The organism is Bacteroides faecis (assembly GCF_020091505.1).
Taxonomy (GTDB): Bacteria; Bacteroidota; Bacteroidia; order Bacteroidales; family Bacteroidaceae; genus Bacteroides; species Bacteroides faecis.
The window spans coordinates 1,672,472-1,730,142 of the sequence record NZ_CP081916.1 but is presented as its reverse complement, the minus strand read 5'-3'; the positions used below and the strand labels follow the sequence as shown (position 1 = coordinate 1,730,142).

The 57,671-nt window shown below is 43.3% G+C and carries 36 protein-coding genes (2 of these 36 running past the window's edge); 12 read left to right on the top strand and 24 right to left on the bottom strand.

Features of this window, described 5'->3' with window-relative positions; all coding sequences use genetic code 11:
• The 3 genes from K6V30_RS06875 to pta all read right to left on the bottom strand — a co-directional run.
• Window positions 1-751: the 5' portion of a glycosyltransferase family 2 protein gene (locus K6V30_RS06875; RefSeq protein WP_022301189.1), read on the bottom strand. 239 nt of this gene lie to the left of the window's left edge; the window shows 751 of its 990 coding nt (coding positions 1-751); the start codon lies at window positions 749-751; its stop codon lies beyond the left edge, outside the window.
• Between the two features lie 141 nt (window positions 752-892).
• On the bottom strand, window positions 893-2,092 hold the full coding sequence (locus K6V30_RS06870; protein WP_010536354.1) for an acetate kinase: 1,200 nt from the start codon (window positions 2,090-2,092) through the stop codon (window positions 893-895).
• Between the two features lie 28 nt (window positions 2,093-2,120).
• Window positions 2,121-3,140 carry a phosphate acetyltransferase gene (gene pta / locus K6V30_RS06865; RefSeq protein WP_010536353.1) on the bottom strand — a complete coding sequence of 340 codons (1,020 nt, stop codon included), beginning with the start codon at window positions 3,138-3,140 and terminating at the stop codon, window positions 2,121-2,123.
• A gap of 196 nt (window positions 3,141-3,336) precedes the next feature.
• Here pta and K6V30_RS06860 point away from each other — a divergent pair, with 196 nt between their 5' ends.
• The 4 genes from K6V30_RS06860 to K6V30_RS06845 are packed head-to-tail and all read left to right on the top strand — an operon-like array spanning window position 3,337 to window position 6,438.
• Window positions 3,337-3,762 (top strand): CidA/LrgA family protein, encoded by a 426-nt coding sequence (locus tag K6V30_RS06860; RefSeq protein ID WP_010536352.1) that lies wholly within the window; start codon window positions 3,337-3,339, stop codon window positions 3,760-3,762.
• Complete coding sequence (locus K6V30_RS06855; RefSeq protein WP_010536351.1) at window positions 3,743-4,438, top strand: LrgB family protein; 696 nt, start codon at window positions 3,743-3,745, stop codon at window positions 4,436-4,438. Before K6V30_RS06860 ends, K6V30_RS06855 begins: the two co-directional genes overlap by 20 nt.
• A 54-nt stretch (window positions 4,439-4,492) precedes the next feature.
• Window positions 4,493-5,410, top strand: a complete 918-nt coding sequence (locus K6V30_RS06850; RefSeq protein ID WP_022301190.1) for a DUF2156 domain-containing protein — start codon at window positions 4,493-4,495, stop codon at window positions 5,408-5,410.
• An 11-nt stretch (window positions 5,411-5,421) separates the two neighbouring features.
• On the top strand, window positions 5,422-6,438 hold the full coding sequence (locus K6V30_RS06845; protein ID WP_022301191.1) for a GNAT family N-acetyltransferase: 1,017 nt from the start codon (window positions 5,422-5,424) through the stop codon (window positions 6,436-6,438).
• 24 nt (window positions 6,439-6,462) lie between these two features.
• Here the strand turns inward: K6V30_RS06845 and K6V30_RS06840 are convergent, their stop codons facing one another.
• The 11 genes from K6V30_RS06840 to K6V30_RS06790 all read right to left on the bottom strand — a co-directional run bounded on the left by K6V30_RS06840 (window position 6,463) and on the right by K6V30_RS06790 (window position 28,357).
• Window positions 6,463-7,602, bottom strand: a complete 1,140-nt coding sequence (locus K6V30_RS06840; RefSeq protein WP_010536348.1) for a glycoside hydrolase family 88/105 protein — start codon at window positions 7,600-7,602, stop codon at window positions 6,463-6,465.
• Window positions 7,603-7,606: 4 nt separating this feature from the next.
• Complete coding sequence (locus K6V30_RS06835) at window positions 7,607-8,902, bottom strand: alpha-l-rhamnosidase (protein ID WP_055269174.1); 1,296 nt, start codon at window positions 8,900-8,902, stop codon at window positions 7,607-7,609.
• 12 nt (window positions 8,903-8,914) lie between these two features.
• Window positions 8,915-9,946 carry a glycoside hydrolase family 43 protein gene (locus K6V30_RS06830; protein WP_022301193.1) on the bottom strand — a complete coding sequence of 344 codons (1,032 nt, stop codon included), beginning with the start codon at window positions 9,944-9,946 and terminating at the stop codon, window positions 8,915-8,917.
• 197 nt (window positions 9,947-10,143) lie between these two features.
• A complete protein-coding gene (locus K6V30_RS06825) occupies window positions 10,144-12,039 on the bottom strand; it encodes a family 43 glycosylhydrolase (protein ID WP_010536345.1) in 1,896 nt (631 codons plus the stop codon).
• 386 nt (window positions 12,040-12,425) lie between these two features.
• Complete coding sequence (locus tag K6V30_RS06820) at window positions 12,426-13,304, bottom strand: BT_3044 domain-containing protein (RefSeq protein ID WP_010536344.1); 879 nt, start codon at window positions 13,302-13,304, stop codon at window positions 12,426-12,428.
• Window positions 13,305-13,340: 36 nt separating this feature from the next.
• Window positions 13,341-15,299, bottom strand: coding sequence for a RagB/SusD family nutrient uptake outer membrane protein (locus K6V30_RS06815; protein WP_010536343.1), 1,959 nt, complete (start codon window positions 15,297-15,299; stop codon window positions 13,341-13,343).
• Window positions 15,300-15,313: 14 nt separating this feature from the next.
• Entirely contained in the window at window positions 15,314-18,382 is a 3,069-nt protein-coding gene (locus tag K6V30_RS06810) for a SusC/RagA family TonB-linked outer membrane protein (RefSeq protein ID WP_022301195.1), read from the bottom strand.
• A gap of 18 nt (window positions 18,383-18,400) precedes the next feature.
• Window positions 18,401-19,723 carry an IPT/TIG domain-containing protein gene (locus K6V30_RS06805; RefSeq protein WP_010536341.1) on the bottom strand — a complete coding sequence of 441 codons (1,323 nt, stop codon included), beginning with the start codon at window positions 19,721-19,723 and terminating at the stop codon, window positions 18,401-18,403.
• 521 nt (window positions 19,724-20,244) lie between these two features.
• A complete protein-coding gene (locus K6V30_RS06800) occupies window positions 20,245-24,399 on the bottom strand; it encodes a hybrid sensor histidine kinase/response regulator transcription factor (RefSeq protein ID WP_010536339.1) in 4,155 nt (1,384 codons plus the stop codon).
• 239 nt (window positions 24,400-24,638) lie between these two features.
• Window positions 24,639-26,657 carry an exo-beta-galactosidase/exo-beta-(1,6)-glucuronidase gene (locus K6V30_RS06795; RefSeq protein WP_010536338.1) on the bottom strand — a complete coding sequence of 673 codons (2,019 nt, stop codon included), beginning with the start codon at window positions 26,655-26,657 and terminating at the stop codon, window positions 24,639-24,641.
• Complete coding sequence (locus K6V30_RS06790; protein ID WP_070612974.1) at window positions 26,654-28,357, bottom strand: BNR repeat-containing protein; 1,704 nt, start codon at window positions 28,355-28,357, stop codon at window positions 26,654-26,656. Before K6V30_RS06790 ends, K6V30_RS06795 begins: the two co-directional genes overlap by 4 nt.
• 204 nt (window positions 28,358-28,561) lie before the next feature.
• On the opposite strand from K6V30_RS06790, the gene K6V30_RS06785 reads away from it, so the two are divergent.
• Window positions 28,562-29,563 carry a family 43 glycosylhydrolase gene (locus tag K6V30_RS06785; protein WP_055269111.1) on the top strand — a complete coding sequence of 334 codons (1,002 nt, stop codon included), beginning with the start codon at window positions 28,562-28,564 and terminating at the stop codon, window positions 29,561-29,563.
• A gap of 37 nt (window positions 29,564-29,600) precedes the next feature.
• The gene (locus K6V30_RS06780) at window positions 29,601-31,607 is read left to right on the top strand and encodes a glycoside hydrolase family 127 protein (RefSeq protein WP_055269110.1); all 2,007 of its coding nucleotides are present in this window, start codon (window positions 29,601-29,603) and stop codon (window positions 31,605-31,607) included.
• A 165-nt stretch (window positions 31,608-31,772) separates the two neighbouring features.
• Here the strand turns inward: K6V30_RS06780 and K6V30_RS06775 are convergent, their stop codons facing one another.
• Both K6V30_RS06775 and K6V30_RS06770 read right to left on the bottom strand, forming a co-directional pair.
• On the bottom strand, window positions 31,773-32,624 hold the full coding sequence (locus K6V30_RS06775) for a TonB family protein (protein ID WP_055269173.1): 852 nt from the start codon (window positions 32,622-32,624) through the stop codon (window positions 31,773-31,775).
• A 100-nt stretch (window positions 32,625-32,724) separates the two neighbouring features.
• Window positions 32,725-34,671: a glycoside hydrolase family 97 protein gene (locus tag K6V30_RS06770; protein WP_055269109.1), complete on the bottom strand. Its 1,947-nt coding sequence runs from the start codon at window positions 34,669-34,671 to the stop codon at window positions 32,725-32,727.
• Window positions 34,672-34,901: 230 nt separating this feature from the next.
• On the opposite strand from K6V30_RS06770, the gene K6V30_RS06765 reads away from it, so the two are divergent.
• Together K6V30_RS06765 and K6V30_RS06760 are read left to right on the top strand one after the other, a co-directional pair.
• Window positions 34,902-37,541: a two-component regulator propeller domain-containing protein gene (locus K6V30_RS06765; RefSeq protein ID WP_055269108.1), complete on the top strand. Its 2,640-nt coding sequence runs from the start codon at window positions 34,902-34,904 to the stop codon at window positions 37,539-37,541.
• An 84-nt stretch (window positions 37,542-37,625) separates the two neighbouring features.
• Window positions 37,626-40,100 (top strand): glycoside hydrolase family 31 protein, encoded by a 2,475-nt coding sequence (locus tag K6V30_RS06760; protein WP_081030779.1) that lies wholly within the window; start codon window positions 37,626-37,628, stop codon window positions 40,098-40,100.
• A gap of 653 nt (window positions 40,101-40,753) precedes the next feature.
• Here the strand turns inward: K6V30_RS06760 and K6V30_RS06755 are convergent.
• From K6V30_RS06755 to folP, 7 genes are all read right to left on the bottom strand, one after another.
• Entirely contained in the window at window positions 40,754-43,222 is a 2,469-nt protein-coding gene (locus K6V30_RS06755; RefSeq protein ID WP_010536331.1) for an alpha-L-arabinofuranosidase C-terminal domain-containing protein, read from the bottom strand.
• Window positions 43,223-43,366: 144 nt separating this feature from the next.
• On the bottom strand, window positions 43,367-44,338 hold the full coding sequence (locus K6V30_RS06750; protein WP_029425244.1) for a glycoside hydrolase family 43 protein: 972 nt from the start codon (window positions 44,336-44,338) through the stop codon (window positions 43,367-43,369).
• Window positions 44,339-44,345: 7 nt separating this feature from the next.
• Window positions 44,346-46,682 (bottom strand): beta-galactosidase, encoded by a 2,337-nt coding sequence (locus tag K6V30_RS06745; RefSeq protein WP_055269107.1) that lies wholly within the window; start codon window positions 46,680-46,682, stop codon window positions 44,346-44,348.
• A gap of 243 nt (window positions 46,683-46,925) precedes the next feature.
• Window positions 46,926-48,245 carry a TldD/PmbA family protein gene (locus tag K6V30_RS06740; RefSeq protein ID WP_010536328.1) on the bottom strand — a complete coding sequence of 440 codons (1,320 nt, stop codon included), beginning with the start codon at window positions 48,243-48,245 and terminating at the stop codon, window positions 46,926-46,928.
• Window positions 48,246-48,276: 31 nt separating this feature from the next.
• On the bottom strand, window positions 48,277-49,818 hold the full coding sequence (locus K6V30_RS06735) for a TldD/PmbA family protein (protein WP_010536327.1): 1,542 nt from the start codon (window positions 49,816-49,818) through the stop codon (window positions 48,277-48,279).
• Window positions 49,819-49,837: 19 nt separating this feature from the next.
• The gene (cdaA, locus tag K6V30_RS06730; protein ID WP_010536326.1) at window positions 49,838-50,602 is read right to left on the bottom strand and encodes a diadenylate cyclase CdaA; all 765 of its coding nucleotides are present in this window, start codon (window positions 50,600-50,602) and stop codon (window positions 49,838-49,840) included.
• A gap of 29 nt (window positions 50,603-50,631) precedes the next feature.
• Window positions 50,632-51,474, bottom strand: a complete 843-nt coding sequence (gene folP / locus K6V30_RS06725; RefSeq protein WP_010536325.1) for a dihydropteroate synthase — start codon at window positions 51,472-51,474, stop codon at window positions 50,632-50,634.
• Between the two features lie 117 nt (window positions 51,475-51,591).
• Here folP and K6V30_RS06720 point away from each other — a divergent pair, with 117 nt between their 5' ends.
• Together K6V30_RS06720 and K6V30_RS06715 are read left to right on the top strand one after the other, a co-directional pair.
• A complete protein-coding gene (locus K6V30_RS06720) occupies window positions 51,592-53,604 on the top strand; it encodes a tetratricopeptide repeat-containing sensor histidine kinase (protein ID WP_022300876.1) in 2,013 nt (670 codons plus the stop codon).
• 77 nt (window positions 53,605-53,681) lie between these two features.
• Window positions 53,682-54,980, top strand: a complete 1,299-nt coding sequence (locus K6V30_RS06715) for a UDP-N-acetylmuramoyl-tripeptide--D-alanyl-D-alanine ligase (protein ID WP_055269106.1) — start codon at window positions 53,682-53,684, stop codon at window positions 54,978-54,980.
• Here K6V30_RS06715 and K6V30_RS06710 read toward each other — a convergent pair.
• Complete coding sequence (locus tag K6V30_RS06710) at window positions 54,977-55,363, bottom strand: VanZ family protein (RefSeq protein ID WP_022300878.1); 387 nt, start codon at window positions 55,361-55,363, stop codon at window positions 54,977-54,979. The two genes, K6V30_RS06715 and K6V30_RS06710, sit on opposite strands and share 4 nt — an antisense overlap.
• Window positions 55,364-55,466: 103 nt before the next feature.
• Between K6V30_RS06710 and K6V30_RS06705 the strand changes: the two genes are divergently transcribed.
• Both K6V30_RS06705 and K6V30_RS06700 read left to right on the top strand, forming a co-directional pair.
• Entirely contained in the window at window positions 55,467-56,837 is a 1,371-nt protein-coding gene (locus K6V30_RS06705) for a sodium-dependent transporter (RefSeq protein ID WP_010536321.1), read from the top strand.
• On the top strand, window positions 56,837-57,671 hold the 5' portion of the coding sequence (locus tag K6V30_RS06700) for a ComEA family DNA-binding protein (RefSeq protein ID WP_055269105.1). The gene runs 95 nt beyond the window's last position; 835 of the gene's 930 nt are visible here — the first part of the coding sequence; it begins with the start codon at window positions 56,837-56,839; its stop codon lies beyond the right edge, outside the window. Before K6V30_RS06705 ends, K6V30_RS06700 begins: the two co-directional genes overlap by 1 nt.

Genomic DNA, 57,671 nt, shown 5'->3' with positions numbered 1-57,671 from the left:
CCACCACCCCCAAAGTAAACACCGCAGGAAGCAGATGCACCAATTTCAAAGAATCGGGATATTTTTTATAAAGGTTAATGCGGGCAATACCGGAGTTATGGACTTGCTTAAAGAACTTCTTCATGTCAGTCCGACGCTTGTGATATACCCATGCGTCAGGGAAAAGACGGCAAGTATAACCACCTTTAAATATACGGATACTGAAATCAATGTCTTCCCCGAAACGCATTTTGGAGAATCCTCCCAAAGCTTCATACACTTCGCGACGGACTCCCATATTGAAGCTACGCGGATAAAATTTATCCATTTTCTTCTTTCCACCACGAATACCTCCCGTTGTAAAGAAGGAAGTCATTGAATAATTGATGGCTTTCTGAATATCCGTGAAAGAGTCGTGTGCACGGTCAGGGCCGCCAAACGCATCAGCAGGAGAAGCCAACAACTCTTTCTCTATGGCATCAAAATATCCTTCGGGCAAAATGACATCAGAGTCCAGTATAATGAGATATTCGCCTTTACTTCGCTCTGCTCCGTAGTTACGAGTCTGCCCCGGTCCGGAATTTGCTTTAGAGAAGTATTGAATGTCCAATCGATCTGTATATCGGTCTACGACTTCCTTACAAGGGATAGAAGAACCATCTTCCACTACCACAACCTCAAAATCTTTAAAGTGCTGTGACGCGAGACTTTGCAGTAATTCATCCACCTCATCGGGACGATTGTAAACGGGGATTATGACGGAATAGCGCATATAATAATCTGTCTAAAAATATTTTGTACGCAAAGTAAGGTAAAAAAAACGAGACTTATAAAAGAGTCAACAGTAATTTTGCCAATCAAAAAAGGCGGCCCTGTGATGGGAACCGCCTTTTTCATATCAGTAAGTTAATGATTACTTTTTCAGAATATCCATTGTATCCGATGCAATCAACAGTTCTTCGTCTGTCGGAATCACAACTACCTTCACTTTAGAGTCTGCAGTAGAAATGACAGCTTCTTCACCACGAACTTTTGCATTAACAGCGCTATCCAGTTTAATGCCCATGAATTCCATATCCTTACAAACGGCCTCACGACACTCAAACTGATTTTCACCCACACCACCTGTAAACAATATGATATCTACGCCGCCTAATGCCGCAGCATAAGCACCGATATATTTCTTAATACGGTAGTAATACATCTTTTCAGCCAGAATAGCTCTTTCGTTTCCGTTAGCACAAGCAGCCAACAGTTCGCGCATATCGCTTGATACACCTGAAATACCCAGTACACCGCTCTTCTTGTTCAGCAAGTTAGAAACCCCTGTTGTATTCAAGCCTTCTTTTTCCATGATGAATGTCACTGCACCTGCATCAATATCACCGCTGCGAGTACCCATCATCAAACCTTCCAACGGAGTCAGTCCCATTGTCGTATCCATACATTTACCATCTTTGACAGCAGCAATAGAACCACCGTTACCAATATGACAAGTGATGATTTTCTGTCCTACCGGATTAACGCCCAGAAATTCGCATACACGCTTTGATACATAACGGTGAGAAGTTCCGTGGAAGCCATAACGGCGTACACCATATTTCTCATACATTTCATAAGGAATAGCATACATGTAAGCATAATCCGGCATAGTCTGATGGAAAGCTGTATCAAATACGCCTATCTGAGGAATGTTGGGAAGAATAGCAGAAACGGCATTCACACCTTTCAGATTAGCAGGATTGTGAAGCGGAGCCAGATCATTGCAAGCAGTAAAAGCTTCCAGCACCTCTTTGTTCAGCAATACAGATTCACTGAAACGTTCACCTCCATGTACCATACGGTGACCGACAGCATTGATTTCATCTAATGACTTAATAGCCCCGTATTCCGGATTTATCAATGTATTCAAAATAAATTCAACGCCAATAGTATGTTCCGGAATATCTTTTTCAAGAACTTTCTTTTCGCCATTCGGCAAAGTTAATTTAAGGAAAGAACCTTTCAGACCGATTTTTTCGATACCACCTTGAGCTATTACTTCTTTAGTGGTCATATCGAATAATTTATATTTGATAGATGAACTACCACAGTTCAATACTAGAATTTTCATATTGTCTTTACTACTTGATACTTAATACTTATTTATTATTTTTTGCAGCAATAGCCTGATTAGCTGTAATAGCAATCATACGATATACGTCTTCGATGGAGCAACCACGAGACAAATCGTTCACCGGACGTGCAATACCCTGAAGGATCGGACCGATAGCGTCAGCATGTCCCAGACGTTGTACCAGCTTATAAGAGATATTACCGACTTCCAGACTCGGAACAATCAGTACGTTAGCCTGACCGGCTACATCAGAACCCGGAGCTTTGCTTGCGCCCACTTCAGGAACAAGAGCAGCATCTGCCTGCATTTCGCCATCCAGATCAAGTGTAGGAGCCATCTCTTTTGCAATTTTGGTAGCTTCCACCACTTTGTCTACTACCTCATGTTTGGCAGACCCTTTGGTAGAGAAGCTCAACATAGCCACTTTCGGATTTTCAATACCGGCAACGGCTTTTGCCGTTTGTGCCGTGCAAACAGCAATCTGCGCCAGCTGGTTAGGGTCCGGAACCGGAGTAACGGCAACATCACCCATTACCAGAATACCGTTCTTACCATATTCGGGAGCATGAGTCAGCAACAACATTGCGCCAGATACACAAGTGATACCCGGAGCTGTCTTGATAATCTGCAAAGCAGGACGCAATACGTTACCTGTCGTGTTGCGGGCACCTGCCAGCTGACCGTCAGCATCACCATTCTTAATCATTAAACAACCATAGAACAAAGGATCATTTGTCAATTGACGAGCTTCCTCAATAGTCATCCCCTTCTTCTTACGAAGCTCACACAACAGCTGTGCATACTCTTCGTGTTTCGGAGAAGTTTCAGGATCGATAATAGTAGCTTTGCTGATGTTGCCCAGCCCCCATTTTACAGCAAGTTCGTTAATTTCAGCGGGTTTACCCAGTAAAATAAGGTCAGCAACTTCATCTGTCAAAATCTGATTGGCAGCTTTTAATGTGCGTTCTTCAGTTCCTTCCGGAAGAACAATACGTTGGCGGTCTGCTTTCGCACGAGCCACGATTTGGTTGATTAAATTAAGCATAGATATATTTGAATAATATTATAAACCTTGTTACGATTTGTAATTTGCGCTGCAAAAGTACTCAATTTTGCAATATCCACATTACAATTTCGGCTATTTTTCTTTTCCAAGTCTAAAATATTATAATATTTAACACTGTACTTCTATTTTTTCTACCTTTGCAGTGTTTTCAAACAAATCAATAGGTAATTAGTGTATGATACGTCAGTGTGCCATTTTATTTGGCTGTTTGGCTTTGGGTGAATTAATCGTTTATTTAACAGGGATCAAGCTCCCCTCCAGCATCATCGGTATGCTGCTGCTCACCCTCTTTTTGAAATTAGGCTGGATCAAACTGCAGTGGGTGCAGGGATTGTCCGACTTTCTGGTAGCTAATCTGGGCTTCTTTTTTGTCCCTCCCGGAGTAGCGTTAATGCTATATTTCGATGTAATTGCGGCGGAATTCTGGCCGATAGTCATTGCAACGATCGTCAGTACTGCTCTTGTATTGGTCGTTACAGGATGGGTACACCAAATCGTACGTAAAATCAGATTGGCGCGCCAAATTAAATTAGCACGCAGCCTTCACTTAACAGATAAAATCAATCTAACACGTAAATTCAATGAGCTTTTTAGAAAATAATTTCTTCCTGCTAGCTGTCACCTTTGGTGTTTTCTTCTTCGCTAAATGGCTTCAGAAAAAAACAGGATTAGTATTACTGAACCCGATATTACTCACAATCGCTGTGCTTATCATCTTCCTCAAAATGACGAATATCTCTTATGAGACTTATAATCAGGGAGGGCATCTCATCGAATTCTGGTTACGCCCTGCTGTCGTAGCTTTAGGAGTTCCCTTATATCTTCAGCTGGAAATGATTAAGAAACAGTTGTTGCCTATCCTTTTATCTCAATTGGCAGGCTGCATTGTCGGAGTTATTTCTGTGGTATTGATTGCTAAATTTATGGGAGCCTCACAAGAAGTAATTCTTTCATTAGCACCAAAATCTGTAACAACCCCCATTGCGATGGAAGTAACCAAAGCTATCGGAGGTATCCCGTCACTGACCGCCGCTGTCGTAGTAGCAGTAGGACTATTGGGAGCAATCTGCGGTTTTAAGACGATGAAAATTATGCATGTAGGCAGTCCGATAGCGCAAGGACTATCAATGGGAACAGCCGCCCATGCTGTCGGTACATCCACCGCAATGGACATCAGTAGTAAATATGGAGCCTATGCCAGCCTGGGACTTACACTAAATGGAATATTCACCGCATTACTGACACCGACCATCCTGCGATTATTAGGTGTTTTGTAAAAACAAAATTCTTTCATTTTCCGTTATATAAAGAGTTAAACGCAAAAAGCATTTATGATTCCATTTAAAGACATTACATTAGCAGACAAAGACACAATAACCGCATTCACGATGAAAAGTGACCGCCGAAACTGCGATCTTTCATTTTCCAACCTCTGTAGTTGGAGATTCTTGTACGATACTCAATATGCAGTTATCGACAATTTCCTGGTATTTAAATTCTGGGCAGGAGAGCAACTGGCATATATGATGCCTGTAGGAAGTGGCGACCTGAAAGCCATTCTACGGGAATTAATAGAGGATGCCGATAAAGAAAAGCATAACTTCTGTATGCTGGGAGTTTGCAGCAATATGCGCGCCGATCTCGAAGCTATTCTACCCGGCCAGTTTACCTTCACGGAAAATCGTGACTATGCAGACTATATATATCTAAGGAGTGATCTCGCCACTCTGAAAGGAAAGAAATTTCAGGCAAAAAGAAATCACATCAACCGATTCCGTAATACGTATCCCGATTATGAATACACACCGATTACTCCCGACCGTATTCAGGAGTGTCTGGACCTGGAAGCCGAATGGTGTAAAGTGAACAACTGCGACCAGCAGGAAGGAACGGGGAATGAACGCCGTGCCCTTATTTATGCTTTACATAATTTCGAAGCACTCGGCCTGACCGGAGGTATTCTCCACGTCAACGGGAAAATTGTAGCATTTACTTTCGGAATGCCTATCAATCATGAAACATTCGGAGTGCATGTAGAAAAGGCAGATACCAACATTGATGGTGCTTATGCCATGATTAATAATGAGTTCGCCAATCACATTCCCGAACAGTATATCTATATCAACCGGGAAGAAGACTTAGGTCTTGAAGGTTTGCGCAAGGCAAAGCTGTCTTATCAGCCGGTGACTATTCTTGAAAAGTATATGGCTTGTCTGAAAGATCACCCAATGGACATAATCAGATGGTAATAATATAAGGTATGACGACAAAAGAAAAGGTTAAGGCATTATGGCAGTTATGTTTCGACGATAGTGAAGAATTCGTCGAAATGTATTTCAGACTGCGCTATAAAAATGAAATAAATGTGACTATTGAAAGCGGGGACGAAGTGATTTCTGCTCTCCAGATGATCCCTTATCCCATGACTTTTTGTGGAAATACAGTACAGACCTCTTATGTTTCGGGTGCATGCACTCATCCGGATTTCCGCGGAAACGGAGTGATGCGCGAATTACTTTCCCAGGCTTTTGCACGGATGCTTCGCAACGGAACGCATTTCAGTACATTGATTCCTGCTGAACCGTGGTTATTCGATTATTATGCACGGATGGGATACGCTCCTGTATTCCGGTATTCGACCAGAGAATTTACTGTTCCTGAATTTATCCCCTCGAAAGAGATTACAGTTACAGCAGAAATCAATTGTCAAGAGGAAGTTTATCAATATCTAAATAAGAAACTAACTGAACGCCCCTGCTGTATTCAGCATACTTTCGAAGATTTTCAGGTTATTATAGCCGACCTGATTCTGGGTAACGGAGCTTTATTTATAGCCAGACAAGAGAACCGGATCATCGGTATGGCTATCGTATATAGAGGAGAAAAGCAAATTGTTATCAATGAACTTTTTGCAGAGACTAAAGATGCCGAACATAGCTTATTGCATCACATTAAGCAACATACAGGATGCAAAGAGATGCTTCAGCTACTTCCTCCGGATAGTTCACTGACGCTATCTCCGCTAGGTATGGCACGTATAATCAACGCCAAAGAAGTGATGCAATTATATGCATCGGCATTCCCGGAAGATGAGATGCAGCTGGAAGTGCTGGATAAACAGTTATCCGTAAACAATGGTTATTATTACTTATGCAACGGGAAATGTATGTATAGCACCGAGCGTTTACCCGGTGCACATATCAAAATGAATATCAGCGAACTAACCGACAGAGTATTTCAATCGTTCCAACCTTATATGAATTTAATGCTGAATTGAAATATGCTCCTGCCCCGAGAAGTTCTATTTGTCGCCATTCAAATAGCGCACCCGTTCGCAGGCGGCCAGCAGAAAAGCGCCGACCCCAAAGTTAGAAGTAGAATTTGCATCTACTACTTGTCCCGGTATAGCTTTCTCACCAATAGGTTGCACATAGCCAATCTTCCCATCAGGTTGTAAAGCGACTGTTGACAAATATTTCCACGCTTTGTCTACGACAGGTTGATATTGGCGGGAATCGAGAAAACCATTATTAATCCCCCACTGCAATCCATAAGCAAAGAAAGCTGTCCCGCTAGTCTCAGGTCCCGGTGCATGTTGAGGATCAAGCATACTGCGTGTCCAATATCCTTCAGGTTGCTGACAAGCAGCAACAGACTTTGCCAATGTACAGAAACGATCTGCATATTCCGGACGATATTTATCTGTTTCGGGAAGATCTTTCAAGACTTTTGCCAGTCCAGCCAGCACCCACCCGTCTCCACGAGCCCAAAAATCTTTCTTTCCATTTACGCTTTTATGCTTAGGATATACATATTTTCCATCCCGATAGTAAAGTCCGGCTTCTGCATCATACATGATACTGTCAGCATAAGCAAGATACTCATGCAACTTCTCCAGATAGAGTGGATTCTTAGTAATGTTATACAGTTTTGTCATTACAGGCATCACCATATACAAGCCATCTGCCCACCACCAATAATCATTATTAGGGGTACTCATCTGATATTCCATCACTTCACGCGCGCGGGCAATCTTGTTTGTATCCGGCTCTAAATTATATAAATCGGCATAAGTTTGAAAACAAATCTGATAATCGCCGAAAAGCACATAATCATTGCTTTCGCCATAACTGTACTTCCAGTTGGCTTTATTATCAGACTTGGCACCTTTCCATTCGTTATGCTCCGCCCACCCTTTCGAATATTCCAGATATTCCGGCTTGTCCGTCAGGAAATAGGCTTCCATATTTCCGGTATGATAAGCGGCATTGTCCCAAAAAGAACGCCCATGCTCCGGATGGTTTGTTTGCCAATAGCCATTTACTTTATGAATGATATCAATAACTTCTTTCGAAGCAGTCTTATTTTTATCTGTGCAACCAGCACACACCAGACTTCCTAAGAGGAATGCCGATAATAACGTTGCGTATATTTTTCTCATATCTTTATTTATTTGTATTCGTATTTGTTTCCAGCACATAAATCATTTGCGGCTCGATTTCTGCCGTACGTTCACCATCTCCTTGGCGGGTATGCTGTACAAACAGATGCAGTTTCCGCCGTTCCTTCCATAGCTCGGTATCATGAGACGGTTCCCAGGCATCCACTGAAAAATCAGTTAAATCCGTTACCGACCATTTACCATGGCTGACATCGGTTGTATGTGCCATCGACACACGGCTTCCCCGTTCCTCGTCACGGAAAATATAGAATATCTCTTTATCCTCCACTACAATGCGGGGACGGGCAACAGGAATCATCTTCGTGCCGCCTCCTTTCAATGAAAACGGAGTTTTACGATCAGTCACCTGACGATACTTCCATGTTTTTCCATCATTCCAGACAATACGGTATTGAGGAACATCACTCCCCGGTTCTCTCCAGTAAGTTGCAATATAAGGTTTTCCATCGGCATCGGCACTCATGCTTGTCTGGTTAATCAACTCGCTGTTTTGAGGGATGCGACAGGCATATTCTGCGTTTGAAGCAGTGATAGGAAGCTGATATTTTTCTCCATTCGATTGATACCAAGTCACCCCATTATCAAAAGAACGTGCATAGCAAAGATCATGATTGGTCTCTACATGCCAAGTCTCACGCCATACCCATGACAGATGGATGGTTCCTTTCTCGTCCACATACAGTTGCCAGTAAGCATTCCGCTGATTCTCTCCATCAATCAGAACATCCTGTACACGAGTCCAGGCATGATTCTTCAAAGAATAACGATTCATCACCAGATTTCCGCGACCGGAAGAACCGGAACGATAGGCAAACAGCAAATCCCCTCCGGATAAAGGATAAAATTCCGGATAAGTGACATTACCTTCATCTACACCGGTCATCGGCACTTTTTCTCCTAACTCCAGAGAGCCGGGAGCTATCCCCCGGCAATAATTCAACTTATGCCCATGATGATCGAAAGAAACATGCAAGTATCCTTCCCCATCTACCATCATACTAATAATATTATGAGCGTCTTTTACATTACCTTTGTATTGTGTACGGTGTATTGTCCATTTTTTAGATTTCAGCTTCCGTTTGCCAAGTACCAGATACCCTTCGGCATCGTAGTAGCTAATATACTGCTCCCCCTTATGTGTCACCAAGGAATTGTTACGGAATACCGCTGTATTGACAGAAGTACAACTATATCCCTTAGCCACTTCCACCAATCTCTGTGAAAGACACACAGCAGAAACAGAGATCAGCAAGAAAGTTAGTAGTAGTATCCGTTTCATCATCTATTTCTTCTATTTATCAAAGATTTCCAAGTTCCACTTTTCATGCCAGGGTATCGTAATCGCTCCGTTCTTTATCAATACAGGCAGCCATACATAGCGTGAATCTTCCAGGTCCTTCTTTTTCCAACGGTCAAACATGGCAATATATGCATCCTTCTTTCCAATTATCGGCTGCATATATGTACTCTGTGCATAGAAGGTCTTATCCGCATCCGGTCCTGTACAAGGATTGCCTATTGTTTTCCATGTGCCCATAATGGAGTCAGCAACAGCAATTTCTGCAATATTCGGGTCCCACCCTGTGCAACCGGAACTTAACATATAATATTTACCATTATACTTAAAAACTGCCGGAGCTTCACGAGATTCTTTTATGAAATTACGTGTAAAACGTCCGCTTGGTTTCAGATAATCATCCGTCAGGAGACTGATGTACATAGTCTCGTTGTTTTCTGACGAGTAAAATTGGTAAGCTCGTCCGTCGTCATCTACAAATACGGTCTGGTCACGGCTCATTGCATCGTTCGGACGGAAACTTCCCAGATAAGTAAATGGCCCGGCAGGAGAATCGGAAACAGCCACTCCTGCACACGCCTTGCTATAATCTGCACTCTCCACATGCGCCCACATCACAAACTTACCAGTCTTCTTATTATAAATTACTTTGGGGCGTTCCAATACTTTAGACGGATGGAGATCATGGTTCGGATCGTCTTTTACTGCCGGCAGGACAATGCCTTCAAATTTCCAGTTCAGTAAATCTCTGGAAGAATAGCAACCTACTCCCGTCACATCTGTACGATAGCATTCCCATGTAGCCCATTCCGGTAATATCGTTTTTCCTTTTTTATACTCTCCGTACCAATAGTAAGTGCCCTCATGATAAAGCAGTCCCCCACCATGAGCATTAATAGGGTTACCATCCGTATCTTTCCATACTTCACCGGGCATGAAACTTGTATTTTTCTGCGCTTGCGCTTGTATCGGCAGCAGCCCCATAAACATGACTACCGGCAATAAGAATTTAGCTATATACACCATACTTTCAAATTATTCATGATATTATTTAAGATTTATCGTCCACAAAGATACTGGATACATTAAAGAAAAGGGTTCAGAATTGTGTCAAAAAAGGACCAAAAAACGACCAATATCCACGAATTATAAGCTATTTGGGAAATTCTTTACCTTATTTCACTTTATCTACCCATTGAACTCAAGTTCTATTATATACGATATCAATCGATTTTCCACCTATCAACCCATTCGATAAAAGGAGTACCTTTTTCATTAAATTGGATAGGCAACCAGATATAACGTGAGTCTTCCAGACTCTTCGGGCGCCAGTTATCTGCCATAAAAAGGAACTGTTTTTTATCCGGTAAAGGAAGTATATAGGTACTCTGTCCGCCAAATGTTTTATCTGCATTTTCGCCTATACAAGGATTTGGAAGTTGCTTCCATTCTCCAAGAATAGAAGTTGCAGTCAACAAACGAGCTTTATTAGGGTCCCATCCCGTACAGCCGGATGTTATCATCCAATAAATCCCATCCTTTTTGAATATAGCAGGAGCTTCATTATGTCCACCGGGAAAAATCCGAATATATTTACCACTATGGTTGAGATAATCGTCTGTTAATTCCGCAATTTGCAAAGTAAGGTTCTCTTCTGAAGAATAAATGTGATAAGCTTTTTCATCATCATCTACGAACAAAGTCATGTCCCGGGACATCTGTCCACCTTCCAGATCACGTTTCACAAACATACCTTTCCGAATTGCTTCATACCATTCTGGTGTCCACCATTCTTTATATTGTTCAAGATTCCATTTTAGCTTGCGTTCTTTCTTAGTCATATTCAAAGGATAAATGCCGGGATTCACACGCCCGGAACGAATAAAGCGATATGGTCCGACAGGCGAATCACTTACAGCAACAGCCGTACGGGCAGGTCCATATCCTTGTCCTTTCAGTTCGAGATGCAGCCACATGACGAACTTTCCGGTCTTCTTATTATAAATAACCTTCGGACGCTCCATGATACATCCTTTCTCAATATCGCTTCCTGCTTCTTCGGAAACTGCAAAAACAATTCCCTCATTTTTCCAGTTAAGTAAATCAGTGGATGAGTAGCAAGCTATGCCTTTTTCTGTGACGAAACCAGTAGCCGGGCGATGTTCTCCAAACCAGTAGTATTTGCCTTCATGAAAAAGTATCCCTCCGCCGTGTGCATTAATCAGCTCACCATCCATATCTCTCCAGACTTCTCCAGAAGCTATTTTTTTCTCTTTCTGATAGACTCTGACATAATCAATCTCATATTTCATTGGCAAGGCGGCCTCATCAATCGGTCCTCCATTAATGCCTCCAATGGCTAAATTCAATAAAAGATACTGTGGTCTTGTAAAAGGATTGGTTCCCTTTCCTATTTTACCATTTATGGTATTCTTTAAAGGTATCTCATTTAAAAGTTCATCGTCCAGATAGAGTTTGATCGCTTCTTCATCCCAATCCATTCGCCAGATATGGAACTTTGAAGCCCAATCCGGATCTTTATCGGTAAAATGTGAATAAGGAGTTGCCTGACTATCCCATTTTGCATGCCATTGCCGATCTGTTCCCCATGCAGCATTTGCAAGAATATGAGGTACTCCTTTGATTTGGTAATACTCCATAATGTCAATTTCACCACATGAAGGCCATTCCATATCACGTCCCAAAGCCCAGATAGCAGGCCATGCACCTTTCGCCACCGGAATACGTGCTTTTATTTCAAAACGCCCATACAAAAACTCTTTTTTCCCGGCAGTAGTGACTGACGAAGAAGTATATTCTACAAACTCTCGTTTTTTGCGCCAGTCTTTGCTTCCTGCTACATAAAGGGGATTCTTTCTATCTTTCTCCTTTCGAGCTTCTATTATGAGATATCCATTTCTGCAGATTGCGTTATCCTGTTGATACCATTGGGCTTCTTCGTTACGTGCATATCCCTGTTCAAAGTTCCACACAGAAGAATCCAAAGGACCATCCGTTTCGAATTCATCACTCCAAACTAATCGCCAATCATTCTCCGCTAATGTACATAGTGAAAATGACAAGCCCATCATTAAATTTACAATCTTTACTATCTTCATATAAGTCTGTTTTTCTTTGGGGTTCCAAAACCTATTGATTAATTTATCCTCCGAAAGATAAATTAGTAGTATTCATTATCGACAAAAATAAGAGTTCAATAATAAATAAAGGTACAGAAATCATGCAATTAGGTCGAACTTTAAATAAAGCCTACCTAAATGACCGATATTCGATTCTATTTGAACGATTTATAGACTAGATCTAGCATGCACTTTATATCGACAAATATCCGGATATGTCTATCATCGTCATAAACAAAAAACTTAGAGAAGTAACATATCTCAATTTCACAATATAAAAATTTAGAAATTATCAACAAAGCCAAATTGTGCTGTTATAGTAAGGTACACCTATTTCCTAGATGTACCTTACATAGAGTCATCTACTAGCTTTTATTCTTTACGATAGTAGCTTCTGTTCGATATTCTTTACCATTCTCCATATAATGATACCAAATAGTAAATGTATGCTTCTCTACATCAAAAGTCCCCCCTCCTTTAAGAATAGGAAGATCTTTCCAAGGTTCTATTGTAACCGTATTATCCGTCGGATTAACAATTAATTTCATCGCTGCTTTATCAGCATTAGTTAACTCTTCCGATTCAACTTTATGAAATAGACGAACTGTATACTGGTCGACCGCAATCATTGTACGCGGTGTATTTAAAGAAGATGTTTCACTTACGATTGGTTCATCATTTTCATATCTGACATTTGTTCCACTGATGATATATGTTCCTGAGTATTCATTGACCATTTTGAGATTCACCATTAAAACTGTATCAGTTGGGGTTGGTTCATAATCACTCACTTCTGCTATTCTCAACGGAATAATATAACGCTTATCACAATTTACCTGATCTGCATAAATATGGATAGGAATACGTACATACTCTTCTCCAGCTTTAATAGTGCCTTCCCATGAAGGAATATTGTATAACTCTTGAGGCATAGCTTCATAAGGGATATCATCTCCTACCACATTTTTCTTATTATAATTATCAATATTAATGTAGTCTGCTTGCTCCAGTCTTATAGTTACATCATGATCTAGAGAAACAGTTCCCCCTATTGCCACAGACACAAATATCTCCCGTTCACTACCATAAGCAACCTCCTTTCCTTGCAGTTTATCATAAGCACCAACCAAATAAACCTGCTTTATATATTGTTCTCCATCTATTGGATTTTCAACATTACATGAAGCTAATACAAGTAGAGAAAAACTGAGACACAAGCATCTTGTATAATTAAATAGTTTCATTTTTCGTTCTTTTATAGTTTAACATTATCATTCTGATCACCATCCTGGATTTTGATCAAGTTTCACATTTTTATCCATTACGGTCTGAATAATCGGATAGAACATCAATTTATTGGATATAGTATAAATTGAGTATTGCCAAGTCATTGCCGTCCGCTTATGGTATGCCTCTCTGTTACTACTTTTTGCATTCACATTCATACCATAAAAAGTACCTACATTCTTAGTCAAGTCTCCCCAACGACGTAAATCAAAAAAGCGCCTACCTTCCAAAGCAAATTCTACTTGACGCTCTCTTTTTATTATCTCACGCATTTTTGCAGGATCATTTAATTCTGCATCTGTTACTCCTGGTAAACCAGCACGGAAACGAATCATGTTGAAATATTTTCTCATTTCATCCTTATCCCTTTTCACCGTAATATTATTATCCTCATCTGTATACACAACCCCTTCTTCCATCTCGTTCATGGCTTCTACATAGTTAAGCAAGATTTCAGCATAACGAATAAGGGGGAAGTATTTACTTCTATAACCTCCTTTTGGACTATCCGAAGTATGAACATATTTACAACAATTATAGCCACTAAAACTCTTATCGTCAGGATGATCTCCCCAAGCAGCCCCAGTGCCATCAATATAGTAAGTCACCTCCAGATTCTTCTTGTTAGGTTCAGTACCAGCATAGGAACTCGCTTCCCAATAGCGGTGATTAAAAGCAATAGTAGCATAAAAACGCATTTCACGATTATCATACATCTTTGCAACCTGAGCAGGCATTTGATAACCTGAAAAACTTTTCCCATTATTTCCAATAGGTTTCCATGCTTCTGCCTCAACAGGATAAGGATATTCTTGACTTGATTCATTAATATCATACCCATCAACCATTTTGTAGGCATCCACTAATTGCTGGCTCACATTCAATCCATTACCTCCTCCCATTACTGCAGGAAAGGCAACATATAAAACATCATTATTAAAACCAGCTGTCCAAATATATTCTGAAACATTCAACGCTAGCTCTTCACCTGTAAACATATCATTATAAGATCTAAAAGGATCAATGTCTCCAGCACCATTAGGAAAATTTCCATTTGGCACATTTTTAGGTAGTTCTGGTGTATCTGCATCTTTTGGCACTGTAAATAGAGCATATTTATCTAAATTGATCACTCTTTTTGCTGCCGCAGCAGCTATTCCCCATTTCTGTAAATCTTTTGTTTGAGAAATATATGGCACACCATCTATATGACGAATAAAATCATAATAATAAGGATTACCATTAAACCACGGACTAGCAGCCTCTAAACGAATACGAGAAATTATAGACAATGCAGCACCTTTTGTAGGAACACGATAAGTAGATACATCTGGACGTTCATCTAACAACATGGCAGCAGCAGATTCCAAATTCTCACAAATATAATCTACACATTCATCATAAGTTCCTCTAGGAAAACTTAAAGATTCAGTCGAACCATTAGTCGGCAACGGATCATCCGGCAAAATGGGTACAGGACCATATTGTCTCAATAAACTATAATATAGATAAGCACGTAAGAAGTGAGCACGTCCGGTAAAATCACGACGATCTACCTCCGAGATATCTTCGCATTCGTGAATTCGTTGAATTACTTGATTGGCACGCCGAATACCTTTATAAAATCTATTATAATAATCATATGAACTACTAAAACGATCGATTTTACCCTGAGCATAATCAACAGGAGTCATTTTAAAAGAACAAAAAGCTTCATCAGTAGTTAACGCAAAAGGATCTTCACCTTTCCACCACAAGATTTCTTCACGCGGTAAATACATAGAAGCACCATTTATATATTGCTCGAGCAAAGATTTACGTTTAAATATAGAATCAAGACTAGTCATATCATAAATATAGCGATCTACATCCAGATAAGAGTCACAAGAACACACACTAAAAGCCATGACAGCAGTAATGCCTGCAATAACTATACTTCTTATATTTTTCATATTTTTTGTCCTCATTAAAAATTAAAATTCAACTGCAATGTATAAGTACGCTGAATAGGATATTTAGTTCCATTACCACTAGCCTGTCCCGGGTCCCATAACTTAATATCATCCCATGTACATATATTATTAACAATAAAACTTATGTCAATACCACTTACTCCTATAACGTTACTCAACCACGGATGTGCATAAGAATAACGTGCCGTAAGATTCTTAAAACGCAAGTAACGATTATCTGCTAACCAAAAAGTAGATGCACGATTATTATTCTTATTCTCTCCATATGTTAAACGAGGAAAACGAGCATTTGGATTCTCTGTTGAAGGATTTCCAGAAATTTCACGTGAAGTCCAGCGATTAGATGGCTCTGTTACAATATTCAACAAATTACCTCGGCTTTCCCATGCAAAAGGATAAAAACCAGTACCACCATAAAAATAATTGCTGTGCCCAGCCCCTTCGAAAAGAGCACTTAATGAAAATTTCTTCCATCTAATTTCTGCAGCAAATCCATATTGCAATTCAGGAGTTGCAGAATACGAAAGTGGCACTTCATCATCAGAATTAATAACTCCATCATTATTCACATCTTTATATTTGATATCACCCGGTAGAACTACACTCTCAAAAGTCTGCTTGGGACTACTTTCAATATCAGCTTCATCTTTAAATAAACCTAAGGCAATCAAACCTCTTTGTACACCATTAGGAATGCCAATTCGCGATTGATAAGGATAACGAATACCTGATTCTTCCCAATTAGTAACTTTATTTCGCGAGTAAGTAAAATTGGCACGTAAAGTCATTCTCCAATCTTTATTAAATGCATGATCAAAAGAAATGTTACCATCAAAGCCATGACTTCTCATACTTCCCATATTGGCCCATGGAAAATTGACTAATCCTACTTCAGTTGGAATAGTAGCACGTTGTTGGAATATTCCAGTACGTTTATCATTGAAATAGTCAACAGTAAACTGTACTTTCTCATGAAATAAATGAGCATCTATACCAATATCAAATTTATGGGCGGTCTCCCAAGTCAAGCCGTCAGTACCAATTTGGTCTTCTCCTAAAACCCCGCCACTAGCCCAGGAAGTTCCTGACATTCCTGAATAAATAGTTGTTAAATATGGAAAACGTTTACCTCCAATACGATCATTGCCTACCAAACCATAAGAAGCACGTATTTTAAGGAAATTCAAAAACGGGATTTTTTCTCTTAGGAAGTCATATTGAGTAGGAACCCAACCACCAGAGACCGCTGGAAACCAGCCGAAACGTTCACCTGTCGGAAACTGTTCAGAACCCGTATAGCCAATATTGAATTCTGCAAAATAAGTATCCTTAAAACCATAAGTTACACGACCAGATAAAGACTCATAACGTGTAGGAATCGCTGCCAAATTATCATTAGCATCTGAATTTGAATTACTTTGCAAATAAAAAAGAACCAATCCACCAATTCTATGCTCACCAAAAGTACGGTTGTAGTTTCCTGTTAATTCCCAATAATAGGAGCGTGCGCTATAAACATCCTTACCAAAAGACAAATCTTTCTTCTCACGAGTCCTTTTCAAATTCAAACTTCCATCAGCATTTCTACCATCAGCATAATAAAGATCTGGCATCTTTGTACGAGTAATATTATGCTGCGATTCACCATTGTAAGAAAACACACCTTTAATATCTAAGCCTTTTGTTATAAAAGATAAATCTTGTTTCAGAGTTACCAATAATCCCGTATTTAAACGTCTATTTTCTTTAAATCCCGTATAATTTAATTGAACATAAGGAGAAAGTTCATCAGCATTAGCTCCATAAGTAGCCAATGAACCATCAGAGTATTTGACCGGAGTTGTAAGTGGAGTCAAGTTTGCCTGTGCTTGCCACAAAGCATCATTATTATCACCAAACCCCGGAGCATTTTGATTTACAATCACTTGATTTAGTTTAAGCCCCAAATTGGTTGTTTTTGTCAAGTTTACATCCATGTTCGCCAAAAATGAATACTTATGATAGCTAACGTTCGTATCATATTTATTTGCTGATTTATCCTGCTTAAAAACTGCATCTTTATTCTGTATACTCAATGACATATAGTAACGAGCTGCAGTACCACCACCAGCAACACTTAAAAAATGTTGATTCTGCCATACATGATCTTTCAAAATCACATCCCTCCAGTTCACATTAGGATACAAGTCCTGATCCATGCCTGTACGAATCAATTCCATTGCGACATCAGAATAGATAGGATCTTTACCACGAGAAAGACGAGCTTCATTTGCTAATTGAGCGTACGAATAAGCATCTGCATATTCTGGCATACGTGCAGACTCACTCATTATCAAATTTGTTTTAAAATTAATTCTCAGCTTTCCCGCCTTACCACTTTTTGTTGTTATTACCACCACTCCATTCGCACCACGTACACCATACACAGCAGTTGCGGAGGCATCTTTCAATACAGAAAAACTTTCTATATCTGAAGGGTCAAGATCATTTATATTTCCTTCTACACCATCCACCAATACCAAAGCAGAGGCATTGGCTCCAAAAGTACTAATACCACGAATCCAGAATTCTGAAAAGTCATCTCCAGGCTCACCACTACGAGTCACAGCAATAATACCTGGGACATTTCCACCTAACATATTAGAGATAGAAGTACCTGGTTGGTCCAGAATTTCCGGTTTCACCACTGTAATTGCCCCCGTCACAGAAACCTTTCTTTGGTTAGCCTGTCCAACAACTACAACTTCATCCAGGTCACTAACATCGGCTTTCATTACAATTTTGATTTGCTCTTTGTTGCCTGTTACAACATACTTCTCATTTTTAAAACCTACATAAGTAAAAAGCAATGTTGTTTTATTAAGAAGATTCGGTAAACGGAACTTACCGTCCAAATCAGTGACTGTTCCTTGGGAAGTATTTGCTTGATTAACCACACTTACCCCTATTAAAGGTTCACCGTTTTCGTCCATCACTGTTCCAGCGACCATAAATCCATTTTGTCCCCACGACATCGAAATACATGAAAACAAAAGCGAAATAACAATTAATAATTGTTTCATATATATTTTAATTTAAGATTATTCTACTGCAAATTTTCTCACTACACATCCCCAACGCTCACCGATAAAGAAATTTTCTTCATCATCCATACAAACAACATAAGGATAATTAAAAGTAGATTCTAAAGGTAATCCATCAACGCCGCCACTTTTCTGATATTGTCCAGCAACAGTAGTAAGCATTCCATCAATACGAGAAATTTTTCGTAAAGTATAACCCTGCGAATCACAAAAATATAAGTTACCACTTTTATCAAAAGTAATACCTGCCGGGTTTCTCAATGTAGCTTCCAGGCGAGGTCCATCTTTCCCGCCAATCGAATTAAATCCGGCATAATCCTCCACAGTTTGCCCATCATGAGAAACTTTATAAATCCCTTGCGCATTTTGTAGAGAAAGATAAAAGCAGTTTTCAACAGGATTAAATGCCAAGTAAGAAGTCTCTTTATCAACCTTTCCACAATTTGAATTCAAAATTTCAACATTCTGCGGATTAGCAATTTCGACTCTTCCAAATTTACCATTATGGTCGCGGAAATAAAGATATTTTTCATCATTATCTAACGCACAAGAATGAATTTGCCCTGTGACGTTTGCTATTCCAGAAGTCAAACGTTTAGAAGTCCATGAGTTTTCCCTCGCAAAATAATAAATAGCATGAGGGCTAACTGTTTGAATAACATAAACTCTAGTACGATCTTTTGTGACAGCAGGTTGACCTAGTTTAAAACCTGAGAACAGGGTTGAAACCTTGTTGTCATCAATAGAAACCATACGAACACGTCCATCATCTCCTTCACAAACTATCAAGTTATTTCCTACCACTGAAGCAATACCAGAAATCTTCCCAAAACGTGAATCAATCAATGTCCCATCTGTATAGCCTCCAACTCCCGATTTGCCAGCAACTGTAGATACCTGCTCCACTTTCACATAACGAAAAGTTTGTGGAGATTTACTTTCCTTTCCGTCTACAGTAACAACTACCTCATTAAAGCCATCCTCTTGTTTAGGCATAATCCCATATAAAGTCTCTCCGTTTGTACTGACGAGTACAGCTTCACGATCACCATTAAAAATTACCTTAATTTTTGATAAGTCATTGCCAAAATTGCTTCCTTTTATAACAAAAGGAGTTTTATATCCACCAGAATCAGGTAATATTGCAGTTATTTCCACAGGTTTACTCGAATCATAGGCTGTACTGACATAAGTCGGAGTAACATAAGCATAGTCCTCCTTACAAGAAAAAAGAAGACCGACTAAAAATAAAATACTAAATGTGGATAAGACCGTCTTAAGTACATACCCCACATTCATACTGGATTTCTTTCTTTTCATGCTATTTTTTTTTAAAAGGTTAATAAAGTTATTTTCTATTCTACCGAAAAAATGATTGAAAGTAGTATTGAGATATTTCTCCGTTATCACAATGCAAATATAGGTGCGAACATCTGCACTTTACTCTAAAGATAGTTCTACAAGGTCGAATTTGAGATATTCGACATATTTGAATTATAATTCGACATAGAAGGTTTATTTATATTCTCCCCTGTTATATTACAGCAAAAACATAGTTCACTAATATATCTACATATCTAATTATAGCATAATTAACTTAGAATCAAGTCTACTCTAATATCTTCAAGTCCATATTTTAGTTCGTATGATTATACTCCTTCGAAAGAAGCACTATAATCAATCTTTCATAGAAGTATAGTCTCCGAAAGAAAGACCACAGCCCTACGAAACAATTTGTGTACCTGAAGATAATATCCTTTATTATTAACACACTACCTCATTCTGATACAGAGAGAGGTTTACAATAAACTTAAAAAAGATAATTCAAAAGGCAATTTTACTTAGTCTTTTTCTTTCTCGATAATAAATCGTTCAATATATTCAGACGGTAACATACCAAACTCCTTTTTAAAACAAGAACTAAAATACTTAGGATCATTAAAACCTACTGCATAAGCTAATTCGGAAACACGAATATTGATCCCTTTTTCTTCCATAATCCTACAGGCTGCTTTCAAACGAACATTACGTATAAAAGAAGAAGTATTCAAACCTGCTAAAGACTTCAACTTTTTATATAAAGTAGATTTACTAGTTAACATTTCATCCGCAAATTGCGCTTGATCAAAGTTGGGATCTTCTAAGTGGTTATTTACACAATTAATAGCACGTTGAATAAAATCCTCATCCAAACTGGTATAATTTAAATCTTTCACTTCAAATACAATTTGATTTTTAAAATCATGTGCCATTCGTGCTTTATACTTTAACAAATTGCGAATACGTGCATGAAGAACTGTCAAATTAAAAGGTTTACTAATAAATGCATCCGCACCAATTTCATAAGCTTCCGCTCTATCCTCTTCCTTATTCTTAGCAGTCAATAAAATGACCGGTATATGACTAATCTCCAAATGCCCTTTCACATATTTACAAAATTCTATCCCATCCATTTCAGGCATCATTATATCAGATACAATTAAATCAACATCTTCATTTTCTAATACTATAATACCTTCCTTCCCATTTTCCGCAGTGAAAACATTATATTCGCGGCCCAATAGTTTTGTCATCAGGTTTAGTAATTCCTCATTATCTTCCACTAACAATATGGAATTGGCTTTTGTCGCCAATTCTTGGACTTCAGCAATAACATCTTCCGGTGTATCCTCGTAATCAATAGCTGTTTGCCTCAAAGAAATAACTTCGTCATCAATTTGCTCTTCATCATAATAAGAACGCTCAATAGGGATTCGTACAATAAACTCGGTACCATGATCTACCTCACTTTCTACTGAGATTGTTCCCCCATGCAATGTAACCAAATCTTTTGTTAATGAAAGTCCGATGCCCGTACCAATAGTATTAAATTTACGATAATCCCCCTCATAGAATCGTTTGAAAAGAGTTGCTTGTTTCTCTCTTGAGATACCCTTTCCATTATCTTTAACCCTCAATAACACAAACTCTCTATCTTCTTCATCATAAGATAAAGTTACTTGGATAAATCCATCTTCTTTATTATATTTAGCGGCATTTGACAATAAATTATACATGATTTTATCTAACTTATCTATATCAAAGTAACCAACAATAGATTCAGGGTCACAAAGAAGTGAAAAATGTATCTTACGTTTTTTCACTAAAGGCTTAAAGCTTTCAGTCCCTGTTCTTACAAAAGCAGCAAGATCTCCTGGAGAGACTCGTAACTTCAAATTACCAGTTTCCGCTTTACGAAATTCAAGAATTTGTTGTAACAATCGAATTAGTCGCTGAATATTACTATTCATTACAGTATATAAGTCATTATGACTAGGTGCCTGTGTTTTCAACTCATCAACTGTTGCCGAAATAATTGTTAATGGAGTTAATAATTCATGGGTAATATTAGTAAAGAACTGCAACTTAGCGTGATTTAATTCTTCCGCCTTTGCCTTCTCCATTTCACGAAGCCGTAAGGCATTCTGAAGCAATATACGTTTTTTAATTGTACGGTAAATTAAGACACCAATAACCAATACCAATACCATATATAATAGATAAGCCCACCAAGTTGCCCAAAACGGAGGAAGGACTACCACTGTGAATTCACGTACATAACCACTCCATTCTCCGTTTTCATTCGTTGCTTTCAGTTGAAACGTATACGTTCCACTTGGCAGATTGTTATAATAGGCAAAACGACGATCTGCATCCGTATACTGCCAATCCCGGTCAAAGTTCTGGAGACGATAAGCATACCTGTTCAGTTCAGGATTCTTGTAAGTAAGAGCAGCAAATTCAATGCTAAAATTATTGTATTTATAGGGAAGTTCAATCTTACTTGTATAGGTAGGCATTACCGGAGAAATCTTCTGCTGTAGCTCAACCGGCAAGTTTTTAAAAGAGTGGTTGAATATTTTAATATCTGTTATCAGGAAATTAGTTTCCTGAGATGGGATTTCCATTTTATCGGGAAAAAAACTATTGTAGCCTTTATGGCCTCCAAAGAAGAGTTCTCCATCACGGCTACAAGACGAATTGACAATAAAGTTATCTTGTAGTCCATCAGCAGAAGTATATATACGAGTCGAAAAATCATTTCCAACAGCAGCCACATAAAGTTTCACCAGTCCGGAAACTGTTCCCAGCCATAAATTTCCACTTTTATCTTCTTCTATACTAACGATAACATCTCCCGGAATGCTATATGTCCGTGTCTTTTCTTCAAACTGTCCCGTGCTACGATTATAAAGGTATAATCCTCCTCCCTCTGTCCCCGCCCATAATCGTCCAAAACGGTCAATATGCATGCAGAGAACTGTATTCGTGATTAATTTACGGTTATGAAAACTATAATTCTCATACTTCAGCGTTGAAGGTTGCCGAACATCTCCCGTTATATGAATCACACCAAAATTGGATGTAGCCAACCAAACACTGTTATCCATATCCTGCACGATATCTCTTACATATATCCATCCAGCAGACAAGCTATCATTAAAATTCATTGTTTCGAAGCGATAGTCAGTACCATCAGATAAACGGACTCCTATTCCTCCACGCGTACCAACCCAGCAATTCCCTTCATAATCTTCATATAAAGCCGATACACAATCTGAAGTGAGAAAAGCACTATTCTTCGTTGTTAAGTGCTTCACCTTCTCGCCTTTCCGATAGACGTAAATTCCTCCGTTATACATACCAAACCAGATATCACCACTTTTTTTACGCTGAACAACCGCAAAAAGAGAAGGCAAATCTTTTACACCTGAAAATTCCGGTATATGTGAATACATCTTTAGTTCGCCCGTCACATACTCTCTACGCGCTAATCCGTAAGTTCCAACTCCAATCCATAAATTTTGATCTGAATCGGCAAATAACGTACGAACAGAAGTTACCGGAATATCTTCATCACCGAAATTAAGTGTATGCAAAGCAAATGCAGGTTGCCGTGTATCAGCCATCAAAACTCCACCGCCAATGGCTCCTATCCACATATTCTTCTGACTATCACGCATAATTGAATTTACTTCGTCAGAAGGAATACGATAATCAGATTTCCCTGATTTATAATTAATAAAGGAACTCGACTCATCAAGTCTTAAAATACTTAATCCACTGCGTGTACCAACCCATAAAGTATGAGTATTTATATCTTCAGCTATATCATATACTATATTATCGGATAAACTTGAATCATCGCCATTTTCATGCAGGAAACTTTGGTAAGACACATTCTCCATATCTTTAGGATTCCGTAGTTTAAAAAGTCCATAGCCCCAGCTTCCTACCCAAATATCTTTATTACTATCTTCATAAATAACATGAGAAGAATATTGCTCATTAATTTTGGGATATACTACTACTTTATCTGTAGATGGAGAATAACGAAATAACCCTTGTGCCCAAGTTCCAATCCAAAGATCGCCATCTGAATCTTCTAATAAAGATTTGATTGTAACATATCGTAGCCTGCCATCTCCAAATTCATCTCCACAGACAACAAAAGTGTCTTTCTCCGGAACATAGCGGCATAAGCCATTATCAGTACCTACCCAAAGAGTATTATCACGAGTCACACATAGTGCAGACACTACATTATTAGATATGGATGGCGCTTTGTACTTTTTGATCTCTCCTGTTCTCTTATCCATCACATTCAATCCTTCCGATGTACCAATCCAAAGATTATTATTATTATCATCAACCAGGCAAGTGATGCTATTAGTGGTCAATAAATCCGGAGAATAAAGATTGGATTTATAAAGCGTCGTTTCATATCCATTATATTGGCATAATCCATTACGAGTAGCGAACCAAATAAATCCATCTCTATCTTGATATACTTTTTGAACTTCATTGGTTGGCAGTGAATGTGGAGCGGAAAGTTGCTTAAATTTCAAGTTATAGATAACTTCTTCAGTTGCCGACAGCAAAGTGAAGTTAAAGAGCATGAATGAAATGAAGAAGCCTAACTTATATAAGAAAGTAGTAATTCTTGTGTTTTTCATATAACCAGATTTTGTTCGTTCAAACGCAAATATAATAATCTTAATTTATATATACGACCAAAATTATGAATAAAAAGATTAATAAACAACGACTAAATAATAGTATAGACAGATATACTGATAAGTAGAACATTTTGAAGGAAAATTCGCCTTAGTAAGCAACCACTAATAGCAATTATTCCTACAAAAAAAGACAGTGAAAGCATGCCTCCACTGTCTCTTCTTTCATTTTTATAATATCACTGAAATAGAATTGTTTTTGTTTCTTTTGCAGATAATTGAATTATTACCTGTTTCTTATCCTCCGAGATACGAATAGATTTGACAGGACTCAATTCCTTCTTGGAAAAGGTATTCTTACCATCATTCTTTTTCCATAATTGAAGCATTACATAGATTTTACTGTCAGTTAGTTTATCAGAAGTCATAATCAAGCCACACTGATTACTTACCGGATGTAATCCCTCCGGATACATTGTATATACTTTATTCCAACCAGCCAATGGTATCATTGCAAGCTCATATTCTCCATTAGACAAAACTGGCACTTCCTGTCTATCTACTTTCCGGGATGTTTCTTGGATATTTGTATTCAGACGGGGAAGAGAATAATGTCCTAAACATATCTCTGTCGGCTCAGATACTGAAACCTTATCCACTCTCAGTATTCCGTTTGGCAGCGGAATATCAGCCAGTTGGTACTTTACAGTACTATCTGTTTCGAGCACAGCATCACGACGGTAAATACCATCTTTAAAACTCTGGAATGTATAAAGCCGTAATACCTCCCATTCACCTTTCTTGTTCTTTGTTCCGTAATTCATGGATATTTCCCCGTTATTTCCGTCCGCCATCCACGGAAATTCCGTGTTGTAAGCCAACTTATTGTAGTTTTCTGTACTACGGAACTTTTGCCAGTCCTTTGCAACCGTTTCATGACACCATGAGCGCATCTCGGAAGCACCACTATTCGGATAATTCGTTATTAGCAAATTGGTTCCCGGTTGAAACTGATTATACACATTTCCTTTTTTCAGCTCTTTTTCCCAAGGGCCAGTATTTTCTTTAGCAGTCCAAAACTCAGCATCTTCCGGCAGCAACAAACTTAGGAAAGCTTTACCACACCAGTATACGCTACCACGACAGCTATAGATCTGTACGGCAGGAGCAAAAGGCTCGTAAAAGCCCATTGTCGGAACACCATCTTCTAGAAATTCCGGTCTTTCCAGAAATTGTAATAAAGTAGAAGATGCTATTCTTCTTATCCACCCATAATTTACTTCACCGCTCTGATCATATTCAAGCAAAGCAAGTGGGGCAACTGACGCAAAACGATAGCAGATACTTCGTCCCCACATATTCATCTTACCATCCCGACTGAACATATACGGATAGTTAGCTACCATATCATGTTGATTTGCCAAGAATTGCTGTGCCAACTGAGGATACTGCTTCTTCCCAAACATCTCCGCCCAGATAGGGCCATAGGTCTGGTATGCCCATGCACTGTAATAGTCATAAGCCGGAGCATCGTTGTACCAGCCTTCTCCACGATAACGTGCCAGGAGTTTCTTTAAGTTTGATTCTAAATAATCATCATTCACGACATAGCCCTGATCTTTCATAAAACTTAAGATAAACACATTGAAGAACATCCAGTTGGAACCGATAGTCGGTCCCTCTCCATAACTCAGCATGGTCGCAGCAAGCGAATCCTTTTGTGATTTCGTCAACGGGTCCCACAAAATAGCCTGGGCTGCTTTCATTGAAATAGCCAAAGAGCCTAACTCAAGTAAAGTCTGACTGGGACCTCCCTTACGATGAGGAATATAACTCTTACTTTTCGGATTAGAGAGATTCACCAATTGATGCCGATAATAGTCTGCCACCTTTATTCCGTTCATCACTAAATCCGGGTTATCTTTCAAAAGAGGAGCAGCCACAAACAAGGTTCGTGCCAGTCCCTCCAGCTTGGCAACCGGAACTTGTCCGTCATTATTGGGATATGTTTTGTCCAGTTGCTTCGGAAAGTACATCTGATCGTCCAATGTATGAATATAATTGAATGCACCTTGCAGCAAATATTCGCCCGCCTGTATCCAATGTTGGCGTGTCATTCCTGTATAAGGACTTCTTTGATAATCCGGTTGCTGTACGGTAAACACATTTTCTTGTGCAGCAACTGATCCCCCCAACAAAGAGAGAACAAACAATGCAAGGATTCCTGCCACACTATTTTTTAAAGCTCTCCTTCTCATTTTATTTCTATTTTTTGATCCAACAGTCCGTTAATATATACACATAATACACCTTTATTATACTCCCACTTTAGCTTGAAGCTTTCATACTTTTGTGGAGTGTACCACTTACCACCTGTACTGCGCGAAGTTGTTTTCCAGCAATCAGATGTTCCGAGTATATTGGAACTGGTATACACCTTTCCTTTATATCTCACTTCCGGCTTCATCGTTTTCCCATCCAGATAATACTCAAGATCACCCAGTTGCAAAAGTGTGCCTTGATAATGAGCGGCATCAAGAGTGACCGTTTGTTCCAGTGTAAAAGCCTTCTTCGGGTTGAACTTGAAATTCTTCTCCGTTACAAGATTCTTTTTCTTCTTTGCATCCGGAAAGCCTTTAAAATCACAAGCAATTCCCGTGCAGTAACCTTGCGGATAACGTGAGCTGACAATCCAATCATAATAATTGCCGAACATCCACGTAAGTCTCAAAGGTGAATCTTCCGAACCAGGTATTATATAAGGACGGACATTATTATACTGCGAGTCTTTCGTGACTGCTTCTGTAGAAGCAATCTCCCCGTCTTCATTCAACACAAATTTTATAATCTCGTAGACTTTCCCCTGTTTTCCATCCACAGGCAGCGAACAATACACATGATTAGTATTCGACGGATCTATAGCCATACCGGCACTATAACATTTTTCCAGATTAGGGGTCTGATGAAAATGACCGCCGGCATTGGCTAGAAATGTCATCTTCCATTCGTGCCCGTTCCACTTCGCATAGTAGTAATCATGGGAGTTCTTATCACTGCTGATACGTACCATGGCAATAACCGGATGATTATTCTCATCCGAAGCAACCTGCCACACCCAATCACGCGCCGACGAATGATCGACCAAAGTAGATGGATACCGGCGTACATAGTCAGTCGTCTTGTTCACTTTAAAGGTACCGTCGGCAATAGCCGAAAGAATATTTCCCCTGACATCCTTCAGCTGCAAAGAGCGGATGTCGATATAATTAAAATACAGAAAATTAGGTTCCTCATTGTCCGGATGTCCGGTCGTATAAGCAAAATAAATCTTATCCTTTCCATTCGACATATACTTGGCATAAGGACGGGCACCTGTAGACTTCACTATCTGATAAGGCCCCCAGTCTACCTTTACCTGATCATCCTGATCGGGCAACGACAAGCGGGCAACAGTAGGATGCCAGCCAATCCCCCGCCAACACAGATAGATATGCTCCGGATCATCCGACAAGATAAACGGAGACGGATAAGTGGTATTATCCTTCGTTTTAATCACCTTTTCATCTCCCAGTGTCGTTATGTCTCCGGGAGTGCGGGAGATACGATAATAGAAACAAGACTCATCCGTATGGCGCGAATAAAAGATCATGATCCGTTCGTCCGGCAATACCAGAAACGTCGGATTATTATGGTCATCCGGCTGAAAATAAGAGCGGATCAACACCTCATCCTGCCGCTTCTTTTTAAAGTCATACTGCATAGCTTTAATATTGCCATGTACATCAATATAACCGATATATGTCTTGTTTATCGTACCTTTTTTATTTTCATAATGCAAAGCCCGCGGATCGGCAAACCAGCACCAGGCTCCTTCGGCAGTTACTTCATGCCCTTGTGCCGGCCATAAATGACAGAATAAGTATAAAATCAGAAAAGGTAAAATCAGTTTCGCTCTCATAGTAATAATATATTTTTAGATCAGTGCAAAAATAGTGCTTTATAATCAAAAGGATATCCGAATACCGTTCATTAAAGTCTAAATTTAGTTCACAACTTCTATTATGAATGATAATTATCCCCCTTTGACAGATATGTGACCCTTCTTTTATTCAGATAAGACCTATCTTTGTAGCATACGAACTAATAATTATATCTACCTATCATGAAACATTCATTCATCAGAATTATTCTATTTAGTTTGTTCCTTATCGGAACGATGCAAGGTGCAGCACAGAATAAAAAATCAGGCAATCCTATTCTGCCCGGATTCCATGCCGACCCCGAAGTATTGTATTCCCATCTGACAAAACGTTATTATATTTATCCTACCAGCGATGGTTTTCCGGGATGGGGCGGAAGTTATTTTAAGGTCTTTTCATCGAAGAATTTAAAGACGTGGAAAGAAGAAACAGTTATTCTTGAGATGGGCAAAAATGTCTCCTGGGCAAATGGAAATGCCTGGGCTCCTTGTATCGAAGAAAAGAAAATAGACGGAAAATATAAATACTTCTTCTATTACAGTGCCAATCCAACGACCAACAAAGGCAAACAGATAGGGGTCGCCGTAGCAGATTCCCCTACCGGACCTTTCACCGATCTGGGTAAACCAATTATCACCTCCTCCCCCACAGGAAGAGGACAGCAGATTGATGTGGATGTATTCACCGACCCTGTATCGGGCAAAAGCTACCTTTATTGGGGCAACGGTTATATGGCAGGAGCCGAACTCAACGACGATATGCTGTCCATCAAAGAAGAGACCATCAAAGTTTTAACGCCCAAAGGGGGAACCCTGCAAACTTATGCCTACCGTGAAGCACCTTACGTGATTTACAGAAAAGGAGTTTACTATTTCTTCTGGTCTGTTGACGATACCGGTTCACCGAACTATCATGTGGCTTACGGCACTGCCCGGTCACCACTCGCCCCGATTGAGGTAGCCAAAGAACCGATCATACTCATCCAGAATCCGGAAAAAGAGATCTACGGCCCTGCCCACAATTCTATCCTGCAAATACCCGGAAAAGATAAATGGTATATCGTATACCACCGTATCAACAAGAATCACTTGAAAGACGGACCGGGCTGGCACCGTGAAGTATGCATCGACCGGATGGAATTCAATCCGGACGGAACAATCAAACCGATCGTTCCCACCCCATAACAAAGAAACGAGCTATTCATTCTAAAATAATACCAAGATGAAAAACATTCTGACTGCAACATTCCTGACTTGCCTCTGCATCACAGGAAATGCACAAATTAATCATGGGTATCCTATTGACCCTGTACCTTTTACCTCCGTCAAAGTGACGGACAGTTTCTGGGGACAGCGCCTTCAGGCGAGCCGTGAAGTAACTATTCCTCTGGCATTCAGCAAATGCGAAGAGACAGGGCGTTACGAAAGCTTTATAAAAGCGGCCCATCCCAGCGATACATATAAAGTAGAAGGATTCTCTTTCGACGATACCGACGTATACAAAACAATAGAAGGAGCCAGTTACTCCCTGCAGACCTATCCGGACAAGAAGCTGCAAAAATACATCGACAGTATACTCGTCATTGTTGCCGGAGCCCAAGAACCGGACGGCTATCTCTATACCGCCCGTACCATGAACCCGAAGCATCCGCACAACTGGGCAGGAAAAGAACGCTGGGTAGCCGTAGAGAACCTGAGCCATGAATTCTACAATCTGGGGCACATGGTCGAAGGAGCCGTAGCGCATTATCAGGCTACCGGAAAGCGAAACTTCCTTGATATTGCCATTAAATATGCCGATTGTGTCTGCCGCGAAATCGGCAACGGGCCCGAACAAAAGAAATATGTACCGGGACATCAGATAGCCGAGATGGCTCTAGTCAAGCTCTACATGGTGACAGGAGATAAAAAGTATCTCGATCAGGCAAAGTTCTTCCTGGATACCCGTGGATACACAAGCCGGAAAGACGCTTACAGTCAGGCACACAAACCCGTAGTAGAGCAGGATGAAGCCGTAGGACATGCCGTGCGTGCCGTTTATATGTATTCCGGCATGGCAGATGTGGCAGCCATCACCGGCGATAGCAGCTATATTAAAGCGATTGACAAAATCTGGGACAACATCGTCTCTAAAAAGATTTATATAACCGGAGGTATCGGTGCACGTCACGCAGGCGAAGCATTCGGTAACAACTACGAACTCCCCAACCTGTCCGCTTATTGCGAAACTTGTGCGGCTATCGGCAATGTGTATATGAACTACCGTCTCTTCCTGCTTCATGGAGATGCCAAGTATTTCGATGTGCTGGAACGCACTTTGTACAATGGTCTGATATCGGGTGTATCACTGGACGGAGGTTCTTTTTTCTACCCCAACCCACTGTCTTCCAGCGGAAAATACAGTCGCAAACCTTGGTTCGGTTGTGCCTGCTGCCCTTCCAATGTCAGCCGTTTCATCCCGTCGTTACCGGGATATGTGTATGCCGTGAAGGACGATCAGGTATACGTGAACCTCTTCCTCTCTAACAAGGCCGAGCTGAAAGTGGATAAGAAAAAGATTATTCTGGAACAGGAAACCGATTACCCATGGAAGGGAGACATCCGTCTGAAAATAGCGCAAGGCAATCAGAACTTTACGATGAAGCTCCGTATTCCCGGTTGGGTACGTGGAAATGTACTGCCCGGTGACCTGTACGCTTACGCTGACAATCAAAAACCGGTTTACCGGGTATCCGTCAACGGACAGACAGTAGAAAGCGACGTGAACAACGGCTATCTCAGTATCGCCCGCAAATGGAAAAAAGGAGATGTAGTAGAAGTACATTTCGATATGCTTCCCCGAATAGTAAAAGCAAATCCGAAGGTAGAAGCCGACCGCGGTCGCGTTGCCGTTGAACGCGGGCCCATCGTGTATTGTGCAGAATGGCCGGACAACAGATTCAATATACACAGCGTACTTCTCAACCAACATCCGCAATTCAAAGTAACAGAAAAACCTGAGTTACTTTACGGTATCAATCAACTAACAACCGATGCACAGGCATTAAGCTATGACATGGCAGGAAAGTTGGTAGCTAAAGACGTAGAACTCACTCTAATTCCATATTATGCCTGGGCGCACCGTGGTGAAGGTGATATGGAAGTATGGCTACCCATCGATGTAAGTGCCACTTCAACACAGCTACAGGAAGCAGGAGTATGGGAGGATAACGGATTCTTTAAGAATTAATACGAACGTTTTGAAATGAAGAATGATGAATGAAGAATTACTTTGCAGCATGATAGCGCAGCCAATTCTTCATTCTTCATTCATCATTCTTCATTCTTCATTTCCACGCAGTTTTCAAGCCTACGTCGCCTGACAAGCAAAATCTTATATAAACAGAGGAAAAAATCAATCAGCCAATATCCTCACATTCGGCGAAGGAACCCGGAACCAATATTCCGTCCATCTTCTTTCCTGTCCCGGAACCGTAAAAGATAATTTGATTAGATTATCATGCAGTCGTTCCACACTGATTTCATTCTTTGTTCCTTGTGTAAAAGTAGGATCAAGCGATCTGTCCACCATTTCCACATAAGTGTTATCCGACGGCAGACTGTACTCACCTTGACAATAAATAACTGCATTTGACTTGCCATCCATACCGGCTGTCATTATATTCATGAATGTTTGGTCAGCCGACACAATCTTTAATACAGGAAATAACAGTATTTTATATCCATGTTCGCCCGGCTGTACGGAGCAACTTTGCCATACTCCTTGCAAAGACCTGTTTTCCACTTCCTGTCCCAACGGCACCACAAGTTCGGGGAAATTAGGCCTCGGTGTATCCTTTTTAGACAGATTAAACATGATCGGAGCAGTGAAACGTACTTTCACCGCCTCACCTCTATCCATTCCCGGTTTCCATTTAGGCATTGATTTCACTACACGTAACGCTTCTTCGTCCAACAAGGGGTCGACTCCTCTTATAACTTTGGCCTGATCCAATGTTCCGTCTTCCATAATGACGAACTGCACAATCACACGACCGGAAATCCCCTTCTTTTGTGCTTCCACAGGGTACTTGATGTTTGTAGACAGAAACTTCATCATAGCTTGTATCCCTCCCGGAAATTCCGGCAGTTGATCGGGCATCAGATAAACTCCATCACTATCCACCTTCTCCACAGGCTTCTGCTGGGCAAACGAAGGCAGGCATACCAATAATACGAGAAACAGACCGAATAATTTTGTGTTCATAACTATCATATTTAAAGGTTAAACAATTACCGCAAGATAGTGTATTTTTATTGAAACACAGCAAGATTCGTCTGTTTCTTTTCACATAATGAAAAAAATATCAACGCGCTACCAGTACAGCACCTCCTTGCGACCGAATCTCCAGCTGCACTTTACCATTCTCCTTCACCTTCAGCGATGTAAGTTGCGGCTCCTCCTTCTTGTCATCCTTATAAAGAGCCACCGTCTTTCCGGCAAACATATCCAGATCCAATTTCAGTTTCAACGGTTCCTTTCCGGCATTCACAGCCGCCAGATACCAGATATCTCCATGCCGACGTGCCAACACGACATATTTACCCGGATAACCATCGACGAACCGTGTTTCATCCCACGTTGCGGGTACTTGCTTCATAAAGTCCATACAGACAGCCGGAACATCGTTCAGATTGTTCGGAGCCAATGCAAAGTTCTGAACCGGATTCTGGAACAGAACGGTAGTCGCCAACTGGAACACATCCGTAGTCCAGCGCGTCGTACCGCCGTCATTATTACGGTTCAGACGCTTGTTCAGGAAACAACCGCCAAACTCCATCGATCCCACCGTATTGCGGATAAACGGATGAAGGCATGTATTGAATGCTTCCTCATCGCAGAAATGCTGGTTGAACACCATATTCTCCGATGCCAGCACCGCTTCACTACCTACATAGTTCGGATACATACGTTCCCATCCGCGAGGCAATGTACAGCCATGGAAGATAACCATCAATCCATGATCGTCCGCATCACTCAGGATATCTTCATACAACCGCATCGTCTCCTGCTTGTCACCTCCGAAGAAATCGACCTTGATTCCCTTCACACCCAGACTTTGCAGCCATCTCATTTCACGTTTACGGATGATCGCATTGTCCATCCGGTTTACCGGCCCCTGTTCAATGTCATTCCAATAACCGGAAGAACTATACCATAAGAATAATTCCACTCCCTTACTACGTGCATACTCAACCAGTGACTTCATACGCTGATGTCCGATTCTCGTATCCCACCAGTTGTCTATCAACACGTACTCATATCCCATCACCGAAGCCAAATCAATATAACGCACCTGATCATCATAGTTAATACTTCCGTCCTGCCAAAGAATCCAGCTCCATGTACCGCGACCGAAACGATACTCATGTTTCGTTTCATAAAGCGGACTTACCACGTCCCACGGAACAGTCGTTTCTACAATCGGTTTCAGATTATCTCCCACCGTGATCGTACGCCACGGAGTAGCACCGGGCAATGCAAAAGCAGGAGCGACCGTCCCGTTGCCATTATTTTCTTCCGCCATCGGAAAAGCAACCGTATATAGATTTCCTTCGCTCACGTCACTCAACCGGGAACCGCAATAGCGACTGTCCACACCCGTCTCGCTGACCAGTACCCAGCCGGCATCCCCTACACGGAACAAACAAGGGAAGGTATATCCATGTCCATACTGCGAACGTTCGCTCATCGGAGCATCTGCCTTATATTCTTCCTCATAGCTGGGTTTCGTACGTTTCCAGCCTATCATCGCATCGCTCTGCGGACACAGGAAAGTAGTAGTCTGTTCGGGAAAGCGGAAACCTGTCTTTTCCTCATTCACCGTCACACTGGCTCTTCCACCCTGATGCGGCAAAGTATAACGGAAAGCCACATCATGATCACTCACCCGAAAGACAACTCCAAGTTTCTGCCCTTTCTCATTCTCGAAATGACAAGTCAGTTCATTCGCACGGTAATGTACTTCGGAGACCTTAATACGCGTCTGCCGGTAGACAGTGTCGATCTTGTCAACGGAATGTCCGGCCAGTTTGAGATTCTTCGTAAAATCACCGATATTGGTATCCATACCCAAAGGGGACTTCTCCAGCATCGTTTGTCCGTTATAACTGACAGAATAGCAAGGTTTCGTCTCGTTCTGAGCAAATACCGCCAACTGCAACTTTCCGTCCGGTCCCTTTACAACTACATCCTGCGCTGCAAGAGTACCCATACCAAGAATTGCCACCAAAGCACTTACAAGTTTCTTCATAATATTATTCTTCGTTTTATAATTAAAATGCTTTCCTATTATACCGAAAGCAAAAATAGGAAATATAATTATCTCCGCACACAGGCTTCAGGCGTTTGCATGATTTCTCCCCCCTCTTTGATTGATATACAGACATCCCCTCCCGAAACTCCTTATAAAAAGAATCGTTTGACTAAGTATAATCCCGACTTTTTCTATCTTTGTCATCGATAACCATAATCCGTATCCTAATGACGGCAAATAACCGGAAAAACACCAGAATACTCCTATTCCTCATCCTATGTATCAGGATGACGCTGACTGTGAGTGCCGGCGACTTTCTGTTTACGTCGGTCAATACGGCTCAAGGATTGAGTGACAACCAAATACGCTACATGCTCCAGCTATCCGACGGAAGAATGGTGTTTACCACCAACGGGAGCGTCAATCTGTATGACGGCGTGCATTTCAGCTACCTCCACCGCAAGGCAGAAAACGTCTATCCGCTGAAACAGTATGACGGATACTACCGCATCTATCAATGCGGGGATTCTCTTCTGTGGATCAAAGATCGTCATAAACTGATGTGCATCCATCTCCCTCAAGAAGAATACATTGCCGACCTCGACTCTTATTTTCGGGAAAGAGATATACACGAACCGGTAGAAGACCTTTTCGTTGACCATTCGGGACGTATCTGGCTGCTTACTTCGCGGACATTGCAGGAACTGAAAACAGGCATCCGCATGGCTCTGCCGGAACATGAGCAGCGAAAGCTACAGGACGTAAATTCAGACGAACGCGCGATTTATTTATTCTATCACACGGGCGAAGTAGCCTGCTACGATCCGAAAACCGGCAAACGACTGTACGAACGGGCAGCTTACCCCGCATCCGAACGGGAGAACTTCGGGTATACCTCTCTTGTCGTTAAAAGCGAGAAAGGATTCTACCAGTTGCGCAATGGACGCAAAGGAGGACTATTCTACTTTAATCCGCAAAACCGGACATGGCAAAAGCTGTTCGAGCAAGACTACACGCTCAACACCTTAATCGTCACCCCACAGAGCGAGAAAGCATACGTCAGTTGTTACCACGGTTTCTGGATCATCGACCTCAAAAACGGGGAACAACAGTATATTCCCGTACTGGAAACAAAGAAAGGACAGCTCGTTTCGACCGAAGTCAGCACCATCTTTCAGGATGCTCAGGGCGGATTGTGGATCGGCACATTCAATCGGGGATTGCTCTATCATCACCCTGCCATGCACAAACTGCTGAACGTCAGCCGTACTTCTTTCCCCGTATCACCGGAAGAGGATGTAACCGTCGAAGCCTTTGCGGAAGACGACGACCACCACATTTATCTGAAAAGTCATTCTAAAATCTATCAGTTGACGACCGACAAAGAAGGTGCCCGTATCCTAGTGCCTGTATCAGCCTCATCGATTTCTACAGAAACTGCAAGAGCGCTGAACCGGGGAAGTGGAAACCAATCGTACAGAAACCAATCGTACACCGCTTTATGCACCGATTCACGAGGATGGACATGGGCAGGAACAGCCGACGGACTGGAGCTTTTCACTGATAACGGGCAAACGCCGGACCACACAGCCTCCCCCCGTGTCTTCTATCGTGAAAACGGACTGAGCAACAACTTCGTGCAGGCAATCATCGAGGATAAGAATAACAATATCTGGGTGACTACCAGCAATGGTATTTCGCGTATTCATGTCCATCCGGAGAATCAGGAGGTCGGTTTTACCAATTTCAACCAGTTAGACGGCGCATTGGAAGGAGAATATATGCAAGGAGCCGTCTTCGAATCTTCCGACGGCACACTTTATTTCGGAGGCATCGACGGCTTTACCATTTTCTGCCCCGACCAGGAACTCGCCACTCCGGGACTGCCCTACAGACCGGTCTTCACCACCCTGCGTCTATATGGTGAGAAAGTCAACACCGGAGAAAGGTACGGAAACCGCATCATCCTGCCCCAAGCTGCTCCTTATACCACGAAGATAGAACTGGACTACAACCAGAACTTTCTGACCTTCGAATGTTCGGCACTGAACTACGTGAACAGTGAACGTACCTATTACCGCTACCAACTGGAAGGAATCGACAAACAATGGATGAACGCCTTCGCAAGCGGACAAGGGAACGCAACCGTCGGCAATGGTATCCTGCAGGCATCTTACACCAATCTGCCACCCGGAGAATATACATTCAAGGTTGCCGCATCCGACAACCTGTTGCAATGGAACGAAAACATCACAAAGATACAGGTCACCATCCACGCCCCTTGGTGGAAAACGACTACTGCCTACGTTCTGTATACAGTCGCCCTATTACTGATCGTCTCAGGCAGCATCCGCCTCTATATCTATCAGACAAAGAAAAAGATGGAACAGCAACATAAAGAAGAAATTCTGCTGCTCCGTATCCGCAACCTGATAGAACAATGCAATAACTATGAGGCCGAACAGAAAAACCGTTCGGAGAAAAAGGACTGCCCCCATCCTGCCTGCGATACGAACGCGACAGCATCTGATAATGGCTCAGCCTTCCTGGTACAGGCCATCGAACTGGTGGAAAAGAACCTTGACGTAAGCGGCTACTCCGTAGAGCAACTGAGCCGTGACCTCTGCATGGAACGTACCGGACTTTACCGCAAGCTAGTGACTTTGCTCGACCAGTCTCCCAGCCTGTTCATCCGTAACATCCGTCTTCAACGGGCAGCACAGTTGCTTGCCGAAGGCCAACTGAGCGTAACTGAAATAGCGGAGCGTACCGGTTTCAGCAGTTCCAGCTACCTAAGCAAATGTTTTCAGGAAATGTACGGGTGCCGTCCGTCGGAATATGCGGAGAAAGCGAAGAAATCAACCTGATTGTTGTTTGTTTCAACCTGGCTATTGTCAGCGAGAAGCCCTTCCGCCCTACCTTTGCCGTATCATAAAGCACTTTTAAAAACCATGAAAATGAATCTTAGAAAAACAGGCATCCTGCTGGCATGGGCAACGATCATTGCCGCAAACGGTACGGCACAAAACGTACAACGCACCTCCCAAGGCATCAAGTATGCAGCACAAGGGATGGACGTCAGTATAGAATTCTATTCGCCTACTATCGTCCGGGTATATAAAACACTAAGCGAAACGGCTTCCGACAAGGAAAGCCTCGTCGTCACCAAAGCACCGGAACAGACCTCGGTTTCTTTCGGTGAAAAGGGGAAAAATGTGACATTGAGCAGCAATGCCATCCAAGTGGAAGTGAACCCCGCAACAGGTGGTATCCACTTCTTCGATACGGCAGGACAACGACTGCTGACAGACAAAGACTACGGAACGCAGTTTACTCCTTTCAACGATGCCGGCGTCCCGTCGTACAATGTCCGGCAGGCTTTCTTGCTGGATAAAGACGAAGTCATCTACGGTTTGGGGCAGCAGCAGACAGGGAAAGTGAACCAGCGTAATCAGAAACTCTTCCTCCGCAACCAGAACATGAGTATCTGCATTCCTTTCATTCACTCTATCAAAGGCTATGCCCTCTACTGGGACAATTACTCTCCCACCACCTTCCTCGACAACCCGCAAGAGACATCCTTCGACTCGGAAGTCGGTGACTGTGCCGACTACTACTTCATCTACGGCGGCAACGCCGACGGAGTCATAGCCGGAGTACGCGACCTGACAGGTCAAGCTCCTTTGTATCCTCTCTGGACTCTCGGATTCTGGCAATGTCGCGAACGCTACAAAAGTCCGGATGAACTATGCGAAGTCGTAGACAAATACCGTGAACTGAAAGTTCCTCTGGACGGAATTATCCAGGACTGGCAATACTGGGGTTGCAACGAAAACTGGAATTCCATGAAATTCCAGAATCCCCGCTACATCAACAAAATGGGTGATCCGGAATACATGAAGTTCCTCCCCAACGGAGAGGACAAGAATGCCAACTACGGAACTCCCCGCATTAAAAGCCCCAAAGAGATGATAGACTATGTACACAAGCAGAACGCACATATCATGATCTCAGTATGGGCCTCCTTCGGACCGTGGACGGAAATGTACCAGAAGATGGACAGTCTGAAAGCACTGCTCCACTTCGAGACGTGGCCGCCCAAAGCCGGAGTCAAACCTTACGACCCATATAATCCGGCAGCACGGGATATCTACTGGGCGGCGATGAAAAAGAACATCTTCGATCTGGGTATGGATGCATGGTGGCTCGACTCCACCGAACCGGACCATATGGATATCAAAGACCAGGACTTCAATACACAGACCTATCTGGGGTCTTTCCGCAGAGTACACAACGCCTTCCCCTTAATGTCCAACAAAGGGGTATACGAACACCAACGCGCCACCACTTCCGACAAGCGCGTATTCCTGCTCACCCGTTCTTCTTTCTTGGGACAGCAACGTTATGCTTCGCATTCATGGAGCGGTGACGTCGTTTCGACCTGGGACGTGATGCGCAAGCAGTTAGCTGCAGGACTGAACTATACATTATGCGGCATCCCCTACTGGAACACAGATTTAGGCGGCTTCTTCGCATGGAGATATAACAATAATGTCAACAACATCGCTTATCATGAATTGCACGTCCGCTGGTATCAGTGGGGAGTATTCCAGCCTATCATGCGTTCGCACAACTCCAGCCCGGTAGCCGTGGAGATATACCAGTTCGGCAAGAAGGGCGACTGGTCTTATGACGCACTGGAAAAATACACTCATTTACGTTACCGCCTGTTACCCTACATTTACAGCACTTCCTGGGAAGTGACCAGCAAGGCAGGCAGCATCATGCGCCCGCTTATGATGGACTTCCCGAAAGACAAAAAGGTGCTCGATATGGACACTGAGTATATGTTCGGACGTAATTTCCTGGTTCGCCCGGTAACAGATTCTCTGTATACTTGGCAAGACGAAAAACAGAACGGTCACCAGAAAGACATGAGCAGGATCGGAAAAACCGATGTTTACCTTCCCCAAGGTGCCCGCTGGTTCGACTTCTGGACCGGACAAACACTGGAAGGCGGACAGACACTCCAGCGTGAAGTACCGATTGACATTATGCCGATCTATGTTCGTGCCGGTTCTATCCTCCCCTGGGGGCCCGCCGTACAATACTCTACGGAAAAGAAATGGGATAATCTGACCATCCGTATTTATCCGGGAGCAGATGCTGAATTTACCCTTTACGAAGATGAGTTCGACAATTACAATTACGAAAAGGGTGCCTATTCCACCATCGCTCTGAAATGGAACGACCAAGACCGTACACTAACCATTGACGACCGGCAAGGCAGCTACAAGGGAATGCTGAAGAACCGTAAGTTCAACTTGATAGTAGTGGAACCGGGAAAAGGCTGTGGTAACGGTGACTCAGCTACATTCGACAAGTCCGTTTCTTACAGAGGAAAGAAGGTGGTTGCAAAGTTATAAATTGACAAGTAACAAATATTTAGGCACGGATTACACGGATTTCACGGTTTTAAGAGATTGGATAGACTATTAAAAACCGTGTTAATCCGTGTAATCCGTGCCTAAATAATGGCAAACTACATACTTCTCTCTTCAGAATAAAACACGTTTTCTTATTGTCACTTATCACTTTTAGGTATAAATCACTGATTACAAAATATTTATCGGTGACAATAGCCGGTGATAATAGAGTGATAATACCGCATATCATCCTTCTTATTGTCACTTTCCAAGTGTTATACCATTCTCAGGCTATTAATACCTGAGATGTCACCCATTAACAATTGACCGGTTGATTAAAACCAATCATGCGGTTGATTGAAGCAAAGCGACAGGTGCTCCAGAAAGTTTCAAGCGCTTGAAACTTTAGTTTCTAAGGTATGAAACTATTGTTTCCAATGCTTGAAACTAGAGTTTCTCCTATTTGAAACTTTAGTTTCACCCGCCTGAAACTAATTTTGGAACTACGTGGTATGATTCTTCCTCCTACTTACCATGACCTCCTTCCCCCCTTAACAAAAAAGCTAGTCTGATTTCCTTCAATCGAATGAAAGAGAATCAGACTAGCCGTAACAAATAGACAAACCTCTATTGAAAACCTGTTTATTACCTTATCATTTAGCCTTTTGTGTTTTCAAGCGGATGACCGTGAACGAATAAGCCGGCAGTTGTTGCTTGAAGTTGGCCCCTGCCTCTATCGTATCTGTCACCGGAAGCGGAGTAGTCTCCGGTGCACCTGCCAATACAGTGCGCGTAGCGGAAGACTGGATACCGTCAATTCCCGGTAACTGAACCTCCGTCTCTATGCTGACCGGCAACATATTGACCAGCTTCACAATCACATCACCGGTCTTGCTGTCACGAACGATGGAAGACCCAACGCGAAGTTTCACACGGCTGTCCTGATTGTCCAGACTGATTTGTGAAGGAATATAATGATCGCCTGCATGCTGACCGTACAGTTTCTGCACATAGTATCCTGTTGTCGGTTTCACTTCCCGGTTGTTGAAGTAAATCAGGTCCGGATTCCACTGCGTACGTCTTTCTTTTGCCAGCAAGGGAGCATAGGAAGTCATGTGTACCACATCCCCGTTGCGTTCCAGCGCTGTCAGATAGAGTGCTTCGGTCAGAGCTGTCTCCATATTCGCCTTGCGTCCGGGAATATGGGTGGCATATTCACCCAGATATACTTTCGTCTTTTTGGAACGATCGTACTTGTCGTAGAAGTCCTGATTGTGAAGGAACCATCCCGGAGACTGATAATAATGTTCGTCCACCATCGGGATACCGAGCTTGTCCGCCAGTTTCCAGCCTTCCACATAGTCCGTACCTTCGTTGAAAGGACCTACCGTGCCGACAACGATGATTTCCGGATACTTCTCTTTGATGGCATTAAAGATCATCGTGAAACGTTCCTCAAAAATGTCGGTGATCAGGTCTTCATTACCGATACCGATATATTTCAGATTAAAAGGTTTCGGGTGTCCGGATTCGGCACGTATTTTACCCCATTTTGTTTTCTTCGCATCTCCGTTCGCCCATTCTATCAGGTCGAGGATATCCTGAATGTAAGCATCCATTTCGCTCATCGGGATACCGCCTTGCTGACCGCCTCTCAAATCACCATGACAGGCGGAGTTCTGACAAGGAACACCTGCTGCGAGCACCGGAAGCGGTTCTGCGCCTATATCTTCACAGAACTGGAAGTATTCATAGTAACCCAGCCCCATGCTTTGATGATATCCCCAAAGGTTACGGGCAGATTTGCGGGCTTCCAACGGCCCGATGGTATTTTTCCACTGATAAATGTTCTTCAGGCCGTCTCCATGTGCCACACAGCCACCGGGGAAACGGACAAAGCGCGGGTGCATATCGGCAAGTGTCTGTGCAAGGTCGGCACGCAAACCGTTCTTTCTGCCTTTGAAGGTGTTCTGCGGAAACAGGGAAATCATATCCAGCTCCACCGTACCGGCTGATTGCGGCTGGAGTTCCAGATGGGTGTCAGCCGATGCCTTCGCTGTCAATACCGCCTGATAAGTTTTCCACGAACGGGAAGAGACAGTAACTGTCGTTTCGCCCTGCACAGTGCCGTCGGCATCTACAAGGCGTACCAGTATCTTATTGGTTTTACTGCCTTCGGGGATGCGACCGAACAATGAAAGATGATACTTCTCACCGGCTTTAAGGGCGATTCCATCGAAACCGGTATTGGTCAGCGCGGCTCCCGGACGGTCGACATTCAGGACTGCATAGTGCGAGTTGTTCGGATGGACAGGGTCGGAGGTTTCTATCGCAAAGGTAGCTTTCTCCCCTTTCAGGCTCCAAGAGTGGGTACTGTTCCAGTTCTTATCTCCTTCCCGGTCGGACGGGGTGTATTCGAAGTCCCGGTTCTGAATCAGTTCGGCATACAGGCCGCCATCGGCGGAGTAGTTGATGTCCTCAAAAAAGATACCCATCAGTAAGTCGCTGATTTCTTTGGTTTCTTCCGGTTGTGCTGTGACGGTAGCCTTCACCGGTTTCAAGCCGGCAAAACGTTCTTTGTCCTGCACAGGTCGTTCGCCATACAGGGAGTTACGGTATTGATTGCGCTCGTAAGTTTTCGTCAGTTCGTCCACTACCGACCAGGCTACCCGGTTGACAGTTCCCGTTTCTTCCTGTCCGGCAATCTTTGCTTTGACTCTGGTTCCTTCAAAATCGGATGTAGTACGGGGATATTGCTGGGCTTCCCAATAGATCAGGTCTTTTGATTTAGCCTGACCGTATCCGTCGTGGTCATTCAACTTCCAGATACAGAGCCATTCTCCGCCGGGAAGTTGTTTCAGATTCGGGTCGAGCATCTTTTTCTGCGATCCCCAACGACCATAGTCACAACGAATATAACCGTGTCCCGGCCCGATCTCAAACCAATGCTTCCCGTCCATGCTCCAGGCAAAGCGGAGTCCGCTTCGTCCGTCGTCCCCCCGGGTGGCGTAAGCAAAGAGGGATACCGAATCGGGGGTACTGGTGGTCTCATGAGTTGCGGCACACAGGGGCTGCTGCAACGATACTAATAATACACTAAATAGCAGAAGTAAATGTTTCATGGTATAATTTATAATATAAGATCATTATAACGGCAAAGATAAGATCTTTCCGGCTTGTCCGGCAACTACAATCTCTGCAAAAAAAGAGCGCATATTCACTAAAAAGGTGGAACAGGAGTTTTTTCATGGTATTTATTTGCAAGGTTACATCTTATCGGGTTTGCCGTATGCTTTGAACAGGCGTTTCAGTTCCTTGTCGGTAATCGGCATTACGGTGCCGTGACGCGGATGGAAGTCCATGCTGATCGCATGGTCAATCACTTTAAAGTGGTCCAGATCCGTACTTTCCGTAAACTGATACTTGCCTTTCATATATACATCGTACATCAAGATATACTTGTCCGTACCTATCAACGGGAAAATGCCGGAGCCTTCTACCGCCTCCTTCGTCTGTTGCTTGTAATCTTCCGATTCTTTCCATTGTCCGGAGGTCAGAGAAGCAGTCGTAGCTTTCTTGATACCGTTGCCGTGTCCTTCCGTTTTATAGAACAGATGGTAAAGTCCGTCTTTGTAGATGATGTCTCCGTCAATGCAGGACTTTTTATTCTCCGGAATAAACAAGGGCTTCGGTTCCCCCTCTATATCAGTGAAGTCTTTGTTGGCATATGCGTAGTAGATGATGTCCGGCCCATTACCGTGCTGCATCGACCAGTATACCATGTATTTCTTCGCCTCCCGGTCATAGACGGTTTGCGGTGCCCATACCCGTTTCAGGTCTTCCTGATCCGGATATTTCTTCTGGATATTCACGACATTGGAAGTCCAGTTGATCAGGTCCTTCGATTTCAGCAGAATCATGGCACGGTTGGAACTCCATCCGTTGGCAGAAACCATATCGGTACCGACCATATAGAATGTTTTTCCATCTTCACAACGAAGGATATGCGGGTCGCGTACTCCTCCCGTAGAACTGATCTCGCGGGAGTCGATGACCGGCTGGTTTCTGTTGAGCGCATAGTAATTGTATCCATCGGGGCTGACAGCCATACGAATGGCTTCCTCACTCATCCTGTTTCCGGTAAAATAGACAAACAGATAGGCAGATTGCCGGCTGTATCCTGTCAGCACTCCTGTAAAGAGGAGTGCCAGAAGGAAAATATACTTTTTCATATTCATTTGAGGGTTAATACTTAAAATCAGACGGTTTGACATACACGCGGTATTCACGGATCATGCCCGGGTAGTTCTTTTCGGCACGGGGCAGATAGCGGAAGCCCGTCACTGTTTCCACCTTGCTCAGGTCGATTACCAGCTGATGAGGATAAGCGACATTGTCTACAGTCATCCAGAAGGTAGATTCCTGCAAGTCGAATATCTTGTCTGCCGTCCGGTTGCCGCTGCGTGTTTCTTCGCTATCGGCATAACGGATTTTCCAATGTTCACGGGATACAGGTTTGCCGTCGGCACCCAGCACATCAAATTCTGCAATGGCGGCGATATTGTTATTAGCCTGTGGAGAGAGTGCTTCCAGGCAGAAGAAACGTCCTTTTACCGGAGCCGCGAAACGTACTTCCTGCCAGCCGTTACCCGGAGTGAAGGCTCCTTCGTGCGCCACTTTCTCTCCTGCCAGTTTCAGTTTTTCTCCATCCTTGCGGTGGGTTTCCGGTGCTTTCTCACGGAGTACGTCGAGGATGGGTTTCTTCAATCCTTTCATCGAAGCCTTGGCAGGCCCCTTCAAGTCAAGAACGAGGACTTCATTCTCGCCTTCTTTCAGCCAGCAGCCCGGTATGAAAAGTGTCTGTTGAGGGCCGATTTCCCAGAAACGCCCCATCGCATGACCGTTCACCCATACCATCCCTTTGCCCCATGTACTCATGTCGAGGAAGGTGTCACCTACCTTGTCGAGTTTGAAAGATGACTGATAGTAAGCGGGCATAGTCGGTAATATCTTCGTATCCTTGTATTTCTTATTCTTGATAAATGAGTAGTCTACCGGGAAGTTATAGACAGTCCAGTTTTTCAGTTCTTTCGTCCGGTCGCCTGAAAGGAGTTCTACCTTCTCCGTGATTCCCTTCCGGTCGTGAATGGACTTGTCAAAGTTTACACGTCCCATTGCCTCCACCAGAATATCCAGTTGCGTACCTTTCTTCAAGGCCGGTAAGGTAGTGGTAAACTCTCCCTTGCGGCGGTCGAGACGTGCCAATAGTTTGCCGTCAGCAAAGATTTGCGCCCAGTCGTGCACTTCCGTGATTTTTAATGTAGTGCCTGAGCTCACGGCTTCGGGCAATGTAGTACGATACAGGATCGTTCCCCAGCCCTGGTTGAATTGCTCCATCGGCTGGATATCCACTGACTGTCTGGCAGCCGGTAAATTAGAGAAAAGCGGAGCTACTTTGGTAAAATGAAATTCAGGAATCTCAATAACAGGCAGTGCATCAGGTACTTCTGGCAATGCTTCACCAGCCGGAAGATAAGTTTTCAGCAGATCGCGGAGGAGGAAATACTTCTCCGTCGTCCATCCGGCTTCGCTAATCGGAGCATCGTAGTCGTAAGAACTGCACATAGCGGAATAAGCAGGATTGTTGGCACCGCCCCAATGTCCGAAGGTCGTTCCTCCGTGAGTCATGTACAGGCTGAAAGAAATGTTACGGTCGAGCATCTCCTTGATACCCTGTACCATATCTTTGGCAGGGCGGGTTTCATGCTTCCGTCCCCAGTGGTCGAACCATCCGCTCCAGAATTCGCTGCACATCAACGGAGTTTCCGGACGTAGTTCTTTTAATTTCTTGAATTGCTGGTCTATATTGGCGCCTGTTCCGAAGTTGATGGTCCAGATCAGGTCATCGAGCGCATTCCTGGTAAAGTTACTGCTCCAGTCGCATTGGAAGAGAGGCACGTCGGTGAATCCGGATTCACGCACCAGATCGCGTACGGCTGAAACATAAGGCTTGTCAGTGCCATAAGAACCGTATTCGTTTTCTACCTGTACCATGATAATATTTCCGCCTTTGTTCACCTGTAGCGGTGCCAGTTGCTTGCCGACTTCTTTCATGAAGATGCCCACACGCTCCATGTAGTAAGGATCGAGCGTACGAAGTGCCACATCTTTCTTTTTCAGCAGCCACCAAGGCAGTCCGCCCATTTCCCATTCCGCACACACATACGGACCGGGGCGGACGATGACATACATACCGTGTTTCTGTGCCGCACGACAGAAGGCTGCGATATCATTCTGACCTGTAAAGTCAAACTTTCCTTCTTCCTGTTCGTGTATATTCCAGAAGATGTAGATGCAGATAGTATTCATCCCCAACGCCTTGCACATCTCGATGCGATGATCCCAATAGGCTTGCGGAATACGGGTATAATGCAACTCGGCAGCTTTCACTACAAACGGTTTCCCGTCCAGCAGGAATGTGTTCTTGCCTGCCTCAAATTTGCGGGTAGTAGTCTGTGCCTCTGCACTACTGAAAAAGATGACTGTAAAAAGTACCAGTAAAGCAATTAATTTGTTTTTCATGTCCACTCCAAATATAGTATTTTAATAGTATACGGCAAAGATAGGGCATCCACCTAAATCGGCAGGGATAATTATCATTCAAAAAAGGTTAGAAATAAAGCAAAATACCGCGAAATGGAATGTTTCAACCAGATTAATGTACTAAATTACATGAGGGGTAGTAAAAAGTAATGGTCAAAAGATGATGGTCATTTTATGACCATCATCTTTTGACCATTATCCAAGTCTATCGATACCCGACGTCTACAATCCGCTAAAATCAACCCCTTCAAATACCAGCGAAGGGATACGCCAGGAGGAGTTCAGGCGCGGGTCGTTTCCTGTTGCAACCAGTGAGTTCCACAAAGTGATCAGGTTACCGGTAACATTCATTTCGGATACCGGTTGTGTCAGCTTGCCGTTCTCAATCAGGAAGCCTTCGATACCATAAGAGAAATCTCCGGTCGAACTGTTGTTGTTGCCACCATTAAAGCCCGTCACGAGAATCCCTTTATCCACTCCGGCAATCAGTCCTTCGAGATTCTTACCTCCCGTTTCCATCACCAGAATGGAAGAACCGCTGATAGTCGGATCAACTCCCATCTTCTTAGCATTGTAGGTATCAATGAAATAAGTATTCAGCACCCCCTTATCGAAGATGGAACGACGTTCCGTAGCAATCCCTTCATTGTCGAAATAGCGGGCACCGGAGGCTTTTACCAGATGAGGTTCGTCCGTCAGTGTCAACCGGTCGCCGGCTATCTTTTCATTCAGTTTGTTCAGTAAAAAAGAGTTCTTCTGTTGCAAAGCCGAACCGTTCAGCGCACTCATCACCGGACTCAGCAAACGGCTGGAGTTCATCGGATCGACCACCATCGTATATTTGCCGGACTGTACCTTCTTCTGTCCCAGTTTGCGCAACACACGTTCCAGCGCTTTCTGTCCGATTCCTTTCTTGATCAGATCGTTCATATAAAGCGACGACTCATACCAGTAAGCAGAAGGACGTGCCTCTCCTTCCCCCTTAATCGTAATATCGGCAGAAAGTGAATACCACGTGCTTTTCGTCTCTCCTTCGAAGCCATTGCTAATCAGACGATAAGCAAAATTCTCGCCATCACTGTAGGAGGAACCGACAGAGATAATCCGTTCATCCTTACCCAAGGCTTCTTCCGCTACGGCTTTTGCCATGGCTACCTTATCATCCGGGTCGAATGATGCAAATTTGGCATCATACAGTTTCAGATCCGGCTGCCCTCCTTTATAGTAACGGGAAGGGTCTGCCAATACACGTGCTTCGTCTTTAGCCAGATAGCGTGTAGAGTCTATTCCGTTTTTGATAAATGTTTCCAGTTCTTTCCGGTTCAGGCGGTTGGTAGAGATACTGCCGTAACGCCCGTCTACATACAGGGAAAGGCTTAGCCCGCCTTCCGATGCCTGCTGCAATCTGTCCATCTTCGCATCGCGCAGCTCAAAAGAAGTGTTCGAAGAGGAATATAAAAGGACTTTTGCTGCCTGGCAGCCATTCTTCAGGGCATAGTCCATTGCCCATTGTGCCAGTTTTTTATTTTCGTCTGTAATCATAGGTTCGTCTTTTTAAAGTAAACATTTACTTTTAGTTCTCTCCGCCGACAGTCAGTTTGCTAACCAAAGCTGAAGGCATACCGCAAGTTACCGGACAGGATTGTCCGTCTTTGCCGCAAGTCCATGTACCATTATCGATCTTTGCGTTGGTCGCTACCATCGTGATGTCCGCCAAAGCTTTCGGACCATTACCGATGATATTAATGTCCTTGATCGGTTGTGTCAGCTTGCCATCTTCAATCATGTAGCCCGACTTCACAAAGAATGTAAAGTCTCCGGCACCGATCTGTACCTGACCGTTCGTAAAGTTATCTACAAAGATTCCTTTCTTTACAGAAGATATAATATCCGATTCATTCACATTTCCGGCCTCCATATATGTGGCACGCATACGGGGGATCGGCATATTGCGGAACGACTCACGGCGTCCGTTGCCGGTCGGTTCCACTCCGTAATGCTTCGCGCTGATACGGTCGTGGAGATAGCTGGTCAGCACTCCGTCTTTAATCAGATAGGTTTTCTGTCCTTCCGCACCTTCATCGTCGAAGTTCACCGACCCCCGATTGAACGGAATAGTACCGTCATCTACCACGTTGATATGTTCGCTGCAGACTTTCTTGTTCAGCTGGTCGGCAAATATGGAAACGTTCTTCCGGTTGAAATCCGCTTCAAAAGTATGTCCGATAGCCTCGTGAAGCAGGATACCCGATCCTCCGGCACCCATAACTACAGGCATTTCACCTCCTTTAGGTTTGATGGCCTTGAACAGAAGAGAGGTCTGGTCTACCGCTTCGCGGGCGATAACGTCCACCACTTCGTCCGACAGGAAATCGAACCCTCTGCGGTAGGCACGGGCAGCATAGCCGTTCTCCGTCCTTCCGTTTTCTTCCATGATGCACACTGCCCCCAGCGTCACCATCGGACGATAATCGTAGAACATCACGCCTTCCGAATTGCAGAAGAAGATATGCGAGGTGGTGTCGCTTTGGCTTGCCTGCACTTTATGTACCCGCTTGTCCAAAGCAAATATCTGGTCATTCAGTTTTTGCAGATAAGGCATCTTATCCTTCAGACTCACTTCCTCCCAAGGGGAAGCTACGGTATAATAGTTCTTTTTCAGTACCTTTTCGGTGAGATTCAGAGGTTTATTGCCTTTGTTGGCAGAAGCAATGCGGGCGGCTGTGCGGGCAGCTTTCAGCATATCCTCCAATGTAATATTCTCCACGTAGGCATAGCCGCTCTGGTCTCCAATCAGCACACGGACTCCGACTCCATAGTCTATATTCGAATAACTGTTGTTCACCGCTCCATCCATCAGGCGGATACTGTTTGTAATGGTGTGTTCAAAGAAAAGATCGGCGTAGTCGCCTCCTTTCTCCAATGCTGCAGCGAGCACTTTTTTCAAGTCTGCCTCACTCACTCCGAAATGATTCATAGCCAAAGCAACTGTTGCCTTCTTGTCAGCTCCTTCGCCGCCCAATGCACCTGGGGTGGCCAGAGCCATAGCAGAACCTGTCGTCAATGAGCCGAGTAAAGCTATCCCTCCGGTTTTTAGAAAATTTCGTCTGTCCATGTTCACTTATATTTTAGTTTCAGTTATCTTTTGTCAGCAGACTTTCCAGTTCTTCGGCATTCAGACGAAGGTAGAATTGTCCGCGATAAGCCACAGAAATAGATCCGGTCTCTTCGGAGACGATGATGGCATGCGCATCCGACTTTTGCGAGATACCCATAGCCGCACGGTGACGCAAGCCCAGTTCCTTCGGAATATTCAGGTCGTGCGATACGGGAAGGATACAACCCGCCGCTTTGATCCGCTTTTTGCTGATGACCATTGCCCCGTCATGCAGAGGACTGTTCTTGAAAAATATATTCTCAATCAGACGCTGACTGATAGTCGCATCTATTATTTCCCCCGTCCGGACCACTTCGTCCAAAGGAGTGGTATGCTCGATCACGATCAATGCACCTACTTTCTGCTTTCCCATACTCAGGCAGGCCATTACCACCGGCATGATATCGTCATGTTTCAAAGCTTCTTTCTTCGATCCGCTGAAAAAGTGCGCCAGCGCACTGACATGCCGATGAGACCCCAATGTCAACAGGAAACGGCGAATCTCATCCTGAAAAAGAACAATCAAAGCAATCACCCCCACATTCATCAAGGTATCGAATATGGAACCCAGCAGTTTCATTTCCAGGATCTGCGTAACGACCAGCCAGATCAGGATAAACACCAGAATGCCGGTAAAAACCTTGATAGAGCCGGATGCCTTCATCAGCTTGTAAGTGTAATACAACAGCAGGGCAACCAGCAGTACATCGATAAAATCTTTTATGCCAACGTCAAAAAACACGGTATTCGTTCTAATTATAAGTTAGTAATTTATCTTAGTTTCTCCACAATCCGGACAGCTTCCACCGCTTCGCGCACATCATGCACCCGAAGAATGTTCGCTCCTTTCATCAAAGCCACTGTATCCAGTACGGTAGTTCCATTCAAAGCATCTTGCGGAGTTCCTCCCAATAGTTTATAAATCATTGATTTCCGGGAAACACCGACTAACAGCGGAAGTTCGAAAATGCTGAATTCTTCCAGATGGGCCATCAGTTCATAATTATGTTCCAATGTCTTTCCAAAGCCAAATCCCGGATCGAGTATAATGTCCTTCATGCCCAAGTCACGAAGCTGCTGCACTTTGCGTGCGAAGTATATGAAAACTTCTTTGATCAGATTGTCATAATGAGGTTCTTTCTGCATGTTTTGGGGAGTTCCCTGCATATGCATCATGATATAAGGCACTCCCAGTCGGGCAACCGTTTCAAACATCCGGTCGTCCATTTCACCGGCAGCGATATCATTCACAATAGCTACGCCATAGTCCTTCACACACTGCTCGGCTACATCCGCCCGGAACGTATCTACCGAAACAATCGCGTCCGGATGGTTACGGTTCACAATTTCCAGTCCGGTGCGTAAGCGGTTCATTTCTTCCCCGGCAGTGATATGTTCGGCATTCGGACGCGAAGAATAAGCTCCGATATCAATGATAGAAGCACCTTCATCGATAATCTGCCGTGCCCGCACCGCAATTTCCTCCTGCGTCTGCATCCGGCTACCGGAATAAAAAGAATCAGGCGTCACGTTGAGAATACCCATCACTTGCGGAGTGGTCAGATCGAGCAGGCGCCCTTTCACATTTATATAAGTTGGAGAGATCAATTTCATTCTTGATTATATTCCAGTTAGACTGTTGCAAATGTAGATAAAAAATGCAAGTATTCGTATTAAAATTAGGAAATAAACGTATATTTGCAATCAATAGAATGACCGAAAACGAGTGCCATGAGCCAATTGTACCGAATTATCTTAGGATGTATTTTCTCCCTTTTGTTCATCGTTATTCCTGCAAAAGCCCAGAAAGAGGCTGAAGTTTATAACGTGGATTCTTCCCTGTATGCTTACTATCAGCGCTGCCAGGAAAATCTGCTGGAGCCTGTCGTACTCAGCATGTCTGATACGCTGTTCCACATGGCCGCAGAGCAAAACGACCAGCGGATGCAAGCAGTGGCTCTCTCTACCCGGTTAGACTATTATTATTACCAGGGAAACAATGAAGACAGCGTGGTTTTTCATACCAGTAAGGTAAAACAATTCGCAAAGGAAACCCTGCAACCCAAGTACTATTACTTCGCTTGGGCAAATCGGCTGATCCTGTATTACCTGAAAACAGGGAGAAGCAACATCGCCCTCTACGAAGCCGAGAAAATGCTGAAAGAGGCGCAGGAAGAAGACAACAAGACCGGACTTCTGTACTGCTACAACATCATGTCGCAGATTTACACGATCAAGAACTTTGATGTCATGGCCTCCGAATGGCGCCAAAAAGAAATCGAACTGACCGAGAAATACAAATTAGAAAACTATAACATCAGTAATACATATGCCCAACTTGCCAGTTACTATACTACGCATCACCAGCCGGAGCTGGCAGTAAAAGCTCTGGAAAAAGCGGTAAGAACAGCTAATTCTGCCAGCCACAAGATACTGGCAAAGCTGGCATACGTGGATTATTACAGTGAATCCGGTGACTTTCCGGCAGCCGAGAAGATGCTGAAGGAATGCAGGGAGCTGTTTGACCAGGACAAAAGGCTCGACTCGCTCAAAAAAAGGTTTTACCGCACGGAATCTTTCTACTATCAGCGTAGCAAACAGTTCGTGAAAGCACTGGAAGCTACCGAGAAACAGGAAGCGGAAGAGCAACGGCTGAATGAATATGCCATGAACGGCGAACAATACCGTATCAAAGGAGAAATCTACAAGCAGATGGGCAGACCGGAGGAAGCGATTAAGTTCCTGCAAAAATACATAAGAGTGGACGATTCTTTAAAAATTGCCAACGAGCGACTCGCCAGCAGTGAATTTGCCACCCTGCTGAATGTGGAAAAGCTCAATGCGGAGAAAAAAGAATTAATGCTCCAGGCGAAAGAAAAAGAGTTGAGCAATAAAACGACGCTGATTATTTCATTGATTATCCTGTTAGGTATCCTTTTCCTGTTCTTATATCGGGAAGGCCGCCTGAACCGGAAACTGAAAACTTCGGAAAGTGAACTAAAGATTAAGAATGAGGAACTGACTCATTCGAGAGAGGAGTTGCGCAAAGCCAGAGACCTGGCAGAAGCGAACAGCCAGATGAAAACAACTTTTATTCAGAGTATGTCTCATGAAATACGGACACCGCTCAATTCGATCATAGGTTTCTCGCAAGTATTAAGTGATCACTATGGCAATGAGGAAACGAAAGAATTCGTCAACATCATCAAAGCCAACACCGACGACCTGCTCCGGCTGGTTACCGATGTGCTGACTCTGTCAGAACTCGACCAATACGACAAACTCCCTACGGACATCCGGACGGATATTAATATAGTCTGCCAGATGTCCATCGAAGCTGCCGGCGTGCAGGAACGGGATACCGTAGCGTTTCATTTCAGGCCGGAAAGGGAGAATCTGATTATACTCAGCAATCCGGAGCGCATATCACAGTTACTGACCAACTTGATACATAACGCGATAAAGTTCACGGATCATGGCAGCATCGAATTAGCTTATTCGGTGTTGGAAGCAGAAAAGAAACTTGAAATCAGCATTACCGACACAGGTATAGGGATACCGAAGGAGAAACAGGAAGCGGTATTCGAGCGCTTCTTCAAGATGAACTCCTTCTCACAGGGTACGGGCCTCGGACTGTCGATCTGCCGGACGATTGCCGAGAAGTCAGGAGGAAGCCTCCGGATCGACCCTTTCTATACGGACGGCTGTCGGATGGTGCTGACTCTTCCCCTGATATATACCTGAGTAAAAAACGACTCCAACCGATACCAAATCCGAAAGAATAGCCTATCTTTGCAGCGTTTAAAATAAAAGCCCAGGCTATGAATCTTTCTGCTCTTTACCAGATTTTTCTGGATTGCCAATTGGTGACTACCGATAGCCGGAACTGTCCGGAAGGGTCACTGTTTATCGCTTTGAAAGGCGAGTCTTTCAATGGAAATGCATTTGCCGGAAAAGCATTGGAAACCGGTTGCGCTTATGCCATCATCGACGAACCCGAATATGCGGTCGAAGGAGACCAACGATATATACTTGTAGACAACTGTCTGCAAACACTGCAACAGCTTGCCAATTACCACCGCCGTCAACTGGGTACCCGGGTCATTGGCATCACCGGAACCAACGGTAAAACAACTACGAAGGAACTGATTTCCGCCGTACTCTCGCAAAGCCACAACATTCTTTATACATTAGGGAATCTGAACAATCACATCGGTGTACCCTCCACCCTGCTCCGCCTGAAAGCGGAACACGACCTTGCCGTCATCGAAATGGGTGCCAACCATCCGGGAGAAATCAAGTTTCTCAGTGAAATCGCAGAACCAGACTGTGGTATCATTACCAATGTAGGCAAAGCTCATCTGGAAGGTTTCGGTTCTTTCGAAGGAGTGATAAAGACCAAAGGAGAACTTTATGACTTTCTCCGTAAGAAAGAAGGTTCCACCGTCTTTATCCATCATGACAACGCCTATCTGATGAATATAGCCGGGGGACTGAATCTGATTCCTTACGGCACGGAGGATGACCTTTACGTGAACGGACGAATCACCGGCAATTCCCCTTATCTCACTTTCGAATGGAAAGCCGGCAAAGCCGGTGAAACCTATCAGGTACAGACGCAACTGATCGGAGAATACAACTTCCCGAACGCGCTGGCCGCCATCACCATCGGTCTCTTCTTTGGAGTGGAAGCCGCAAAAATCAATGAAGCCTTAGCCGGATATACACCGCAAAACAATCGCTCTCAACTAAAGAAAACGAATGATAATACGCTGATTATCGACGCGTACAACGCCAATCCGACCAGCATGATGGCTGCTTTGCAGAACTTCCGCAACATGGAGGTACCTCACAAGATGCTTCTTTTGGGAGATATGCGTGAACTGGGCGCCGAAAGCGCTGCCGAACATCAAAAGATAGCAGACTACATCAAAGAATGTGATTTTGAAGAAGTATGGCTAGTGGGAGAACAGTTTGCAGCAGCAGAACATTCCTTCAAGACCTACCCGAACGTACAGGAAGTAATAAAGGAACTGGAAACCAACAAGCCTAAAGGCTATACCATCCTCATCAAAGGTTCTAACGGCATCAAGCTTAGCTCGACAGTAGACCATTTTTAGTTCTTCATTCTCGGTCGAACGACATAATAGGCGATCAGACTCGCCAATGTCGCTCCCGTTGAGTTGGCGGCAAAGTCCAGCCAGTCTCCTCCCCGGTAAGTCGTGCAATATTCTTGCAGCAACTCCACACAGCCGCTAAAAAGTATGGGACAGAGGAATGCTCCTACCCATGCGTGCCATAATGGTGCATTATCGCGGCGATGCGCCCGCAGAAACTCCAGCCACAACATTCCGGACATACCGAAATACATGCAGATGTGAACTAATTTATCCAGGTTCGGTATTTCACTCAAGTCCGTTTTAGGAGGTTTGAAGAAAGACAGATAAATCACAGTCAAGATTATAAAAAGCGAAATAGGATATTTCTTAATATAAGATAGCATATCTAAATAAAATTACAATTTCGGTACAAATATAACTATCATTTTCTATATTTGCATTTTAATACGTACATTTTATAACGATTTGTAAGACAAAACAAGATTTATGACAAAAAATGATAGAGCGAACTTCGGGAGTAAAATAGGCGTAATACTTGCTTCCGCTGGCTCAGCAGTAGGGTTGGGAAACATCTGGAGATTTCCCTATGAGACGGGTAATCACGGTGGCGCAGCCTTTATACTGATCTATTTAGGATGCGTTTTTCTTTTGGGACTTCCCATTTTAATTGCCGAATTCCTGATCGGGCGCCGTTCGAGGGCAAATACAGCGGGAGCCTATCAGAAATTAGCTCCCGGCACTCATTGGCGCTGGGTAGGACGCATGGGTGTTCTCGCCGCTTTCCTTATTCTCAGTTATTACTCCGTAGTGGCAGGATGGACGTTGGAGTATGTGTTTGAAGCTCTTACAAACGGCTTTTCAGGCAAGACTCCTACAGAATTCATCTCTTCTTTCCAACAGTTTTCCAGCAATCCGTGGCGACCGGTTTTGTGGCTGGTTATATTTCTGACGGTTACTCATTTTATTATTGTCAAAGGAGTCGAGAAAGGGATTGAGAAATCTTCCAAGATTATGATGCCTACCCTATTCATTATCATATTGATACTTGTGATCTGTTCGGTTACCCTGCCCGGAGCAGGTGCCGGTATCGAGTTTCTGTTGAAACCGGATTTCAGCAAAGTAGACGGAAATGTATTTCTGAGTGCGATGGGACAGGCTTTCTTCTCCCTAAGTCTGGGAATGGGATGTCTCTGCACCTATGCTTCTTATTTCAGTAAGGAAACCAACCTGACCAAGACCGCATTCAGTGTAGGAATTATAGATACGATCGTAGCAGTATTGGCCGGATTCATCATTTTCCCGGCTGCATTCTCCGTAGGAATACAACCGGATGCGGGTCCGAGCCTCATCTTTATCACACTGCCTAATGTATTTCAACAAGCGTTTAGCGGAGTGCCGATACTGGCTTATATCTTCTCGGTGATGTTCTACGTATTGCTTGCAATGGCAGCACTGACTTCTACTATCTCCCTGCACGAAGTAGTCACTGCTTATCTGCACGAAGAGTTCAACTTCACACGCGGCAAGGCGGCCAGACTGGTGACCGGAGGATGTATCTTCTTAGGTATCCTCTGTTCATTGTCGCTGGGAGTCATGAAAGGATTCACGGTTTTCGGATTAGGCATCTTTGACTTGTTCGACTTTGTCACAGCGAAGATCATGCTGACACTCGGAGGTCTGTGTATCTCCATCTTTACCGGATGGTATCTCGACAAGAAAATCGTCTGGGCGGAGATCACCAATGACGGTTCGCTGAAAGTTCCTGTGTATAAACTGATCATCTTTATATTAAGATACATTGCACCGATTGCCATCTCCCTGATCTTTATCAATGAGTTAGGGCTTATCAAACTATAATGTGGAAAGACTTTTTTTACTTCACTAAAACCGAACGACAAGGCATTATCGTCCTTGTCGTTCTTGTTATAGGGGCATATGCTATCCCCCGACTCTTGCAGGCTTTCTCTCAACCGGAGAAAACCAATCCGGCTGAACAGGTAAAAGCCGAAAAGGAATATAGTGATTTTATCTCTTCCGTGAAGAAACTAAAGCCAGACAAGAAATATCCTGATTATACAAACAACCGTTCATCAGCAGTCCATCCGAAAAAAGAAATCAGGCTTGCCACATTCGATCCGAATATGGCTGACTCCACCACTTTCCTCAGTCTCGGTTTACCTTCCTGGATGGCAAGCAACATTCTGCGATACCGCAACAGGCAAGGCAGGTTCCGGCGCCCGGAAGACTTTCGGAAGATATACGGGCTGACAGAGGAACAATACCGCACTCTTCTCCCCTATATCCGCATTGCCGAAGAGCCGATTTCCCCAGATACCAGCCGGCTACTAGTAGTACAAGCAACAGCACAACATGATACTTTAATGAAGTACCATCCGGGGATTATCATCGACCTGAATCAAGCGGATACCACCGAACTGAAAAAGATTCCGGGTATCGGAAGCCGGATTGCGCAGTCAATAGTGAACCGTCGCAGATTATTAGGAGGGTTCTATCAGATAGAGCAGTTGGAAGAAATTCGCCTGAAAGTGGAAAAGCTCCGGTCGTGGTTCTCTGTGGATGCCACACAGATTCACCGGATCAACATCAACAAGGCAAGTGTCGAACGAATGATGCACCATCCGTACATCAACTTCTATCAAGCCAAAGTGATTGCGGAATACCGGAAGAAAA

Coding starts and splice junctions, on each gene's coding strand:
- K6V30_RS06870 (WP_010536354.1), bottom strand. CDS start 2,092: ATGAAAATTCTAGTATTGAACTGTGGTAGTTCATCTATCAAATATAAA.
- pta (WP_010536353.1), bottom strand. CDS start 3,140: ATGCTTAATTTAATCAACCAAATCGTGGCTCGTGCGAAAGCAGACCGC.
- K6V30_RS06860 (WP_010536352.1), top strand. CDS start 3,337: ATGATACGTCAGTGTGCCATTTTATTTGGCTGTTTGGCTTTGGGTGAA.
- K6V30_RS06855 (WP_010536351.1), top strand. CDS start 3,743: ATGAGCTTTTTAGAAAATAATTTCTTCCTGCTAGCTGTCACCTTTGGT.
- K6V30_RS06850 (WP_022301190.1), top strand. CDS start 4,493: ATGATTCCATTTAAAGACATTACATTAGCAGACAAAGACACAATAACC.
- K6V30_RS06845 (WP_022301191.1), top strand. CDS start 5,422: ATGACGACAAAAGAAAAGGTTAAGGCATTATGGCAGTTATGTTTCGAC.
- K6V30_RS06840 (WP_010536348.1), bottom strand. CDS start 7,602: ATGAGAAAAATATACGCAACGTTATTATCGGCATTCCTCTTAGGAAGT.
- K6V30_RS06835 (WP_055269174.1), bottom strand. CDS start 8,902: ATGAAACGGATACTACTACTAACTTTCTTGCTGATCTCTGTTTCTGCT.
- K6V30_RS06830 (WP_022301193.1), bottom strand. CDS start 9,946: ATGGTGTATATAGCTAAATTCTTATTGCCGGTAGTCATGTTTATGGGG.
- K6V30_RS06825 (WP_010536345.1), bottom strand. CDS start 12,039: ATGAAGATAGTAAAGATTGTAAATTTAATGATGGGCTTGTCATTTTCA.
- K6V30_RS06820 (WP_010536344.1), bottom strand. CDS start 13,304: ATGAAACTATTTAATTATACAAGATGCTTGTGTCTCAGTTTTTCTCTA.
- K6V30_RS06815 (WP_010536343.1), bottom strand. CDS start 15,299: ATGAAAAATATAAGAAGTATAGTTATTGCAGGCATTACTGCTGTCATG.
- K6V30_RS06810 (WP_022301195.1), bottom strand. CDS start 18,382: ATGAAACAATTATTAATTGTTATTTCGCTTTTGTTTTCATGTATTTCG.
- K6V30_RS06805 (WP_010536341.1), bottom strand. CDS start 19,723: ATGAAAAGAAAGAAATCCAGTATGAATGTGGGGTATGTACTTAAGACG.
- K6V30_RS06800 (WP_010536339.1), bottom strand. CDS start 24,399: ATGAAAAACACAAGAATTACTACTTTCTTATATAAGTTAGGCTTCTTC.
- K6V30_RS06795 (WP_010536338.1), bottom strand. CDS start 26,657: ATGAGAAGGAGAGCTTTAAAAAATAGTGTGGCAGGAATCCTTGCATTG.
- K6V30_RS06790 (WP_070612974.1), bottom strand. CDS start 28,357: ATGAGAGCGAAACTGATTTTACCTTTTCTGATTTTATACTTATTCTGT.
- K6V30_RS06785 (WP_055269111.1), top strand. CDS start 28,562: ATGAAACATTCATTCATCAGAATTATTCTATTTAGTTTGTTCCTTATC.
- K6V30_RS06780 (WP_055269110.1), top strand. CDS start 29,601: ATGAAAAACATTCTGACTGCAACATTCCTGACTTGCCTCTGCATCACA.
- K6V30_RS06775 (WP_055269173.1), bottom strand. CDS start 32,624: ATGAACACAAAATTATTCGGTCTGTTTCTCGTATTATTGGTATGCCTG.
- K6V30_RS06770 (WP_055269109.1), bottom strand. CDS start 34,671: ATGAAGAAACTTGTAAGTGCTTTGGTGGCAATTCTTGGTATGGGTACT.
- K6V30_RS06765 (WP_055269108.1), top strand. CDS start 34,902: ATGACGGCAAATAACCGGAAAAACACCAGAATACTCCTATTCCTCATC.
- K6V30_RS06760 (WP_081030779.1), top strand. CDS start 37,626: ATGAAAATGAATCTTAGAAAAACAGGCATCCTGCTGGCATGGGCAACG.
- K6V30_RS06755 (WP_010536331.1), bottom strand. CDS start 43,222: ATGAAACATTTACTTCTGCTATTTAGTGTATTATTAGTATCGTTGCAG.
- K6V30_RS06750 (WP_029425244.1), bottom strand. CDS start 44,338: ATGAATATGAAAAAGTATATTTTCCTTCTGGCACTCCTCTTTACAGGA.
- K6V30_RS06745 (WP_055269107.1), bottom strand. CDS start 46,682: ATGAAAAACAAATTAATTGCTTTACTGGTACTTTTTACAGTCATCTTT.
- K6V30_RS06740 (WP_010536328.1), bottom strand. CDS start 48,245: ATGATTACAGACGAAAATAAAAAACTGGCACAATGGGCAATGGACTAT.
- K6V30_RS06735 (WP_010536327.1), bottom strand. CDS start 49,818: ATGGACAGACGAAATTTTCTAAAAACCGGAGGGATAGCTTTACTCGGC.
- folP (WP_010536325.1), bottom strand. CDS start 51,474: ATGAAATTGATCTCTCCAACTTATATAAATGTGAAAGGGCGCCTGCTC.
- K6V30_RS06720 (WP_022300876.1), top strand. CDS start 51,592: ATGAGCCAATTGTACCGAATTATCTTAGGATGTATTTTCTCCCTTTTG.
- K6V30_RS06715 (WP_055269106.1), top strand. CDS start 53,682: ATGAATCTTTCTGCTCTTTACCAGATTTTTCTGGATTGCCAATTGGTG.
- K6V30_RS06710 (WP_022300878.1), bottom strand. CDS start 55,363: ATGCTATCTTATATTAAGAAATATCCTATTTCGCTTTTTATAATCTTG.
- K6V30_RS06705 (WP_010536321.1), top strand. CDS start 55,467: ATGACAAAAAATGATAGAGCGAACTTCGGGAGTAAAATAGGCGTAATA.